The following is a 56,668-nucleotide window of genomic DNA, read 5'->3' on the forward strand; positions in this document are numbered from 1 at the left end:
ACCAAGAACGCCTCGATCGGAATGGGCGGCCCTGCGATGATCGAAGGCGGCGGTCTCGGCGTCTATCATCCGGCCGAGGTCGGCCCGGTCTCGTTCCAGTCGCCGAACGGCGTCATCGATATCCTCGTCGAGGACGAGGAGGAGGCGACATCCGTCGCGCAAAAGTATCTGTCCTATTTCCAGGGCGCGGTGACGGAGTGGGAGGCCGCCGACCAGCGCCTGCTCCGACGCGCCATCCCCGAGAACCGGCTGCGCGTCTACGACATCCGCAGCGTCATCGATCTCGTCGCCGACAAGGATTCCGTGCTGGAGCTGCGCCGCGACTACGGCGTCGGCATGATCACCGCGCTGATCCGCATCGAAGGAAAGCCGTTCGGCCTGATCGCCAACAATCCGCGCCATCTCGGCGGCGCGATCGATGCCGATGCCGGCGATAAGGCTGCCCGCTTCCTCCAGCTCTGCGACGCGTTCGACCTGCCCGTCGTTTCGCTCTGCGACACGCCCGGCTTCATGGTCGGCCCGGAAGCCGAGAAGACCGCGATCGTGCGTCACGTCTCGCGCATGTTCGTGACGGGCGCGAGCCTCACTGTGCCGCTGTTCGGCATCGTGCTGCGCAAGGGCTACGGTCTCGGCGCGCAGTCGATGATCGGCGGCGGCTTCCACGCCTCGTTCTTCACCGCGGCCTGGCCGACCGGCGAATTCGGCGGCATGGGCCTGGAGGGCTACGTCCGCCTCGGCTTCCGCAAGGAGATGGAGGCGATCACTGATCCCGAGGAGCGCGAGACCTATTACCGCAACAAGGTCGCCGAGCTCTATGCCAACGGCAAGGCGGTCTCGATCGCATCGGTATTCGAGATCGACAACGTGATCGACCCCGCCGAGACGCGCCGCTGGATCATGGCCGGACTCCGTTCGGTGCCGAAGCCGCCGGCCAGGGCCGGGAAGAAGCGGCCATGCATCGATACGTGGTGACGGCGGTGCAGCAAGCGCGGGTCGCTTAAGGCACTCGTTATCCAAATCGTCATGCCCGGGCAGAAGCGCGAAGCGCGTCTTCGCGCCAGATGTCCCGGGCATCCACGTTCTTTCGCATCCGCGGTAACGCGTGGATGGCCGGGACAAGCCCGGCCATGAAGGCGCTGAGCCCGTGTGCCTTCATCCTCGTTCCCGGTTCCCGATTGACATCCCCGCCTGTGGTGCCAGACTTTGCACAATAATACAGGGTGGAGACGTCCGCGATGGCCAGCCTGTCGGCCTCGAACCATGTCGCCCGTGTCTTGTCCGTCGCCAATCAATTGGCCGACGTCGATGCCTCTTCGCGCATTGCCGATTCCTGGCGGCGCTGCCTGATCAGCCACAAGCTCGACCCCGCCCGCCAGGGACCGCCGCAGACGCTGACCGAGGCCGAGGTCCGGCATGTCGCCGAACCCATGGAGCAGCTGATCCAGCTCGCGACGCCGGAGCTCGAAGACCTCGCGCGGGTGCTGCGCGAGGCCGGCTATTGCGTCAATCTCGCTGACCCCAGCGCCACGATGCTGTGGAGCCGGCTACCCGGCCCGGCCGATACTGAAATCTTCATGCGCTGGAAGGTCTATACCGGCTCGAATTTTTCCGAGGCTTTCGAAGGCACCAACGGGCTAGGCACCGCACTCGCGGAGCAGAAGCCGATCCTGGTGCATCGTGACGAGCATTTTCGCGCGCAGTGGCACATGTTCTCCTGCGCCGTGGCGCCGCTGTTCGACCAGGCCGGTCGCCTCGCCGGTGCCGTGAACATCACCTCTTGCCGCGAGGATCTCGAGCGCGCTGCGCATCAGCTCGCGCTCGCGGTGACGATGGAGGCGACGCGGCGCATGGAGGGTGCGATCTTCCGCGGTCATTTCCGCAACGCCTGGATCGCGACTGTGCCGGGCGACGGCGGCAGCGGTCTGCTCGCCTATGACGACGATCGCCGCATCGTCGGCGCCTGCCGTTCGGCGCGCGCACTGCTGGGTCTCACCGACGGCCTGATCGCATCCGGCATCGATCTGTCGCGCTACGTCAAGTTCGATCATCATGCCGGCCGCGGCGCGGACGAGACGGTCGAGTTGCGCCGCGCCGATGGCAGTGCGTTAGGGCGAGGGCATGTTGCGCCGCCGCTGCGGGCGAGATCATCGGCGCGCCCGCTCGCACCGCGCCGCGATGCACCTGTCGATCGCTTCGACGCCCTGCATCGGCTCGCCGGCCGCGATCCCGGGCTGATCAGAAGCGTGAAGCGGCTCCGAAGCATCGGCGATCACAATCTGCCGGTGCTGCTCCATGGCGAGACCGGCGTCGGCAAGGATGTGTTCGCGCGCGCCATTCACGCCGCCAGCAACCGCGCGCGCAGCAATTATGTGGCGCTGAACTGCGCGGCGATGCCGGAGAGCCTGATCGACGCCGAGCTGTTCGGCTACGAGGCCGGCGCCTTCACCGGCGCGCGGCGCGACGGCTCGAAGGGCTTGATCGTGCAGGCCGACGGCGGCACGCTGTTCCTCGACGAAATCGGCGATATGCCGATCGCGCTGCAGACGCGCTTGTTGCGCGTGCTGGAAAACCGCGAGGTCTGGCCGCTTGGCGCGCTCAAGCCCGTCGCCGTCGACATCCGCCTCATCAGCGCCACCCACCGCGATCTCGGCCGCATGGCCGAAGAAGGCGGCTTCCGCGCCGACCTCTATTTCCGCCTGCGCGGCCTCGAGGTGCGGCTGCCGGCCTTGCGCGAGCGTGCCGACCGGGACGACGTCATCCGCCAGATCGCGCGCGAAGAGGCGCCGAACTGCAGGCTTTCGGACCAGGCGTGGTCGCAACTCTCGGCCTATTCCTATCCCGGCAACATGCGCCAGCTTCGCCACGTGCTGCGGCTCGCCGGTTGCACGGCGGAGAACGGGGTCATCACCGAGGCGGATCTGGATCTGCCGCCGTTCGGAGGGAGGGCGGCGGAGCCTGATCTTGCAGCGGCCGAACGCGCCACGCTCGTGGAAGCCTTGCGCCAGCATGGCGGCCGCGTGACGGCGGCGGCCCGCGCGCTGAAGCTCAGCCGCGCCACGCTCTATCGCAAGATCAAGCAGCTGAAGATCGAGACGGCGCAGTAGGGATCAGCTGCACGTGGCGCGCGTTCTCCGCTGGCTCGGAATCGTAGGGTGGGCAAAGGCGCGCTTGCGCCGTGCCCACCATCTCTAACCGAATGTTGCAGTACGTGGGCACGCTTCGCTTTGCCCACCCTACGATACTGTATTCGCAGCGAGAGTGACGATTAAGAAAAATCCGTCCAGCTCAGATGCCGTGAATCGAGGTCGCCGACCGTCACCGTTTCGCGCATCTCATGCGGCGTGTGAAAACTGCTGCGCAAGTACACCAGCGGCCCGGCCGCATCCGAATGCGAGACGCCGCGCACCTCGCCGACGAAGATCGAATGCGTCGTCGTCTCGAACTCCTGCGCCAGCACGCAGTCGAATGCGGCCACCGCATCCGTCAGCACCGGGGCGCCGGTCGCGCCGCGCGTCCATTGCCCGAACGCAAAACGGTCGTCGCCGTTGACGCCCTTCTGGCCGCTGAAGGTCAGCGCGAGCAGGGCGTGGTCCTCGTGCAGGAAGTTGATCGCGAACGCGGCTTCCTCGCGGATGCGCGCATGTGCGCTGGCGTTGCGGTTGACGCAGACGATCAGCGAGGGCGGGCTATCCGACAGCGAGCAGGCCGAGGTCACCGTCAATCCCGTGCGCTTGCCGTGCTCAGCGCCGACCGTGACCAGCGCGACGGCGCCGGCACATTGGCGCATCGCCTGCTTGAAATCCTTCACGTCGAGAGGATTGGCGTCGACCGTCACGCGGAAATCTCCGAAAACAGAAGCGGGTGCGACACGATTGCGCCGCACCCGTTGGGCGTCAAGCTGCCTTCTTCGCGGAGCCGAGATGCGCAAGGCGCGGCATCACCTCGTTCTTCAGCAGCGAGAGCGAGTGGTGCCAGGCTTCCGCCTTGTGCTTGTAGTCGAAGCCGAACACCAGCAGCACGCCGAAGCCGCCGACCTCGTCGTAGATCTTCTCGATCTTCTCGGCGACGGTCGCGGGCGAGCCGACGATCCAGTTCCGCTTGGCGCAATATTCGACCGTGACGTCGCTGTCGGGGACATCAGGGGCGTGCTTGAGATAATCCTTGAAGCCGAAATGGCCGAGCAGCGGCAGGAAGTACTCGCTCATCATCCGGCCCATCATGTCGCCGGTCGAGAGCTTCCAGGCTTCCTCGTCGGTGTCGGCGACGAACACCTCGCGCACCAGGCGCCAGTCCTGCCGGTTCGGCTTGCGCCCGGTCTTGGCGGCGCCGACCTCGACCGAGTCCCAATGGCTGGAGACATAGGCCGGGTTGAGGTTGAGGCTCATCGGGATGAAGCCGCGCTCGCCGGCGAGCTTCAGCGTGTCCGAGTTCTTCGACAGCCCGGCAACGCCGATCGGCGGATGCGGCGCCTGCAACGGCTTGATGTGGGGCTTGAGGAAGTCGAACATCGTGTCCGGCTTGGTCACCGTCCAGAATTTGCCCTTGTGAGTAAAGGGTGCCGGCTCGGTCCACAGCTTCAGGATGATCTCCAGCGCCTCGCGGGTCATGTCGCGGTTCTGCCCGCTCATGCCGTCAACGTTGAACATCGCCCAGTCGCTCGGTAGCCCCGAAGCTGCGACGCCGAAATTGAGCCGGCCCTCGGAGAGATGGTCGAGCATCGCGACGCGATTGGCGAGCTCGGCCGGGTGGTGATAGGGCAACAGGAAGCCGCCGGGTCCGATGCGCAGCTTTTTGGTCTGCATCAGGGCCTGCGCGATCAGGAGGTCCGGCGTGGGATTGGGTTCCCAGGGCGCGGTGTGGTGCTCGCCGACCCAGGCTTCCTGATAGCCGAGTTCGTCGAGCCAGCGCATGACTTGCAGGTCCCAGTCGTTCCCTTCCTTCAGGCCGCACTCTGGCGGATGCGAAGGCATCGTGAAATAGCCGATCTCCATGGGTTTCCTCATCTGATGTTGACGCGTCTTGTCGCGCGTTGACGGAGTTGAGTGGGAAGGCTTCAGCAAGCGCTGTGCCAGCACGGCGGAGCCTCGAATTGCGGAGAAAGGGCTGGTTTGCCCGCACAATAGCCGGTATCTCGGCGGTAGACCCGCAAGACGTCGTCTCATTGTCGCGAGACGACGTCCCGGCCGTGAGACGAGGACAGTTTCGAATGACCGAACCCGCTTATGTCGCGGTGGACTGGGGCACCAGCAGCTTTCGGCTGTGGCTGGTCGATCGTGCCGGCCAGGTACTGACTGAGCGCCGCAGCGGCGAGGGCATGCTCGCCGCGGCGAAGACCGGCTTTCCCGCCGTGCTGCAATCGCATCTTGCCGCGGTCGAGGCGCCGGATCATCTGCCGGTTCTCGTCTGCGGCATGGCCGGCGCCAGAAACGGCTGGGTCGAAGCCGGCTATGTCGACACGCCGGCGCCGCTGGCCGCCATCCTGAAACAGGCCGTGCGCGTCCCCGGCGAAGCCCGCGACATCCGCATCCTGCCCGGCATCGCGCAGCGCGAGACAAAAGCGCCGGACGTGATGCGCGGCGAGGAAACGCAGCTGCTCGGCGCGCTCGGCCTCAAGGCCGCGGGCGAGGCGCTGGTCTGCATGCCCGGCACGCATTCGAAATGGGTGCGCGTGAAGGACGGCGTGGTCGAACGCTTCTCCACCTTCATGACAGGCGAGCTGTTCAGCGCCGTCTCGCGCGAGACCATCCTGTCGCTCGCGGTCGCCGGCGCCGACGAGGCCGAGGATGTCGCGAGCTTCAAGGCGGCGGTGAAAGCCGCGTATGAGGCGCCCGCCTTTGTCGCCAATCACTTGTTCGGCGCGCGCTCACGCCAGCTGCTGTTCGGCGGCACGCCGGCCGCGGCGCGCGAGACGCTGTCGGGCACGTTGATCGGCGCCGAGCTGGCGGCGGGGCTCTCCGGCCCCGTTCCCCAAGCGGGCGTCGAGCTGGTTGCATCGGGGCGGCTTGCGATGCTGTACCGGCTGGCGTTCGAGGCGCTGTCGGTCAACGCAATTCCGGTCGACGCGGATGAGGCCGTCCGCCGCGGCCTGTCGATGGCGGCTGCCGCGATCTGGACGAAGCAGAAGGATTTTTGAGATGAGCGTTCCCTTTCCGCCGATGAAGCGGCCGCTGGTTGCGATCCTGCGCGGCGTCAAGCCGGAGGAGACCGAGGCGATCGTCGCCGTGCTGATCGAGGCCGGCATGACCGCGATCGAAATTCCCCTGAACTCGCCCGATCCGTTCCGCTCCATCGCAACGGCCGTGAAGCAGGCGCCTTCAGGCGTGCTGATCGGCGCCGGCACGGTGCTGACCACTGCGGATGTCGATCGTCTCAACGACGTCGGCGGCAGGCTGATGGTCTCGCCGAATGTGGACACGCAGGTGCTCGCGCGTGCGCATCAGCACGGCATGGTGACCTTGCCTGGCGTGTTCTCGCCGACCGAGGCGCTGCTCGCGGCGCGCTCGGGCGCATCGGGCCTGAAATTCTTTCCGGCCAACGTGCTCGGCGCATCCGGCATTGCCGCGATCCGCGCCGTGCTGCCGCCAGGCGTCATGATCGCCGCGGTCGGCGGCGTCTCCGATCAGAATTTTGCGGAGTACATCGGGGGCGGCGTCACCGCCTTCGGGCTCGGCTCCAGCCTCTACAAGCCCGGCATGAGCGCGGCCGATGTCGCAGGCCGAGCGAAGGCAACGATCGCGGCTTACGATCGGGCAATTCAGAAAGATTGAACGGACAATAAACTAGCCGTGATCCTGACATGGCCTATTGTGCCACATAGTGTCGCGATGCTGACGTTTTGCGCATCGCATTATGTGACTGGCTGAATCAGGAGACCGACATGGCGATCAACAACGTGGCCGATCTGTTCGTGGCAACGCTCGAGCAGGCCGGCGTCAAGCGCATCTACGGCATCGTCGGCGACAGCTTGAACGCCCTGACCGAATCACTGCGCCGCCGCGGCACGATCGAATGGATCCATGTCCGCCACGAGGAGGTTGCCGCGTTCGCCGCCGCCGGCGAAGCCGAGATGACCGGAAGCCTTGCGGTGTGCGCGGGCTCCTGCGGTCCCGGCAATCTGCATCTGATCAACGGCCTGTTCGACGCGCATCGCAGCCGCGTTCCCGTGCTGGCGATCGCGGCGCAGATCCCGACCGCTGAGATCGGCGGCGGTTATTTCCAGGAGACCTATCCGCAAAATCTGTTCCGCGAATGCAGCCATTATTGCGAGCTGGTGTCCGACCCGAGCCAGCTTCCTTACGTGCTGGAGAATGCCATCCGCGCGGCGGTGGGCCTGCGCGGCGTCGCCGTCGTCGCGATGCCCGGCGACGTCGCATTCCGTAGCCCGCCCAAGCGCGCGCTGTCGACGACGCGCGGACTCGCGCTGTCGGCGCCGAAGGTGGTGCCGCAGGCCGATGAGCTGCAGGCGCTCGCCGAACTCCTCAACGGCACCGAGCGCGTCACCCTGTTCTGCGGCCGCGGCTGCGCCGGCGCGCATGCGCCCTTGATGCAGCTGGCGGAAGCGCTGAAGAGTCCGATCGTGCATGCGCTCGGCGGCAAGGAGCATGTCGAGTACGACAATCCCTATGACGTCGGCATGACCGGCTTCATCGGCTTCTCCTCGGGCTATGCCGCCATGCACGCCTGCGACGCCCTGGTGATGCTCGGCACCGATTTTCCCTATAAGCAATTCTTTCCGACCGATGCGAAGATCGCGCAGGTCGACATCCGCCCGGAAAATCTCGGACGACGCTGCAAGATCGATCTCGGCCTCGTCGGCGACGTCAAGCTGACCATCGAGGCGCTGCTGCCGCTGCTGAAATCAAAGACGCAGCGCCAGCATCTCGACGATGCCGTCGCGCATTACAAGAAGGCGCGCGAGGGCCTGGATTCGCTGGCCAAGGGCACGCCCGGCAGCAAGCCGATCCACCCGCAATATCTCGCAAAAGTCATCAGCGACCACGCATCGGACGATGCGGTCTTCACCGCCGATGTCGGCACGCCCACGGTGTGGGCGGCGCGCTATCTCGACATGAACGGCCGCCGCCGGCTGGTCGGCTCCTTCGTGCACGGCTCGATGGCCAACGCCATGCCGCAGGCGATCGGTGCGCAGGCCGCCCAGCCCGGCCGCCAGGTGATCTCGCTGTCGGGCGACGGCGGTTTCTCCATGCTGATGGGCGATCTCATCACGCTGACGCAAATGAAGCTACCGGTGAAGGTCGTGATCTTCAACAACGGCGTGCTCGGCTTCGTCGCGCTGGAGATGAAGGCGGCGGGTTTCGTCGACACCAATGTCGACCTGGAGAATCCCGATTTCGCGGCGATGGCGCGCGCCATGGGAATCTTCGCCAAGCGCGTCGAGGACCCCGGCGAGCTTCCGGGCGCGGTGAAGGAGATGCTCGCCCATGACGGGCCGGCGCTGCTCGACGTCGTCACCGCCAAGCAGGAGCTGTCGATGCCGCCGACCATCACGCCCGAGCAGATCAAGGGCTTTAGCCTCTGGGTCCTGCGCGCGGTGATGAACGGCCGCGGCGACGAGGTGCTCGATCTCGCGAAGACGAACCTATTGCCGCGTTAGCCCCGCTTCACCGAAGGCGCGGGCAGTCGCTCGTGCCGGTTCTGGAAGCGTTGCCAGTGCATCACTGAGCCGATCAGCAGGGCCGGCACGAAGCCGAGCAGGATCAGGAAGTGCGGCAGCTCCTTCGGCGAGACGAAGGCGATGGCGATGTCCGAGATCAGCCAGAGCGCCGCGAACATCACCGCAAAGTCCGTTCGCGGGCAGCGCAGGTAGTAGAACACGGCGGTGATGACGATGGCGGGTCCGATCGCCACGCCGATCATGATCGCGGTCAGCTCCTTCGGCGTCAACGCGTCGAGCATCATCGAGGCCAGCAGCCAGAGTGCGGCGAACATGGCGACGATGTCGAGCGGATGCCGCAATCCAATACCTCTCGCGGGGACGTGCTATCGTTGTGGCCGGGGCTGCGGCCGTCAAGTCAAAATGCGCTTATTCCTCGTCACTTCCTGGCGTCGGGCGCAGCATGAAATGGCCGAAGGCGGTGGCGATCGGCTTGTCCGCATCGTCCTGCCAGGCGCGCGCCTCGAAGGCGACGATGCGCCGGCCCTGCTTCACGATCGAGACGTTGGCAAACGTATCGAGCGCACGGCCGGAGCGCAGATAGTTGACGGTGAGCCCGATCGGCTTCGGCGGCGCGGCGGCGCCGAGCTCGCGCGCGACGCCGATGATGGCCGTGGTCTCGAGGAAGGCCCCGGTCATGCCGCCGTGGATCGCGGGCAGGATCGGGTTGCCGATGATTATTGGCGAGAACGGCATCGTCAGCGTGCCGTCGTCATTGACGCGGATGCCGAGCGCGCGCGCGAACGGGCTGCGCGCGAACGGGCCATCCGGATCTTCCGGCGCCTCCAGCACCGGGATGCTGCGCGCATCCATCCTGCGGTCGGCGAGCATGTTGGTGCGGTTGGCACCGATCATGAAGCAGGCGGTCGCAGTCGCCACCGGATCGTCCTCGGATTCCTGATAGGCGGTGGAGCGCACGAAGGCGATCGAGCGCGTGGTGCGGTAGCACACCGAATGCGCCTTGATGTCGAGGCCCGGCGTCGCCGGCTTCTGATAGTCGATGCGCAGGTCAAGGGTTGCGATCGCGCGCGTGCCGTCGAGCGCAAGTTGCACCGCCATGCCGCAGCTCTCGTCCAGCATCGCGGTGACGACACCGCCATGCAGCACGCCGGTCTCGGTGTCGCCGACGAAGACGGGCCGGTAGGGCAGGCTCGACCAAGCCTCAGCTGGTGCAAAGCGATCGAGCTGGAGCCCGCTGATATGGCCGTAATCGGAGCGGCGGCCCTGGATGGCGTCGGCGAGTTCCTCGAATGGGAGCGTGGTCGGTATGGTGCTCATGGGGACGTTCTAGACCAGTGTCGGGCGCCGCGCAAAACCCCGAATTGGCCTCGACAGAGCAGGCCGAAGCACCGATGGTGAGCGCTCCGTTCGCCGACTAGCCGCAAGGAGCGCCCATGGCCGACCCCGAAACGCCTGCCAACAATCAGGGGCCCGTCACCATTTCGAGCTCCAGCTCGGAGCGGGCGCCGATCATCTATTTCGACGGCGCGTCCTGCTTCGGTCATCACAACGGCGCGATCCAGATCGAGCTCGCCGCGAACTTGCTCATGCCGGTCGGTGCCGCGGTCAGGGTCGACGTGATCCAGACCGCGCACCTGCGCTGCAGCGTGGCCGCCGCGCTGGCGCTGCGCGAAGCCCTCGACAAGGCGCTGGCGATGTACCGGCAGGGCCAGCAGCAGCCGGTGACGGAGGAGATCCCGACGGTGAAGAATTGAAGCTGGTGGTGCGACTGCGTCGGCCTTCATGGTTCGAGACGCGCCGCAAGGCGGCGCTCCTCACCATGAGGGTCTAAGATATCGCTGCGAAATCAGACCTCATCCTGAGGAGCCCGCCAACGGCGGGCGTCTCGAAGGCTGGCCGCAAGCGCAAGGCTGAAACAAACAGCCAAGCCTCAGCCTACATGCACCTTCGGCTTCTTGCCGCCGTTCCACTTGCCGTCGAGCGCGCGCTCGATCTGGGCGGCGAGTTGCAGCAGCAGGCCGTCATTGGCCTGCTTGGCGATGGCCTGGATGCCCAGCGGCAGGCCGTGGTCTTGCGTCGCCATCGGCATCGAGATCGCCGGCATGCCGCAGAGATTGGCCAGCGGCGTGAAGGCAAAGAAGCGCCAGAGATTGTCGAACCAGTCGCGCACATCGGGGTTGTCGGAAATGGTGAGATATTCCCTGGTGCCGACCTTCGGCGTCGGCAGCGCGGTGATCGGCGTCAGGATCACGTCCCATTGCTCGAAGAAGGCGCCGAAGCCGCGCGATGTGGTGTTGAATACGCCCTGCATTTTGGCACGCTCGGCGAAACTGGTGTGCCGGCCGGCTTCCCAGATCCGGATGTTCATCGGCTCGATCAGATCCTCCGGAGGTCTTTCCAGCCCGCGGGCGGCGAGCATGTTGGAGATCACCACGGCGAAGTTCGAGATGTAACAGGTGGTCTGCGCCTCGAATGCAGCGGGAAGGTCGATCTCCGGCAGCGCATAGTCGACGTGATGGCCGAGGCCTTCGAGGAAGCGTCCGGCCTTCTCCAACTCGGCTGCGATCTCGGGCGTCGCGGTGTAGTTGCCCCATGTATGGGACAATGCGATGCGCAGCTTCGAGGGATCGCGCTTGATCATCTCGGAATAAGGCTGCGCCGTGGTCCAGAACGGCATGAACTCGCCGGGCGCGGGCCCCCGCGCATGATCGACGAAGGCGGCGGTGTCGCGCACGCTGCGCGACTGGCAGCCCTGGATCGAGACGAGGCCGGTGAGGTCGGACATGTGCGGGGCCAGCGAGAACACGCCGCGCGAGACCTTCAGCCCGATATTGCCGTTGACGCCGGCGGGAATGCGGATCGAGCCGCCGCCGTCGGTCGCATGCGCGATCGGCACCACGCCGGCCGCGACCATCGCGGCGCTGCCCGCCGAGGAGCCGCAGGTGGTGTAGTCGGTATTCCAGGGATTGCGGGTGACATAGACGGCGGGATTGTCGGCCGAAGAGCACACGCCGAATTCCGGCGTCGTGGTGCGTCCGATCAAATTGAGGCCGGCTTGGCGGAATTTGCCGGTGAGGAACGTATCGGCCGCGGCGCGATTGCCGCTCATCAACAGCGAGCCCATTTCCTGCAGCCGGCCCTTCATGGTCGGCCCGAGGTCCTTCATCAGGAAGGGCAGGCCGGCGAACGGACCTGCGAGATTGGCGCCGTCCTTGGCGGGATCGGCGATCACGTCCTCGAACAGCTCGACCACGCCCGACAGCGCCGGATTGACCTTGGCGACACCCGCGGCAGCCTGGCGCGCCAGCTCCTTCGCCGTCAGCTCGCCCTTGCGGACACGCCCCGCCAGCGCGACGCCATCGTGCTGCGCCCATTCCGTCCAGCTCATCGGCAACGTCATGAAGTCCTGATCTCCTTAAGATGCGGCGCCACCTTTTTCGCAAGGGACCGCTTGAATCAACTGAGCCGGCACGAGGGGCAGGGTTGCACGGGGCGGAGAGGTCGCAAGGCGGCGTCATCCCAATCCGGCAGTTGTCCGATCGTTGCAACCCGGAGGAGCCTGTAGCACGGATGGAGCGCAGCGTAATCCGGGGCCGCTCGCCCGGCATCTGGCACCGTCCCGGATTACGCTGGCGCTCCATCCCGGCTACGCGCCATCGTCCTGTGTCGCCGGCTGTCAATTGCCGCGCACAAAAAATATACCACTTTACCGAAATTCGGTTTCGGCGTATGTGTCGGCCATCCTGATCCGGCGAAAGGGGCGGTCGTACGTCGTCACGAGCCGCGGATCGGGGAGCGGTGGACGCGCAGCGTCGTGCACGAGAGGCGGGAGCAGGGCGGGATGACCCCCGTGAGGTCCAGGCTTCGTGCGGGAACGGCGCTTCAAGCGTACGGCCAAATCGCGTGGTCCTGGCTGTCGTTGCTACAGCCAAGCCTTGCGGAGGTGCGCCGAGCCCGACCGGGCGAAGCGCGCCGCCATCCGTGAGGTGACGGAGGCAAGCAGGAACTCGTCTCCGGGGAGAGCGCGCCATAGGCCGTCAAACATCGCGCAGGGAAGGCCGGACGTTTCGGCTTCACCTGTTCATCCGTTGTGCATTGCGTGTGCATCTCATCGCACGACGGACCCGCGGGTGCCAGTCGGCGCCCGGCCTTCCCTGCGCCCTTTCGTTGAGGGCGCGATGCGGAGCGCAAAGCTCGGGCGGAAGCGCCGCGAGGAGGTGAAGGCATGTCTGCAACATACAACCGGCGTCGTGGGTGGGCAAAGCGACTTGTCCGCCATAGCTCGAAGAGCGACGGCGGAAGCTACCCACGCATCTCGTGCCGCGTTTGAATTTGGTGGGCACGGCGCGGTGCGCCTTTGCCTACCCTACGGCACCGTGTCTGCCGCATACACTCGGTGTCATCGCCCGCGCAGGCGCATCCGGGATCCGCGAGGGTGTTCGCGCGCCGTCCCCACGAATGTGGCGAGATCGCATCGGTTCGACAAAAAATCCCCTGTCGACGGTCCGCCGCAGTACCTTGATGAATCAACCCCGGTTGGTCCATAAGCGGCGTCCCGTGGCCGGTGGTTCGCCCCCGCGTTGCGTGCTTGGATAGAGGAATTCTCGCGTGGCAAATATCAACCAGAAAATTGCGCAGGAGCTTGGGGTTCGGGCGGAGCAGGTCGAGGCGACGGTGACGCTGCTCGATGGCGGCGCCACGGTTCCCTTCATCGCCCGCTACCGCAAGGAAGCGACCGGTGCGCTCGACGACGCGCAATTGCGCACCCTGGAGGAGCGCCTGGGTTACCTGCGCGAGCTCGAGGATCGCCGCAAGGCCATCCTCGAATCAGTCCGCGAGCAGGGCAAGCTCGATGCGGCGCTCGAGGCCTCCATTCTCGCCGCCGACAGCAAGGCCCGTCTCGAAGACATCTATCTGCCGTTCAAGCCGAAGCGCCGCACCAAGGCGGAGATCGCCAAGGAGGCCGGCCTCGAGCCGCTCGCCAACCAGCTGGTGGCGGAGCCCACCAACGATCCGAAGGTGGTGGCCGAAGGCTTCATCAACGCCGAGAAGGGCGTTGCGGATGCCGCCGCCGCGCTCGACGGCGCCCGCGCCATCCTGGTCGAACGCTTCGACGAGGACGCCGACCTGATCGGCGCGCTTCGCGAGGAGATGTGGACCAACGCGCGCATGGCCTCCAAGGTGCGCGACGGCAAGAAGACCGAGGGCGAGAAGTTCGCCGACTATTTCGAGTTCTCCGAGCCGCTGACCAAGCTGCCCTCGCACCGCATCCTCGCGATGTTCCGCGGCGAGAAGGAGGAGATTCTCGACCTGCAGATCCAGGCCGAGGCCGAGGCGCCGCCGCCGGGCGTGCCTAGCGCCTATGAACTGAAGATCATGAAGCGGTTCGGCATCGCCGACCTCAAGCGCGCCGGCGACCGCTGGCTGATCGACACTGTGCGCTGGGCCTGGCGCACCAAGATCCAGGTGCATCTCAACATCGACCTGCGCATGCGGCTGTGGAACGCCGCCGAGACCGAGGCCGTGCGCGTGTTCGCCTCCAATTTGCGCGATCTCCTGCTGGCCGCGCCGGCCGGCACCCGCGTCACCATGGGGCTCGACCCCGGCTATCGCACCGGCGTCAAGGTTGCCGTCACCGATGCGACCGGCAAGGTCGTCGATACCGCCGTGATCTATCCGCACGAGCCGCAGCGGCAGTGGAACGAGTCGCTTGCGATCCTCGGCAAGCTTGCATTGAAGCATCGCGTCGAGCTGATCGCGATCGGCAACGGCACCGCCTCGCGCGAGACCGACAAGCTCGCAGGCGATCTCGTCAAGGGGCTGGCCGAGCTGAAGATGACCAAGATCGTGGTGTCGGAAGCCGGCGCGTCGGTCTATTCGGCTTCGGCTTTCGCCTCGGAGGAATTGCCCGGTCTTGACGTCACCCTGCGCGGCGCGGTCTCGATCGCGCGGCGCCTGCAGGATCCGCTCGCCGAGCTCGTCAAGATCGAGCCCAAGGCGATCGGCGTCGGCCAGTACCAGCACGATCTCGGCCAGGCCAAGCTCGCAAAATCGCTCGACGCCGTGGTCGAGGACTGCGTGAACGCCGTCGGTGTCGACGTCAACACCGCGTCCGCACCGCTGCTTGCCCGCGTGTCGGGCGTCGGCTCAGGTCTGGCGCAGAGCATCGTGGCGCATCGTGACGCCAACGGCCCGTTCAAGTCGCGCAAGGCGCTCAAGGACGTGCCGCGGCTCGGGCCGAAGGCGTTCGAGCAGTGCGCCGGCTTCCTGCGCATTCTCGGCGGCGAGGACCCGCTCGACGCCTCCGGCGTGCATCCGGAAGCCTATCCGGTGGTGCGCCGGATCCTCAGCGCCACCAAGAGCGACATCAAGGCGCTGATCGGCAGCAGCGAGATCGTGCGCACCTTGAAGCCGAAGGATTTCGTCGACGAGACCTTTGGTCTGCCGACCGTCACCGACATCTTGAAGGAATTGGAGAAGCCCGGCCGCGATCCGCGTCCGGCGTTCAAGGCCGCCGTGTTCAAGGAGGGCGTCGAGGAGATCAAGCATCTCCAGAAGGGCATGATTCTCGAGGGCACCGTGACCAACGTCGCCGCCTTCGGCGCCTTCGTCGATATCGGCGTGCACCAGGACGGCCTCGTGCACATCTCCGCGATGTCCAAGACCTACATCAAGGACCCGCGCGAGGTGGTGAAGCCCGGCGACATCGTCAAGGTCAAGGTGCTGGACTTCGAGGTCGCCCGCAAGCGCATCTCGCTGACCTTGCGTCTCGACGACGAGGTCGGTGCCAAGAAGGACGCCCCCGGCATGCAGCGCGACAACAGCGCGCGCAACCCTTCCCGCATGACGTCGTCCGCCCCGCGAAAGCAGGAATCCTCCGGCGGCGGCGCCCTCGCAGAAGCGCTGCGCCGCGCGGCGGAGAAGAACAACGGCAAGCGGGCGTGACATCTTGACCTCTCCCCGCCCTTTGCGGGGAGAGGTCAACTTCTGGATGTACGGAGAGCTCTCTCCACATCGTCATTGCGAGCGTAGCGAAGCAATCCAGAATCCCTCCTCGGAACGACTCTGGATTGCTTCGTCGCCAGGGCTCCTCGCAATGACGGGGAGAGAGTTGGGCTCCGCCTCCCTAACACTCGCGTCAGAATCTGGCGCGTTTGTAAGTTGAAGGCGCCGATCTCTTGCTCTCATCTGATCATCCTCGTGCGACGCGCTAACCGCCGCACTGCAAGGAGGATGCTTCGATGAACAACAGGCTTCTCAAAGGCTTCACCGCGGTGACGATCGCCGCGGCGATGGCGCTCGCTTCACCGGTGCTCGCCCGTGGCGGCGGCGGACATGGCGGCTTCGGCGGCGGTGGACATTTCGGTGGCGGCATGCACGCAGGCGGCTTCGGCGGCATGCGCGCCGGCGGGATGGGCGGTGCGCGCTTCGCCCATGTCGGCGGTCCTGCCTTTGGCGGTGCACGCTTCGCCCATGCCGGCGGTCCCGCTTTTGGCGGCGCACGCTTCGCCCATGCGGCGATCGGGCCGCGTTTCGCCGGGGCCGGCTGGCACGGCCATCGCGGCTTCCACCATCATCACCATTTCCGTCGTTTCGCCGTCTTCGGCGCGCCCTTCATTTACGCCGGCTACAACGATGGCTGCTGGCGCAGGAGCTGGACGCCCTATGGATGGCAATGGGTCAATGTGTGCGGAGACTATTGGTAGTCGCATCGCCGTACCGCACCATTGTCGCGATCGCCACCGGGCGGTTCCGTCCAGCCCCGGAACGGGATAGTCTGGTGGCGATTGTCGCGCGGAGTTTTGCATGACCGGAGGTCACCGTCGCATCCTGGTCGTCGAGGACGATCCGGAAACAGCAGGCCAGCTCGTCGAGGAATTGACGACCTCCGGCTACGACGTCGATCTCGCAGCTAGCGGCCGTGAAGCTCTCAGCCACGGCGCCGCGCGCGACTATGCCGTGATCACGATCGACCGGATGCTGCCCGATATCGACGGCATCAGCGTGATGCGGCAATTGCGCGACGACGGCGTTGCCGCGCCGTTCCTGATCATCTCCGCGCTCGGCGAGGTCGATGATCGCGTGCGCGGCCTGCGCGCCGGCGGCGACGACTATCTCGTCAAGCCGTTCTCCTTCACCGAATTGCTGGCGCGGCTCGAGGCGCTGGGCCGCCGCAGCGAGACCATCGCCAAGGAGACGCTGCTGCGGGTCGGCGATCTCGCCATCGACCTGATCGCGCGCAACGCCAGCCGCCGCGGCCGCAAGATCCCGCTGCTGCCGCGCGAGTTCCAGCTGCTCGAATATCTCGTCCGCAACGAGGGCCGCGTCGTCTCCCGCGCGATGCTGCTCCAGCACGTCTGGGACCTGCATTTCGATCCCTCCACCAACATCATCGACGTCTATGTCGGTCGCGTTCGCCGCAAGGTCGACGATGCCCAGGCCTATCCGCTGATCCACACCATCCGCGGCATCGGATATTGCCTCCGTGCTCCTGGTTAAGACGCTCCGCTCCTCCACCTTCCGCCTGGCGCTGATCGCGATCGCGGCGTTCGGGCTGATCGTCGCGGCGATCATGGCCTATGTCTATTTCGGCACGCTGGCCTATGTGGAGAGCCGGGTCGGCGACGCCGGCGATCACAGCGGTTTCACCGCGATGATCGAGCTTGCAATGGCGGCGGTTGCCATGCTGCTGCTGGTGCTCGCCGGGCTTGCCGCCGTGCTGGTGACGCGGCGCACGGTCGGGCGGATCGAGGAGATCAACGCCACCAGCCGCGCCATCATGCTCTCAGGCCTCGACCAGCGCATCCCCTTGCGCGGCAGCCATGACGAATGGGACCGCGTCGCCGAGAACCTCAACCAGATGCTCGACCGCATCGAGACGCTGATGGGTGAGGTCAAGCAGGTCAGCGACAACGTCGCCCATGATCTGCGCACGCCGCTGACGCGGATGCGCGGCCGGCTGGAGAAGGCGTATCACCACGAACGCAACAGCGAGGCGGATGCCGCGCTGATCGGCGACACCATCGCCGATCTCGACGCCGTGCTCGGCATGTTCGCCTCCATCACCCGGATCTCCGAGATCGAGACCCGCGCCCGCACCGGCGCCTTCCGTGCGCTCGATCTCGCCGAGATTGCCGGCGAGGTCGTCGAGCTCTACGACGCCGCCGCCGAGCAGGTCTCAACGCGCCTCAGCCTCGCCGGAGACCGCGAGGTGCCGATCACCGGTGATCGCGACCTGCTGTTCGATGCCATCGCCAATCTCGTCGACAATTCGATCAAGCACGGCTGCAAAGGCGGGCAGGTGACCGTGACGTGCCGCCGCGCCGATGGCGGTGCGGTGATCGCCATCGCCGACGATGGTCCGGGCATTCCCACTGAGGAGCGCGATCACGTCTTCAAGCGCTTCTACCGGCTCGAGCAGAGCCGCTACACGCCGGGCAACGGCCTTGGCCTCAGCCTCGTCGCCGCGGTCGCGCGCCTTCACGGCGCGGGCGTAGCGCTGCATGACAATGCGCCGGGCCTGACGGTCGAGCTCCGCTTCCCCGCGACATCATAGCTCAATCACGCCGCGGCGTGCCGCATGCGCCACCGCATCGGTGCGGCCGGTGGCGTCCAGCTTGTCGAGCAGCGAGCCGACATGGAATTTGACGGTGTGCACGGAGATGCCGAGCCGGCGGGCGATCATCTTGTTGGAGGCACCCTCGGCCATCAGCGCCAGCACGTCGAGCTCGCGCTGCGTCAGCGCGATGTCGGCGGGCATCGCGCGCGGATCACGGGCGACAACGGTCGCCGTGGCAGCCTCGCCGGGCGCGGCAAGGCGAAGCCCGGCGACGCTGCCGAGCAAGGCCGCCAGGCGATCGGCGAGGGCGGGATCGTCAATCTCCAGGGCAAGCACGATCTCCGGCGTCCGGTCCTCGCTCACGCCTCCGGCCTGTCGCCGACCGTGACCTTGAAGCTGATCGGCTCGCCGCCGCGGCGCGCCGCGACGTCGACCACCGCGCCGACGCTCGAAGGACCCAGCGTTCGCGACAGCGCGCGCACGCCTGACAGCTTCTGGTCGTTAACTGCCACAATGACGTCGCCCTGGCGGATGCCGGCCGCGGCCGAAGGGCCGGCCTTGTCGACATTCATCACCATGGCGCCGATGCCGTCGTCGAGCCGGACCGGCTGGAGCCCGAGGCCGAGATATCCGCGCGCGATGCGGCCGCGCGTTTCAAGCTGGGCTGCGACGCGCTCGATCGTCGCCGTCGGGATCACCAGCACGCGCCGCGGCCCGAGCACGGCCATGCCAAAGGCTTCGCCCGATGCATCGAGCGCAAGGCCGCCCTGCTGGCTGCCGCGCAGGCGGACATCGAGCTCGATCCGCGCATCGATCTCGCCGCCGCGCAGGGAGCGCCAGCCGCTGCCGGACGCCGATACCATCCCCAGCGCGGCACTCGGCATCTCGCGGTTGGTGGCCACCACGATCGACAACGCGCCGAGGGGCGGGACCGTGGCGGCGAGCTTGACCGGCGTAGCAGCGGCCTCAGTGCGCAGCAGCGCGATGTCGGTGGTGTGGTCGCGGCCGGCGATCGTGGCAGCCACGCGGCTGCCGTCGGCGAGACCGATCTCGACCTCGCCCTCGTCGGCCAGCGCCTCGTCGGCGGTGACGATCAGCCCCCCTTTCCAGACGAAGCCGGTCGCACGGGAGCGATGCGAGTGCACAGAGACGATTGCGGGCGCAGTGCGCGCCACCACATCCGCGAGGGCGGACGATAGTGAGGACAGGGGAGTTGGGTCAGTCATAGCTGGCTCCTATAAGCTGCCCTCAATCTGGGATGTCGCGGGGAATCGCGAAACTGGCCGGGTGGTCAGGACACCGCCTGTTACGGCCGACGAACATGTGATTGGGAGCCGCTCACGGGAACGTGTAGCAATCGGCCCGACATTGCGCCGCACGGCCTCAACCAGTTTCAGCGAGCCTTGACTGATGACCATCGACCTCACCCGCCGCACCCTGCTGCAACTCGCCGGCGCGACCTCGCTTGCCATGGCCGCCGCAGCTGCCGCACGGGCCGAGGGCACCCCGCAGGGCGGCGGGCCGACCTATGCCAGCCGAACGCCGATGCGGGTCGGCATGGTGACGCTGCGGGTGAAGAATCTCGACAAGGTCGCGGACTACTATCACGACGTGATCGGCCTCACGGTGATGGAGCGCTCGGCGACTGCGGCGAAGCTCGGTACGGCCGGCGTCACGCTGCTGGTGCTGGAGGCCCGCCCCAATGCGGAAATCGAGCCGCGCAATGCCGCCGGCCTTTACCACACCGCCTTCCTGATGCCGACCCGCAAGGACCTGGCGCGCTGGCTGGTGCACGCGGCCTCGCACCGCCTGAAGCTGTCGGGCTTTGCCGATCACCTCGTCAGCGAATCCGTCTATCTCGACGATCCCGAAGGCAACGGCATCGAGGTCTATGCCGACCGCGATCCCTCGCAATGGCAGTGGAGCGAGGGCAGCGTGAAGATGGCGTCCGACGAGCTCAACATTCCCGATCTCCTGTCGCTGACCAATACCCGCGTGCCAGATTACGCCAAGGCGCCGGACGGAATGCGCATCGGGCACATGCATCTGCGTGTCGGCGATCTCGCGCAGGCCGGAGGCTTCTATCATGGCGCGATTGGCCTCGATCCGACCCGCAGCCGCAGCGGCGCCGCGTTCCTGTCGTCGGGCCGCTATCATCATCACCTCGGCATGAACGTCTGGCAAAGCCAGGGCGCCGGCCAGCGCGACGACCAGATGACGGGTCTCGCCTGGTTCTCGCTGGTCATGGCCAAGCCGGAGCTGCTCGCCGCGCAGGAAGAGCGCCTGCGCAAAGGCGGTGCGAAGGTCACGGCGCTTGCCGACGGCGTGGAGGCGATTGATCCCTGGGGCACGCGGGTACGCTTGCTCAAGGTTTGATCGCGGGGGCGGGCATTGCTAAGACCCCTCGGGTGCCAGCTTCCGGAGCCCCCGACATGTCCGAATTCCACGGCGTCTTCCCCTATCTCGTCTCGCCCGTCGCTGCCGACGGCACAGTGCGGACGAACGTGCTCGCAAAGCTCTGTGACGATCTGATCGGCGCCGGCGTGCACGGGCTGACGCCGCTGGGTTCGACCGGCGAGTTCGCCTATCTCAATGCCGCACAACGCACCGCGGTCGTGCAGACCACGATCGAAGCCGCGCAGGGCCGCGTGCCTGTTGTCGCTGGCGTCGCCTCGACCTCGACGGCGGATGCCGTGGCGCAGGCGAGGGCCTACCAGAAATGTGGGGCCGACGGCATCCTGGCGATCCTGGAAGCGTATTTTCCGCTCACTGACGGCCAAATCGAATCCTACTTCCGGGCCATCGCTGACGCCGTCGACATTCCCGTCGTCATCTACACCAACCCGCAATTCCAGCGCTCCGACCTCACCCTCGACACCATCGCGCGCCTCGCCGAGCATCCGCGCATCGGCTACATCAAGGACGCCTCGACCAACACCGGCCGGCTGCTCTCGATCATGAACCGCTGCGGCGATGCCTTGCGGGTGTTCTCGGCCTCCGCCCACATCCCGGCCGCGGTGATGCTGATCGGCGGGCTTGGCTGGATGGCGGGACCGGCCTGCATCATCCCGCACCAGAGTGTCGCGCTCTACGACCTCTGCAAGGCCGGCCGCTGGGACGAGGCGATGGCGCTGCAGCGCAGGCTGTGGCGCATCAACGAGGCCTTCGCCCGCTTCAATCTCGCCGCCTGCATCAAGGCCGGGCTTTCGATCCAGGGCTACGACGTCGGCGACCCCGTCCCGCCGCAGGCGGCGCTGACGGCCGATGCGCGCAAGGTGGTGGAGGCGGCGCTGCGCGAGCTGACATAGCTCGTTGTCACGCGGCAATATGCCCCGGCGCTCGTGCGGGAGCCCCAAAAGTCCCAACCTGCGCAATCGAGAAACTTCCGAGCGTTTGCGACGTTGCCGCGTGAGCGATTTCTGTCCATGCAATGTGCATCTCAGAGCCCGCATTCAGCACAAGACACGGTGATCACCCATGAATCGTCGCTACGCGATTGCCGCGGCAGCCTTCGCCGCCCTGCTGCTCGCCGTCACGGCCGCGAAAATCCTGCATGTCCCGGTCTCCTATGCCCCATGGGCGGCACCCTCCGCACGCGCCGTCGAGCAGCGCGGCCCGCTGTCCGATGGCGAAAAGGCGACCATCGACATCTTTGAACGCGTGTCGCCCTCGGTCGTTCAGGTGGCGGTGAAATCGGCGGCGAGTCCGCTCATGGGCGAGGAAGGCCAGGGCGGCGGCGCGTCCGGCACGGGATTCGTCTGGGACCGCGAGGGCCATCTCGTGACGAACAATCACGTCGTGGCCAATGGTGGCGAGATCGCGGTGCGCTTCGCCTCAGGTGAAGTCGCGCAGGTCGACCTCGTCGGCACGGCGCCCAATTACGACCTCGCGGTGCTGAGGATCCGCAGCGTGCGCGAGCTCCCGCAGCCGGTGGCGCTCGGCAGTTCGAACGACCTGAAGGTCGGCCAATCCGCCTTTGCGATCGGCAACCCCTTCGGGCTCGATCAATCGATGACCTCTGGCATCATCAGCGCGCTCAAGCGCCGGCTTCCAACCCATGGCGGCCGGGAGATCGCCAACGTCATCCAGACCGATGCTGCGATCAATCCGGGCAATTCAGGCGGGCCGCTGCTGGACTCCGCCGGCCGGCTGATCGGCGTGACTACGGCGATCATATCGCCGTCCGGCTCGAATGCCGGCATCGGCTTCGCCGTGCCGGTCGATGTTGTGAACCGGATTGTCCCCGAGCTCATCCGCAACGGCCGCGTGCCGACGCCCGGCATCGGCATCGTCGCCGCCGGCGAGGATGTGTCGACGCGGCTTGGCGTCGAAGGCGTCATCGTGGTGCGGACGGCCCCCGGCAGCCCCGCCGAGCGGGCGGGGATTCGCGGCGTCAACTTTTCGACGGGAGCGGTCGGAGACATCATCACCGCGGTGGAAGGGAAGCCGGTGCGGCGCCTCTCCGATTTGACCGATGCGCTCGAGCAGGCCGGAGCGGGCAAGACCGTTCGCCTCACGGTCAAACGCGGCTCGGACAGCCGCGACGTCAATGTAGGCATCATCGATATCGAGCGTTCCTGACGGCGAATTCCGCGCCCGCAAGGGGGGCAGACGCGCATTGCAGATGTGTCGCGGCTCGGTTGTCTGGCGCGCAAAATCGGTTAAAACCGCCGCGGTCGTTTTTGCGGATTTCGAGGACCCCACGGAATGAACATTCTTCCCGGCAATTTGCGTTTCGGAGCGGGGCAGCCCGTCAAGCGTTTGGAAGACCAGCGGCTGCTGACCGGGAAGGGGCAATTCATCGACGACAAGCCAGGCGACGGCGCCCTGTGGTTGTACGTGCTGCGCTCGCCGCATGCCCATGCGACGATCGTCTCGATCGACACCAGCGCGGCGGCCGCGATGCCGGGCGTTGCCGCGATCTACACCGGCGCCGACCTCGTCAAGGACGACGTCGGCAGCATCCCGACGCTGAGCATCTTCAAGCGCCCCGACGGCAAGCCGATGACGGTGCCGCCGCGCCGGCTGCTCGCCCATGAGGTCGTCCGCTACGCCGGCGAGGCCGTGGCTGCCGTTGTGGCTTCGTCCCGCGTCGAGGCGCAGAGCGCAGCCGAGGCGATCGTGGTCGAGTATGACGTGCAGCCCGCGGTGGTCGACCCTGTCGAGGCCGTCAAGCCCGGCGCGCCCGTGGTGTGGCCGGAGGCGCCCGACAACATCGTCGGCGCGATGGCTTACGGCGATGCCGCCAAGGTGGACGAAGCCTTCGCCAGGGCCGCGCACACCGTCGAGCTCGACCTCGTCAGCCAGCGCCTCGTACCGTCCGCGATGGAGCCGCGCTCGACCATTGCCGAGATCGACAAGAAGACCGGCCGCCTGCTGCTGCATGTGCAGTCGCAGACCCCGGCCTCGACCCGCGACGTGCTCGCCGAGGCCGTGCTGAAGCGTCCCAAGGACAGTGTGCGTGTGCTGGTCGGCGATATCGGCGGCGGCTTTGGTCAGAAGACCAACCTCTATCCAGAGGACGGCATCGTCGCTTACGCCGCGACCAAGCTGAGCAAGAAGATCCGCTGGCGCGGCGATCGCACCGACGAATTCGTCGGCGGCACCCACGGCCGCGATCTCACCTCGACTGCGTCCTTTGCGCTGGACGAGAAGGGCAAGGTGCTGGCCTATCGCGTCAAGTCGATCGGCTGCACCGGCGCTTACTCCTCGGGCGCGGCGAACATCATCCCGCTGGTGCTCGGCCCGTTCGTGCAGACCGGCGTCTACGACCTGCCGCTGGTGCATTTCGAGGTGCAATCAGTGATGACCCACACCGCGCCCGTCGGTGCCTATCGCGGCGCCGGCCGGCCCGAAGCGGTCTTCATCGTCGAGCGCCTGTTCGACGCCGCCGCGCGAAAGATCGGCATCGATCCGCGCGCGATCCGCAAAGCCAACTACATCAAGCCGGCGCAGCTGCCTTATACCAATGCGGCGGGCCAGGTTTACGATTCCGGCGCCTTCGCGCATATGCTCGACCGCGCCGTGAAGCTGGCCGACTGGGACGGCTTTGCCGCGCGCAAGAAGGCGGCGAAGAAGAAGGGCCTGCTCTACGGCCGCGGCCTCACCTCCTACATCGAATGGACCGGCGGCCGCGCTCATACCGAGAAGGTCAGCCTGCACGCGACCTCTCAAGGGCGCGTCGTGCTGCATTCCGGCACCATGGCGATGGGGCAGGGGCTGCAGACCACCTACACCCAGATGATCTCCGACACGCTCGGCATTGCCATGGACAAGATCGATGTCGTGCAAGGCGACACCGATCTCGCGATGGGCTTTGGCAGCGTCGGCTCGCGCTCGCTGTTCGTCGGCGGCACGGCGGTCGCGGTCTCCTCCAACGATCTGATCCAGAAGGCGCGCGAGAAGGCGGCGAACGTGCTGGAGACCTCGGTCGAGGACATCGAATATCAGGGCGGCATGCTGACCGTGGTCGGCACCGACCGCCGTATCAGCCTGTTCGACATCGCCGAAAAGGAGAGTGGCGCCAAGCTCAGCGTCGATTCCGAGGGCGAGGTCGATGGTCCGAGCTGGCCGAACGGCACGCATATCTGCGAGGTCGAGATCGATCCCGAAACCGGCGTCTCCAAGGTCGTGCGCTACACCACGGTCGACGATGTCGGGGTCGCCGTGAACCCGATGCTGGTGACGGGGCAGATCCATGGCGGCGTCGCGCAGGGCATCGGTCAGGCGCTGTATGAAGGCGTCTCGTATGATGCGGACGGCCAGCTCCTCACCGCGAGCTATCAGGACTATTGCATCCCGCGCGCCGACGACGTGCCGCCGATCGTGGTGACGCTGGATGATTCCGCGCCCTGCCGCACCAATCCGCTCGGGGCCAAGGGCTGCGGCGAGTCCGGCGCCATCGGCGGCCCGCCTTGCGTCACCAACGGCGTGATGGACGCGCTCGCCGAGCTCGGCGTCACCCAGCTCAATACGCCGCTGACACCGCAGAAGATCTGGCAGGCGATCCGGGAGGCGAAGGCGGCGGGTTAGCGTCGAGTTATTGCGCTAGCCGCTGCCACACACTCCGCTGTCGTCCCGGACAAGCGCGCCCAAGCGCGCGCCGATCCGGGCCCCATCACCACAGGGAGGAGTTTGGCGCAAAACTGGTAATTCCGAGTCCCCGCAACCACATCTCCCTGTGGTTATGGGTCCCCGCCTTCGCGGGGACGACAGCGGAGGATGCCGCGCCAACTCGAGCTGAAGTCCTAGACCTCAAATCCCCAGCATCATCTTCGCAATAATGTCGCGCTGGATCTCCGAGGTGCCGCCGAAGATGGTGTAGGCGCGGCCGTTGAGATATTCCGGCACCATTGTCAGCATCTCCTCCGGCGTCGGCGGCTCGTGGTTGAGCTTGTAGAGCGGGCGCATCGGCTCGACGGCGAGGGCGTCGTGGCCGATGACGTCGACGCCGAGCCGCGTCACGGCCTGGCGGATTTCGCTGTTGCGCAGCTTCAGGATCGACGACACCGCGCCGGGGTTTTGTCCGGTCTGCAGCGCGGAGAGCACGCGCAGCTCGGTCATTTCAAGCGCGTCGATATCGACTTCCACCTCCGAGATGCGCGCGGCGATATCGGGACTGTCGATGGCGCGGCCGGTCAGGTCGGACTCGGCGAGGTCGGCGATCGCCTTCAAGCCCTCGCGCAGCTTGGCCGAGGCGATGCCCGAGCCGCGCTCGAACTCGAGCAGATATTTGCCGTAGGTCCAGCCCTTGCCTTCCTCGCCGACCCGGTTGGCCACGGGCACCCGCACGTCGTCGAAGAACACCTGGTTGACCTCGTGGTCGCCGCCGATGGTGAGGATAGGACGCGTGGTGATTCCAGGCGTCTTCATGTCGATCAGGATGAAGCTGATGCCGTCCTGCTGCCGCGGCCCGTCGCTGGTGCGCACCAGCGCGAACATGCGGTTGGCGTGATGCGCATGCGTGGTCCAGATTTTTGTACCGTTGATGATGTAATCGTCGCCGTCGCGCACCGCGCGCGTCTTCAGCGAGGAGAGGTCGGAGCCGGAGCCCGGCTCGGAATAGCCCTGGCACCAGTAATCCTCGCCGGAGAGAATCCGCGGCAGGTAGAAGTTCTTCTGCTCGGGCGAGCCGAAGCCGATGATGACCGGCCCGACCATCTTCACGCCCATGACATTCACATTGGGCACGCCGGCCCGCGCGGACTCTGTCTCGAAGATCCAGCGCTGCGCCGGCGTCCAGGCCGGCCCGCCATGCTCGACCGGCCAGCCCGGCGCGCCCCAGCCCTGCCTGTGTAGCGCGCGCTGCCAGGCCATGCCGATATCAGGGTCGGAGAACACCGAGGGCGTCAGCGCGGTCGCGCGCTTCATCTCCTCGGTGAGATTCTTGGCAATGAAGCTGCGTACCTCGTCCTGGAAGGCGCGCTCTTCGGCATTGAACGACAGGTCCATGAGGCTCTCCCGGTATCAAGCCTTGCGGCCAAGTTCGGCGTGACGGGCATAGTGGTGCGCGCTGCCGCCGAACAGCGTGTCGAAGGCGACGAGGCGCTTGAAATAGGCGCCGACCTCGAGCTCCTCGGTGACGCCCATGCCGCCGTGGAGCTGGATCGACTGCTCGCCGACGAAGCGCGCACATTTGCCGATCTTGGCTTTGGCGCCGGACGCGGCCCGTGCCCGCTCGACTGGCGCGGCATCTGCCTTGAGCGCAGCGCGCAGTGCCATCGAGCGCGCCTCGTCGACCTGCATCGCCATGTCGGCGAGGCGATGGCGGATCACCTGGTTGGCCGACAGCGGCCGTCCGAACTGCTTTCGGATCTTGGTGTATTCGAGCGTGGTGTCCAGCAGCGTCTGCATGATGCCGACGGCTTCTGCGCCGAGCGCGGCCATGGCGCGATCGACCGCCCATTCGATCGCCGGCAGTGCGTCGCTGCCGTCGCCGAGCAGGGCGTCCTCGGGCAGATGCACGTCGCATAGCTCGAGGTTGCAGGCGCGCCCGCCGCCGAGGCGCGGAAAGTCGCTGACGACGAGGCCAGGCGTCGTCGCGGGGACGAGGAACAGGCCGGTCCGTCCCGAAGGCCTCTGATGATCATGAATGTGCGCGGAGACGATGATCTCATCGGCTGCATGGCCGTCGAGCACGGCGAGCTTGCTGCCGGCAAGGCGCCAGCCCTGTGCGGTCCGGTCGGCGGCGGTTGCGACCTTGGCGAGATCGAACCTCGCCGTGCGCTCGGAATGCGCAAACGCAAGCTTCAAGGATCCATCCGCGATCTTCGGCAGGCTCTCCTGCTTCTGCTCATTGGTGCCGCATCTGGCGATCAGTGCGGCTCCCAGCACCACGGTCGCGACATAGGGCTCCGATACCAGCCCACGGCCGAACGCCTCCATCAGGATGCCGATCTCGACCGCGCCGCCGCCAAGGCCGCCGAACTCTTCCGCAATCGGCAGCGCCAGCCAGCCGAGCTCGGCGAACTGCTTCCACACCTCCGGGCTAAAGCCGAGCGGATCGTTCGCCATCTTGCGACGGTGATCGGCATCGTAGCTTCCGGACACGAAGCGCTCCGCGCTCTCGCGCAGCAGCCTTTGCTCGTCACTGAGATTGAGGTCCATCGCAATTACTCCGCGGCCGCCGGCGGCTTGCGCACGGAGGGATGCAAGCCGGAGGGATCGACGATCATGCCGAACTCCTGAAGATTGTGCGCGTGGCAGAGCTGATGCAGCGCAAAGGCCTGGTCGATTGCGGCGGGCTGGCCCATCACGTCGACCGAGCGGTTCACCGCTTCCTTGGTCATCTTCAGCGCGAAGGCCGGCTTTGCCGCAATCCTGCGCGCCAGCTCCAGCGTGCGCGCAGAAAGCTCCGCGCGCGGCACCACTTGGTTGACCATGCCAAGCTGCTGCGCCACCTCGGCGCTCCAGTTGTCGGCGGTGAACAGGAATTCCTTGGCCTTGCGCGCGCCGAGCTCCCAGGGATGCACGAACCATTCGACGCCGCAGACGCCCATGGTCACCACGGGATCGCAGAACTGCGCATCGTCGCTGGCCATGATGAGGTCGCAGGCCCAGGCCAGCATCAGCCCGCCGGCGATACACTTGCCGTGCACCTCGGCAATGGTCGGTTTTGCGAGATTGCGCCAGCGCCGGGTGATCTGGAGATAGATTTCCTGCTCGCGCGCGAAGCGGCCATGGGCATTCGGCTCGGCAAAGCCGCCCCAATTTCCGATCGGTGGAAAATCGACGCCGGCGGCATTCTTGCCGCCGGGACGCAGATCATGGCCGGAGGAGAAGTGCGGACCGTTGCCGGCGAGGATGATCACCTTGACCGAATCGTCCTGCACCGCCGCGTCGAAGGCGGCATTGAGGTCGTAGGTCATTTGCAGGTTCTGCGCGTTACGCGCTTCTGGCCGGTTCATCACGATCCGGGTGATCGCCGGATCCGGCCTCTCCACGAGGATGGTCTCGAACGAGGTCATCGCGTCCCCCGGTGTTCTGTCTTATTGTTTCGTCGAGTTGACTATGTCGGTCAGGGATAGGCAAGAGGCTTGCGTCAGTCGGCTGAGGTGCGCTCATCCGGCGCAGTCATTCCGGGATGGTCCGAAGGACCAGACCTGGAATCTCGAGATTTTTAGGTGCGCAAGGGCGCACCATAGCTCGCTTCGCGCCCCGGAATGAACCCGAAAAGCTGGTACCGCGTTATCGCTATCTGATATTGAGTTACAGGATTCCACCGGGAGAAATTTAATGCGCAAGATCCTGACCGTGCTGGCGGCGCTGGCCTCGCTGAGTCTCACCAATTGCGGCTACAACGCGATCCAGAGCGAGGACGAGCAGATCAAGTCCAACTGGTCCGAGGTCGTGAACCAGTATCAGCGCCGCGCCGATCTCGTGCCCAATCTCGTCAACTCGGTGAAGGGCTTCGCCCAGCAGGAGAAGGATGTGCTGCTGGGCGTCACCAATGCGCGCGCCAAGGTCGGCAGCATCCAGGCGACGCCCGAGGTGCTGAACGATCCAGCCGCCTTCCAGAAGTTCCAGGCCGCGCAGGGCGAGCTCTCCAGCGCGCTGTCGCGGCTGCTGGTCGTCACCGAGAACTACCCGCAGCTCAAGTCGGACGCGCTATTCAAGGATTTGATGTCGCAGCTCGAGGGCACCGAGAACCGCATCACGGTGGCGCGCAACCGTTACATCAAGGCGGTGCAGGATTATAACGTTACCATCCGCTCGTTCCCGAGCAACCTCACCGCGATGATGTTCGGCTACAAGGAGAAGCCGAACTTCTCGGTCGCAAACGAGAAGGAGATCTCGACCGCGCCGAAGGTCGATTTCAACCCGGCGCCGGCACCGTCGAAGTAAGCGCCCCAGATCCCGATGCGCGCCACGCCCTCTGCCGTCATTCCCCGCGAAGGCGGGGAATCCAGTACGCCGCGGCCTCTCCGTAGGCCTCTGGCGTCTCTGGAATACTGGATCGCCCGGTCCCGGCTACGCCAAGGGCTTCGCCGGGCACAGCGGTATTGGGCCGGCGAAGCGTCAGCGAAGACGGCAAGCCGGGCGATGACACTGAGTGTGCGGCGCGCGGTTTTCGTTGCGACGCTCGTCCTCGCCTTCGCGCTCCCCGCCTCAGCCGACGTCGCCATCCCCGAGCTCACCGGCCGCGTGGTCGACCAGACCGGGACGCTGTCCAGCAGCAACGTCGCCGCGTTGTCGCAAAGGTTGCGCGACTTCGAGACGCGCAAGGGCAGCCAGATCGCCGTCCTGATCGTGCCGACCACGCAGCCGGAGACGATCGAGCAATTCTCGATCCGCGTTGCGGAGGCCTGGAAGATCGGTCGCAAGAAGGTCGACGACGGCGCGATCCTCGTCGTCGCCAAGAATGACCGGCATTTGCGCATCGAGGTCGGCTATGGCCTCGAAGGCGCGCTCACCGACGTCACCTCGCGGCGGATCATCGATGAGATCATTACACCGAAATTCCGGGCAGGCGATTTCGGCGGCGGCATCTCGGATGGCGTCGATCGCATGATCCGGGTCATCGACGGCGAGCCGCTGCCGGTTCCGTCACCCACGGTGAGCTTCGGTCATCTGGACGACCTCGCGCCGGTATTCATCGTGACGCTGTTCGCCTCGATCGGGGTCGGCGGGTTCTTCCGGGCCATGCTGGGGCGGCTGCTCGGATCCCTGGTGACCGGCGGCATCATCGCAGGGCTGACCTGGCTCATTCTCGGCTCCTTCGCGCTCGCCATCGCTGTCGGAGTCCTCGGCTTCATCATCGGGTTCGTGGCCGATCTGTTTTCGGCGATCATGCCGGCCACTGGCCGTTCGCGCGGCGGCTCGTGGTCGAGCGGCTCTTCGTCGGGTGGCTGGAGCAGCGGGTCGTCTTCCAGTGACAGCGGCAGCTTCAGCGGCGGTGGCGGCAGTTTCGGCGGCGGCGGCGCCTCGGGGAGCTGGTAGCGGTCATGAGCATCAAGCGCATTGCCAGACATCTCGTGCAGCATCATTGGCGCGCAAAGCAGATCTTTCCGCCGGCCGTGCTCGCCCGCATCGAGCAGGCGATCAAGCAGGGCGAGACCACCCATTCCGGTCAGGTCCGCTTCGTGGTCGAAGGCGCACTCGACGGCGCGCCGCTGTTCCGCAACCAGCCGGCCCGCGAGCGCGCGCTCGACGTGTTCGCGCATCAGCGCATCTGGGACACCGCGCATAACAACGGTGTCCTGATCTATCTCCTGCTCGCCGACCGTGACGTCGAGATCGTGGCCGACCGCGGCATCCACGCCAAGGTTGGTGCCGAAGGATGGGAAAGCATCTGCCGCGCGATGGAGGCCGAGTTCGGCTCCGGCCAGTTCGAGCGCGGCGTCATCGCCGGCATCACGGCGGTGTCGCGCGAACTGGCGCGGCATTTTCCGCCCGGCGCATCGCATGCGAACGAGCTGCCGGATGCGCCGGTCGTGATGTGACGAGGAGCTAGGCCAACTCTCGCACCGTCACCCTGAGGTGCTCGCCTCTTCGGCGAGCCTCGAAGGGCGACGGCCCGGCTGCTGCAGCTCGGCCGTTCATCCTTCGAGGCTCCACTTGCGATGCATCGCATCGCAAGCCTCGCACCTCAGACGGTAGCGACTAAGGCGCTCATTCCGCGGCCGTTCATCTTCACCCGATTACGAATTGTTTGACGCCCGCCACACCTGTTCCACTTTCCCGGCCAAATTCGGCCCCGGATAACTTCCTAAAATTTCGGTAAGCGGGTCCGCAGGTAAGGATTTCGCAAGCAATGAAAGTTACCAAAAGGTCAACCCAGACTGGAGTATTTGAGCCGTGAGCGAACCAATGCCCGAGCAGGCTGCCCAGGACACCGGCGTCGTCGAGGCTGCTGCGACCGCGCCGCAGGCCGTCGAGGCCGCTGGGATCGAGGCTCCCTCGATTGCCCCGGACCATGAGGCGCCGCCCAAACCTGATCCGGTCAAGCCCGATCCGATCAAGGTCGAGCCGCCAAAGATCGAGGCATCCCGGATCGAGGTGCCGAAGCTCGAAGCCAAAGCCGAAGCCAAGCCTGAGCCGAAGCCCGGCAAGCTCATCGTCATGGCGCCGTCGGAACGCTCCTGGGACCGTGAGGATTTTGCCCCGCATGTGAAGGCGGAAGAGCCGCGTGAGACCGGCAGCAAGCGCCGCCTGTCGGCGATGGCCGCGGTGGTGGCGATCGCGGCGAGCGTCGGCGCCATCAGCGGCGCGCTCGCGACCGCGGGCATGATGCATTTCGCCGCCCCGGCTCAGGCGCCGGTGCAGGTCGCCGACACCAGCGCGCTCGATGCGTCGGTCGCCCGGATCGATGCCGACCTCGTCGCGCTCAAGGCCAATGTCGAGCACAGCTCGAAAACCGGCGTCACCCAGTTCAACCGCGCCAATGACCGCCTCGACAAGCTCGAGAAGGCGCAGGCCGAGCCGATGGCCAAAATCGCAAAGCTGTCCGAGACCGTCGACAAGCTCCGCGCCACGCCGCCCGCCGCCCCCGCGCAGGCCGCAGCAGCGGTGCCCAAGGAGACCACCGGCTCGATCGCGCCGACCCAGGTTGCGACCGCCGCGGCCGCACCGGCCCCAGTGGCTGCCGCGCCCAAGACCGAGGTCGGCCGCCTGCCGACGGTCGAAGGCTGGCGGCTGCGCAACGCCGCCAATGGCGGTGCGCTGATCGAGGGCCGCGACGGGCTTTACGAGGTCTATCCCGGCGATCCCATTCCCGGCCTCGGCCGCGTCGATGCGATCCGTCGCCAGGACGGCCGCTGGGTGGTCGTCACCAGCAAGGGCCTGATCGTCGCGCGCTGAGCGGCCCAGATACGACTTTCGAAAGGCGCTTCACCACCATGTGAAGCGCCTTTTTGCTTGAATAGGCGGACCGCCGCGGTGTTACCTCAGGCATGAGCCGCGCGTTGCGAATTCTCCTTGCTGCCGCCGTCTTGTTTGGCGGTACCGCCGCGCTATCGGCCGCGGAGACCGCGCCGCTGACGCGCGGCACCGCCATCACCGATCCCGATCTCCTGCGCAGGCTCGATGAGGGTGACGCTCTCACGCTCCAGCGCCTGTTGGCGCCGGAGCGCAAGGCGGATGCTTCGCTGACGACCGACCGGCTGTTTTCAGAGCTGCCGCAGCTCAAGGACATTCCGCCGGCGATCGATGCGGAGGTCGACCGCTACGTCAAAGGGCAAAAGGCGGCCTATCCGAGCGAGACCATCGGCGTCGGCGAGGGCTTTGACGTGCAGCTGTTCGATCGGGCCGTGCTGAATTCTCGCGACACGCGCTTCGTGCTGGCCGGCATCGTCAACCGCATGGACCGCGCCTACGCCTCGGAGGAGTCCTGCGGCGAGATCCGGCTGATCTATCGGCTGGCGCGCTTCGACGGCACAACCGCGACGCGGCTGCCGATGACGCTCAATCTGGTGATGAAGGCACGGGATGCGCGCCAGACGGACGCGAACGGCAAGCCGATCAGCTGCGCTGAACTCGCGCGGCGCTGGCTCGACAACGGCAATTGGCAGGAGCTGATCGGCAGCCGGGACGACGCCATGCTCGATCGCATCGAGACCAATATCCAGCTCTCGGTCGCGGCGAAGTCGGCGCTGCATGATTTCCGCTCCGACTATCTGCTCAAGGTGTTCAAGTACAATTCCGCCACGAAGGCCTTCGAGGAATCGACGCTGGAGAACCAGATCGACCGCGACCGGATCATGGCGGACGACGCGCTTCGGCGCGACTTCAAGGATTGGCTGCTCGCACCCGAGCATCTTCGCGAGTTCGATCGCGGCACCGTGCTGATCCCCGAGAAATTCCTGGCCAGGAGTGCGGTGGTGCCGACGCCGGCCGGCCTCGATGCATCAGTGCTGCAGCCGGAGTTCGGCATGATGCAGGCTGAAGGGGAGGGCAAAGCGGTCTTCACCGACAACGACGTGGTCGGTGCGCTGAAGCAGGCGGCAACGCGCGGCGACATGCAGAACATCCGCTCGGTCGCGGGCTTCCAGCGCCGTCTCAACGACGTCACCTGCTCGGGCTGCCACCAGACCCGCGGCATCGGCGGCTTTCACTTTCCGGGCGTCGATTGGCTGGCGGACAGGCCGTCGAATTCCGCCATCGTGCCGGCCTCGCCGCACTTTCTCGGCGACCAGCCCCGCCGCCGCGACATCCTGACTGCGTTCGCCGCAGGCAAACGCCCTGATTTCTCCCGCGGAATTGCCGGCCGGCCGCAGACCCGCGGCAGCCGGGAGCTCGCCGGGAGCGAGTATCAGGACGGCTGGGGCGCGCATTGTTCCCTGCAGGAGGCGGGATCGGGAACGCGGGATGAGAGTTTTACGTCATGGAGCTGTGCTAACGGTCTCACCTGTCAGGCTGCCGCGGCCTCGCGCCGCATCGGCATGTGCTTCATCAAGACGCGTTGAGCCCGCAAAGCGATTTGGATGATTCATGACGAATACTGGCGACGCCAACAAGGAGCGCAATCGCGAGATTGCGCGCAATGAGGAAGTCAAGCAGGTCACCGGCAGCGCCCGCGTCAGCATCTGGGCGATCGCGATGGCCGTGATCGTCGGCGGCATCCTGTTCACGCTCGGCTGGCTGTCGTTGAGGTAGTTTCCCTTCGCCTCTCCCCGCAAGCGGGGAGAGGGGAAAGAAGGAGTCTTCACTTCGCGTAGTTCGTCATCCGCTTGCCCGGCAGCAGCTCATACGCCGGCTTCCAGCCAGGTAGCGCGGCCATGCGGCCGAGCCAGGCGTGGATGGATGGATGGCTCGCCGCGAAATCGAAGCCGTGCTCGTCGCTCGGATAATGCAGATAGGCCATCATCGAGATATCAGCGACCGTCGGCTTTGCGCCGATCGCGAATTCGTTGTGCTGGAGATGTCCGTCGAGGATGCCAAGGAAGTCCTCGAGCCGGCGGCGAAAGTGCTTCAGCACCTGCGGATCGTTCTTCTCGGTGAAGGCGCGCATGAAGCGATAGGTCGCCATGTAGCCGGTGAGCTTGTGGTTGTCCCAGAACAGCCAGCGCAGCAGCTCGAACTTCTCGTCCTCCGTGTCGGCACCGAAACGCCCATATTGCTCGCCGAGCTTCAAGAGCAGCGGCGCGGTCTGCGTCATCTTCACGCCGTCGACTTCGAGCACCGGAATCTCGCCCATCTCGTTGACGGCCTTGCGCCATTCCGCCGTGCGCGTGACGCCGCCGCCGAAATCGGTCCAGACCGGCTCGAACCTCTCGCCGCAAAGCGTCAGCATCAGCGCAAGCTTGTAGCTGTTGCCGGATTCGGGGAAGTAGTGCAGGCGGTAGCTGGGCATGGGACCTCGCGGCGTTGTTTTGCCGGTAGCTTATAGCGAGATCGCCCGGCATCGTCATTGCGAGTATCTAGCGCGCTCCTATCCCACAGCCCCCGACGACCGCAGTTGCTTGATCGCGGTCTCGTCGTATCCCGCCTCGCGCAAAATCTCGTCACTGTGCTCGCCTACAGCGGGCGGCTTGCGCGGCTGGACCTTCTTGGTGCCGTCGATCCAGATCGGGCTGGAGATGGTCAGCATGGTGTCGTTCTCGAACGGCACCAGCACCTCGTTGTCGAGCATCTGCTTGTCGTTGGGGATGTCGTCGAGAATGGCGACGACGCCGAACACGAGGCCGTTGCCGTCGAGAATCTTGCGCCATTCGGCAAGATCCCTGGTCGCGAAGGTCTCGTCGAGGATCTTGATCAGCTCCACCGAGCGGGCGTGACGGTCGGGTTTGGTGGCGAAGCGCGGATCGGTGATGAGGTCTTCGCGCCCCAGGCACTTCGCCAGTGTCGGAAACTGCTTCTCTTCGCTCAGCAGCGACAGGATCAGCCAGCGGCCGTCCCTGCATTGATAGTGGTTGGCGACAGCGTTCAGCGCGCGCTCGCGCGGACGCCGCTCGCCGAACTTGGCGCCGCAGAGCTTTGCCTGCGCCAGCACGCTCGCGGCCCACACCCCGTTCGCCATCAGATTGGAGGCGACGTGCGAGCCCTTGCCGGTCTTCTCGCGCTGATAGAGCGCGGTGACGATGGCGCCGTAGAACGCCATCGCGCAGGGATGGTCGCCCATGCCGGCGACCGAGCGGGCCGGCGTGGTGTCGGTGTCGGCGCGGACCAGGTCCATCAGGCCGGAGCGCGCCCAATAGGCATTGCTGTCGAAGCCGGGCTTGTTGGCCTCCTCGCCCTTCTCGCCATAGCCGGTGAAGGAGGCGTAGATCAGCCGGTCGTTGAGATGGGCGAGGTGATCGTGGGTGATGGCGAGCTTGGCGCGCACCGGCGGCGGCATGTTGGTGATGAAGACGTCGGCCTCTGCGACCAGCTTGTAGAGCACGGCCTGCGCTTCCGGCTTGGCGAGGTCGAGTGCGATGCTCTTCTTGTTGCGGGCCTCCAGCAGCCAGGCGAAATTGTGCTCGCCGGTGGGATAGCCAGGCAGGTTCGGCAGATTGCGGTAGGGATCGCCGGCGCCGGGCGGCTCGATCTTGATGACATCGGCGCCGAAATCCGACAGCACGGTCGCGGCCGCGGGCGCTGCGATAAAGCTTGCGCAGTCCAAAACCTTCAGGCCCGCAAAAATGCCTTTTTCCATCGCGGCGTTGCTCCCTCGCTCTTGTCGTTTCCCGCGCGCTGGAATTGGCGCGGGCAGGTGATGGAGCAATTAGACTGATGTTTTGCCGGGATGCAACGGCGCCCGGCGCAGGGCCCATTGCGGCGGTCGGCGTGCGTCCGGTGGGCGCTAATTCCATCCCCGTCACCCTGAGGTGGCCGCTTCTTCAGCGGCCCTCGAACGGCCCGGCTGTATCGGGGCCGTTCATCCTTCGAGGCTCCCGGCGCGATGCCTGGCATCGCGCTACTCGCGCCTCAGGATGACGGAACTGCTATTGCGATACTGTGAGATCCGAATCCGGACTTGCCGCTCACTCCTCCCCCGCAAGCAACGCCGCGTTGCCGCCCGCCGCGGCCGTGTTGATCGTCACGGTCTGCTCGGTCGCGAAGCGGGCGAGGTAGTGCGGGCCGCCGGCCTTGGCGCCGGTTCCGGACAGGCCGCTGCCGCCGAACGGCTGCACGCCGACGACGGCGCCGATCATGTTGCGGTTGACGTAGATGTTGCCGACCTGCACGCGGTCGATGATGGCTTCGATGGTGTCGTCGATGCGGGAATGGACGCCGAGGGTGAGCCCGTAACCGGAGCGCTCGATCGCCTGCAGCACGCGTTCGAGGTTTTCGGCGCGGTAGCGCACGACGTGGAGGATCGGGCCGAACACCTCCTCGGTGAGCTGGCCGGCGTCCCTGAGCTCGAAGATGTGCGGTGCCACGAAGCAGCCTCGCGGCGCATGGCCGGCAAAGTGCAGCCGCGCCTCACTCTTCATCCGCGCAATATGGGCAACGAGGCGCTGCTTGGCCTCCGCGTCGATCACAGGGCCGACATGGGTCGCGGCGTCACAGGGATCGCCGATTTTCAACTCGCGCGCGGCGCCCGCGATCATCTCGATCATGCGGTCGGCGACGTCCTCCTGCACGAACAAGAGTCGTAGCGCCGAGCAACGCTGGCCGGCGGAGCGGAACGCCGAGGTCACGACGTCGTCGGCGACCTGTTCGGGCAGCGCGGTCGCATCTGCGATCATGGCATTGATGCCGCCGGTCTCCGCGATCAGCGGCACGATCGGCCCATCCTTGGCGGCGAGCGTCCGGTTGATGCGGCGGGCGACCTCGGTCGAGCCGGTGAAGACGACGCCGGCGATATCGGCGTGCGCGGTCAGGGCGCCACCGATGCTGCCGTCGCCGACAACGAGATGCAGCGCATCTTTCGGGATGCCGGCTTCGTGCAGCAGGGCGACGGCTTCGCGTGCGATGCGCGGGGTCTGCTCGGCGGGCTTTGCCACCACGCTGTTGCCAGCCATCAGCGCCGCCGTGACCTGGCCGAGGAAGATCGCCAGCGGAAAATTCCACGGCGAGATCGCGACGAAGACGCCGCGGCCGCGCATCGCGAGCGCGTTGCTCTCACCGGTCGGGCCCGGCATCGCGGCATCACCGCCAAACAGCTTGCGGCCTTGCGCAGCATAATAGCGGCAGAAATCGGCCGCCTCGCGCAGCTCCGACAGCGAATCGTCGAGCGTCTTGCCGCCCTCGCTTTGCAGCAGCGCGATGAAACGGGCGCTGCGGCTCTCCAGGAGATGCGCGGCTTGCTCCAGCGCCGCCGCGCGCGTGGCCGCCGGCGTCCGGCTCCAGGCGGCGAAGCCAGCGCGTACCGCGGCCACCGCCGCATTGGCTTGATCCGGAGTGGCGTCCGCAATCGGCTGGAGATCGGTCGCCTCGGCTTTGACGTCAGCGAGCAAATGATCGAGCGCGACGCGCGCGCCGAATTCGACGCCGCGCGAATTGCGCCGCTCCGGCGCGAACAGATCGCCCGGTAATGGGATTTTCGGATGCGCTGCCGCTTGCGGTCGGACGATGGCATCGGCCGGACGCTGCAATAGCGCCGTAACAGGCACGCGATAATCCGCGGCCTGCGCCACGAACGACGAGTTGGCGCCGTTCTCCAGCAGGCGCCGCACCAGATAGGCGAGCAGGTCGCGATGGCTGCCGACCGGGGCATAGGTGCGGTAGGCGGTCTCGGGATGATCCTTGGCGAGTTGCTCGTACAGCGCTTCGCCCATGCCGTGCAGGCGCTGGAATTCGAACCCGCCGCTCTTCCCGGCAAGCTCCAGCACGGTCGCGACCGTCAGCGCATTGTGGGTGGCGAATTGCGGGAAGATGCGCGGCCGCAAGCTCAAAAGCTTTGTCGCGCAGGCGACGTAGTTCAGATCGGTCATCGCCTTGCGCGTGAACACGGGATAGCCGTCGAGCCCGCGCTCCTGCGCGCGCTTGATCTCGGTGTCCCAATAGGCGCCCTTGACGAGGCGGACCATCAGTCTGCGGTCATGCGCGCGGGCGAGCGCATCGACATAGTCGATCACCGCGCTGGCGCGCTTCTGATAGGCCTGGATCGCGAGGCCAAATCCGTCCCAGCCGGCCAGCGAGGGATCGGCGAGCGTTGCCGCGATCACGTCGAGCGACAGCTCCAGCCGGTCGGCCTCCTCGGCATCGACGGTGAAGTTGAGGTCATATGCCTTGGCGCGCTGCGCGAGATCGAGCAGCAGCGGCACCAGTTCGGCCATCACGCGCTCGTGGCTGATCGCCTCGAAGCGCGGATGCAGTGCCGAGAGCTTGACCGAGATGCCGGGCCGGTCGGGCAGGGGATGGGGACCCGCAGCCTTGCCGATCGTCTCGATCGCACTCGCATAGGCATCGAAGTAACGCTTGGCATCCGCCGCCGTGCGCGCGCCTTCGCCGAGCATGTCGAAGGAATAGCGCGGCTTCTGGCCGGAGCGCGGCTTGCCCCGCTCCAGCGCCTGCTCGATGGTCTCGCCCAGCACGAAATGATTGCCCATCAGCCGCATCGCCTGGCGCGTGGCGGTGCGCACCGCAGGCGCCCCCAGCCGCTTGACGAGGCGGCCGATGGTGCCGTCGGGCGTCTCGCCGGGCTGGATCACCCGCGCCGACAGGCCGAGCGCCCAGGCCGAGGCGTTGACCAGGAACGCGGTGGACTTGGTCTCGTGGTGGATGAAGTCGCCCTCGCCGAGCTTGTCCTCGATGAACTGGTCGGCAGTGCGCGCATCCGGCACGCGCAGCAGTGCCTCCGCCAGCACCATCAGTGCGAGCCCTTCCTTGGTCGAGAGCGCAAACTCCCGCAGCATGTCCTCGACCCCACCGAGCCGGTCGTCGCGCTTGCGGATCGCCTCGATCAGCCGCGTCGCAGTGCGGTCGATCCGGGCTTCCTGTGGCGGGGACAGATGCGACGCCGGCAACAGCCGCGCGGCGATCTCGGCATCATCGGGCGCGTAGGCGGCGGTGAAGGGCGGTGGGATGTTCGGCATGGCATGTCCTGTGGCTCAATCCAGGATAAGGCTCGCATGACCGTTGTTCGATAGACAATCTAGCCCATTTGCCTTAGAAAATGAAGATCGGAAGCGATCTGACCTGATAAACTATGGAACTCGATCGAATCGACCGGAAGATCCTCTCGATTTTGCAGGAGGATGGGCGCATCGCCAATGTCGAGCTTGCCGAGCGCATCGGGCTGTCGCCGACCTCGATCGGCGAGCGGCTGAAGCGCTTGCAGCGCGAGGGCTTTGTCGAAGGCTATGGCGCGCGGCTCAACCCGCATCGGCTCGGCCTCGGTTTGTTGGTGTTCGTCGAGGTGCTGCTCGACAAGACCACGCCGGACAATTTCGAACGTTTTGCGCGCGCGGTGAAACTCGCGCCCGAGGTGCTGGAGTGTCACATGGTTGCCGGGGGCTTCGACTATCTTGTGAAGGCGCGGCTAGCCGACATGGCGGCGTATCGACGCTTCCTCGGCGAGACCCTGCTGTCGATGCCGGGCGTGCGCGAGACGCGGACCTATGCGGTGATGGAGGAGATCAAGCGCGACGCACCGTTACCGGTGGGCTGATGAAGTGCCGTCGCGATTGTCATTGCTGAGGCGTTGAGCGAGCGGTCCTCGCGGGAAATAGCTCTCCGTGTGCAGTCGCAACGCCTGTCGTCGAATGCACTGGCCGTCTTCTAAAATTTTCTTGGCCCGGCTCCCGGAAGGGTCCGGGAGGCAGCAAAAGCTGGCGGGCTTATACTTTGAGGTTCTCTGCGGAGGTCTTGCCCCGGTTTGCGATCTCTTCGTATTCCACCGTCTGTCCTTCGTTCAGGGACGACAGACCGGCTTTCTGCACTGCCGAGATATGCACGAACACATCCTTGCCGCCCGACGCAGGCTGGATAAATCCATAACCCTTCGTCGGGTTGAACCACTTGACCGTACCTTTAGCCATCACGACTTCTCCGCGGGTCTTCCTCCGAGATCTCGAACCGCCAGTCCCCGCCAACCGGCCGGTTCGGTCCTAACAGGATACGCGGAATGTGGCCGGCTTGGTAGCTCAAACCACATCGGCCTTTTGCCGAATTCCGCTCAACTTCGCGGCGTTTTTGCCGGTTTTGCCCGTTTCGCGGTCAAATGGCCGGAGCGCGGCGGATGTACTGTAGACAGAAGGAGCGAGCAGCCACTCTTCCTTACCCTCCCCCTCCAGGGGAGGGTAAAGAGAAAGCGCTCCGGTCCTTCAATACGTCGCGGCCAGGTAATCGACGATCTTGCCGACATCGGCATCGTCGATCGGCGCGCCATAGACCTTGATCATCTTGGTCACCTCGGCCTGCCAGAAGCTTTTCTTGTCCTTCATCGGCGGCTGCGTCTTGATGTAGTCGGCCGAGTGGCAGGCGCTGCAATTGCCCTGGACCACTTCGAGATTGGGCCCGGGCTTGAATGCGGCGACCTCGTCCGGAAGCTGGTAGTTGACGGGGGCCGCGGTCACAGCGCCGAGACCGGTGGCGAGGGCGAGCGTGATAGCGAGGAGAACGGTACGCTGCATGGTCATTCTCCTTCAGGCCACGGTGACGCGGACGGTTTCGACGACGTTGCGTAGATAACCCGCCGGGTTCCAGCGCGGCGTATCCGGCTGCGTCTCGCCGCCATTGCCGGTGGCACGCACCTTGAGCTCAACGCTGCCTGCCGCGAGCTTCACCGGCAGCTTCCATTCGCGGAACGAATATTTGCCGAGATCCTTGCCGAGCTTGGCGCTCGTCCAGGTCTTGCCGCCGTCGATGGAGACCTGGACCTCCTTGATGCCCTTGCCGCCGTCGAAGGCGATGCCGCGTAGCGTCGTCGCGCCCGCCTTCAGCTTGGCGCCATCAGGCACGCTGGTGATGAAGGAGCGGATGGTGAAGCGGTTGATAGGGATCGTCGCCTTTGGCGTAGTGCCGGGCTCGATCGCGTTATCAGGCGTATCCGGAATGCGATAGGCCGACTTCATCCAGAAGCCTTCATAGACGTTGTCGATGACGGTGATCTCGTTGAGGTGCTTGACCCAGTAGGTGCCATAATAGCCCGGCACGATCAGGCGTAGCGGGAAGCCGTTGAGGAACGGCAAATCTTCGCCGTTCATGCCATAGGCCAGCATCACCTCGCCGTCTCTGGCGTGATCGATGTCGAGTGCCTTGACGAAGTCAGGTGTCTTGTCGCTGACCGGCCCGTCCATGCCGTTGAAGGTGACCTGCCTGGCGCCGCTCTGCACACCCGCCATCTCCAGCACCGCTTTCAGCGGCACGCCGCGCCAGCGCGCATTGCCCATCGCTCCGTTGGCGAGCTGGCCGCCGGCAACGCGCGGCTCGAAGAAGCCGCGGCTGTTGCCGGAGCACTGGTTGACGGCGACGATCTCGGTCGCCTTCATCTTCCTGATGTCTTTCAGCGAAAGTTTCTGCGGCTTGTCGACCTTGCCCTTGACCTCGAGCGTGAACTTGTCGGGGTCGAGATTGTAGGGCAGGTCCGAGAGGTGATAGCGCACGAAGAACGCATTGTTTGGCGTGATCGGACCGTCGTTGAAGATCGCGAACGGCGTCTCGAGCTGCGGCGGCCGGCTGGTTAGCCCAATCATCGCTCGCTTCTGCGGATATTTCACCAGCGGCCGTTCGCCATTGGCGAAGGGCAGGGTCACGGTATCGAGTGCCAGTGCCCTGGTGGAATTGAGTGTGGCCGCAAGTGTGGCAAGCCCCGCTCCTTTGAGCAGGTCGCGTCGATCGAACATCTGGTCCCCTCCCGGAGCTTTTCGTTGGCTCGCGGTCATCACCGCGAACCGCGTTCATCTGTCGCAACGATTTGAACGAAGTCAATTCGTGCTTTCGCAGCAGGCCCATGCCGCTGCGCTGCAGCAGGCCGGTGTTACGTGGGGACGAGGCTGGTCGTTTAACTCAGTGTCGCCGCGCGCTCGCTGCACCTCTCCCGCTTGCCGGAGAGGTCGCGCCCCCGGGGCGATGCGAAGCATCGTCCCGCGCGCGGGTGAGGGCTTTCTCCTCTAGGGGATTGTCCCATTGCGGAGACACCCTCTCCCCAACCCTCCCCCGCAAGCGGGGGAGGGAGCTCACCGCCTCCGTAGCTCACAAATCACGCTGCGACGCGCTCGGTTCGATCGACCAGCGCCGTCAGCTCCCGCGCATCCGCGACGACGCGCACCGCCATCGGCTCGTCGCGGCCGCGGATCGCGACCTCCTGTTGCGGCAGCGTATCGTCGGCGAGGCCCGCCGTGCTGCGGATTTCGTCCGAGACGATCGCCTCGCAGGCCAGCGTCTTGGTCATGTCCTGCAGCCGGGCGGCGACGTTGACGGCATCGCCCAGCGCCGTGAAGACGATGTGATCGCGATAGCCGATGTCGCCGATGATGACCTCGCCGCCGTGAATGCCGATGCCGAAGCGGATCGGCTGGCGCAGATCATGGCTCAATAGCTGGTTCAGCTCGTCGATATGCGTGGCGATGCCGCTGGCAGCCTTCAGCGCCTGCCGGCAGGCGGTTTGCGGATCGGCCGTGAGCCCGAACAGCGCCAGCATGCCGTCGCCGACGAACTGGTTCGGCTGGCCGCCATTCTCGATCACGGCCTGCGAGACCGCGCCGAGGAAGCGGTTGACGATGAAGACGGTGTCGAACGGCAGCCGCTTCTCGGCGAGCTGGGTCGAGCCGCGCATGTCCACGAACAGGCTGACGAGATAGCGCTCCTGGCCGATCCGCGCCGGCGCCGAGGCCTGCGCGTTGGCCGACGACGTTTGCGGGGTGAAAAGCTGGAAGAAGGAGAGATCCGACGTCGGCCGCAGCTGGCAGGCCAGCCTGATCGAGGGGTCGTTGGTGCCGACGCGGGTCAGCACGAAGGCCTCGCGCTGCGACGGCTCGGGCAGGACGCCATGATCGCCGATGACACGGATGCGGCAGGTCGAGCAGCGGGCGCGGCCGCCGCAGACGCTGGCATGCGGCAGATTATGGCGCAGGCTCGCTTCCAGCACGGAGAGGCCCTTGGGAACCCGCACCGTCCTGCCATTGCCGTAGGACAGCGCGATCATGCCGCCGCGCCGCTCGCGCCAGGCCCGCACGCCGCGTGCCGCCAGCGCCAGGCCAAGCAGCCCAAAATAGGTGATGGTGAAGGCGCCGGTGATGCGATCGAGCGTGTTGCCTTCCGCGACCGTGCCGACCTGGCGTCGGGTGAGATTGTGCGTCCGCCATTCCCCGTCATCGGCCTCGATCGCGACGCTGCGGCCGCCCTGGTAGATGCCGAGCAGCGACAGCGTCGGGACCAGCACCGCGGCGGCGAGCAGATAGGGCGCGGCGCGCGTGAAGAACGGCTTGAGGCGGAGCCAGAAATAAATTCCGATGCAGCCGTGCACCCAGGCAATGAGCAGCAGGATCGTCATCTGCCAGAGCCGGCCGGGCGCTGCGACGAAGAACAGATAGAGCTCCTGCGGATAGAGCTTCTGGTGATCGTACAGCGTATAGCCGAGCCGCACCCCGACCACGTGCGCCATGACCAGCGCGGGGATGCTGAGGCCCAGCACGAGCTGAAGCGGCTCGATCGTCCGCCAGCGGAACTGCCGGCGCTGGTACAGCGCATAGATGCCGAGCCCCATATGGGTGAGCGCGGCGGTGTAGAACACGATCGAGACGGGGAGAAACTGCCAGAAGGCGGTGTGGTAGTAGACCCCAGCCTCCATGGCCTCGACCGAGATATTGCCGAGCGCGTGGTTGAGGAAATGGCTGATCACATAACAGAACAGGATCACGCCGCAGACGAGCCGCACCTGCCGCACGCTGGTCCCGCGGACGAGTTCGGAGATGGATGCAGCAGCGGTGGCCATGATTCGGTTGTATCAGTTCATGAAGGAGAACAGCCAGCGTAGCGTTTAATTCCCGATGTGGACAGGTTGCGGGATCACATGCGCGGTAAGGTTACGAAATCGTAGGGTGGGCAAAGGCGCGCCCTTGCGCGCCGTGCCCACCGTTTTTCTATCATATCCTGCTGGTGGGCACGCTTCGCTTTGCGGCGTCCGCGTTGAGGCTGGGATCGCCGCTTGCCCATCCCCCCGCATTGACTCCCCCTCCCAGGTTGGCGAAAAGCGCGGCCGTGACGACAGCCCCTGACATCACCATGCCCGCCGGCGGCGCCTCGCGCCGTACCCTTGTCATGGCCGTAGCAATCATCGCCGCGATGACGCTGCTGCGCATCGTCTACGCCTCCGCAATCGAGCTGCGCACCGACGAGGCCTATTATTGGACCTGGTCGAAGGAGGGGGCGCTGAGCTTCCTCGATCACCCCCCGGGCATCGCCTGGCTGATCCGTTTCGGAACCACGATCTTCGGCGACACCGCGCTCGGCGTCCGCTTCGGCGGCATCGTCGCGATGCTCGTCACGCAGCTCCTGCTCGCCGACATTGTCCGCCGCCTCACCCATGATGTGCGCGCCGTATTGTTCGCGGTGCTGATGCCGGAAGCCGCGCTCTATTACGGCCTGCTGATGGCCAAGGTCGCGCCCGATGTCGCCATGATCCCGTTCGCGGTGGCGATGATGTGGTCGCTGGTGCGGCTGACGCAAAGCGGCGACGGACGCTGGTGGCTCGCGTCCGGTCTGTTCGCCGGCCTCTCGATGCTGTCGAAATTCACCGCGATCATGTTCGCTCCGGCGGTTGCCGCCTTCCTGCTGGTACCGGATTGGCGCTGGCGCTGGCTGCGCAGCCCCTATCCTTATCTCGCGGTGCTGGTCGCAATCGCCGTGTTCTCGCCGGTGCTGATCTGGAACGCGCAGCACGACTGGGCCTCGTTTCGTTTCCAGGGGGTACGCGCCACCGCCAATTACGGCATCTCGCTGCGGACCATCGGTGACTTCATCGGCCTGCAGTTCGGTCTGGTCGGCTTCGTCATGCTGCCGGTGGTGCTGACCGGCCTGGTGCTGACGGCATGGCGCGGCTATCGCACGCGCGAGCCCGTTGGAATTCTCTTGTCGACGGCGGTGCTGGTGCCGTTCGCCTATTTCCTCTTTAAGTCGACCACGCTTCGGGTCGGCGACACCTGGCCGATGTTCATGTGGCCGGTCGGTTTCGCCGCCGCGGCCGTGAACCTCGCGATGATGGCGAAGGAGGGCTGGTCGGCGCGCATGCTCAACTCGTCGCTGTTCTGGGTGAGGACAGCGGTCGGCTCCGGCATCGCCTTCGTCGTGATCGTGTTCCTCTATTACGTCGCCGCGCCCTGGAATCTGCTCGGCAAGATCGACCCGATCGGCGCGGAAGCCGGCTACGAGCAGGTCGCCGCGCGCGCGCAGGCCGCGCTCGACGAAACCGGCGCGACCTGGATCGCGACCACGGACTACCGCACCTACGCCATGATGCGCTGGCTGTTCCGGGGCCGCGTGCCCGTCATCGAGATCAACGAACGCGGCCGCTTCCAGGATTTCCGCGATCCCGGCATGGACCGGATCAAGGGCCATGCCGGCATCTATGTCGGCCGCGAGCCGGACAATCGGTCTTCGCTGTGGGAGAACATCCCGGCCAAGCGCGAGCATCTCGGCGAAGTCGAGCGCCGCTGGCGCGGTGTTCTCGCGGATACCTATGTGATCGAAAAGCTCACCGATTGGACGCCGGAGTTGTCACCGCCGAAGGATTCGCCGCTGTTTTGGTGGAAGGTGCTGGCGGGGGAGTTTGAAAAGCGAGTGCGCGCAGCGCGGCGGTGTGGGGTGATTTCTCCACACGGGCAGTATCGTAGGGTGGGCAAAGCGAAGCGTGCCCACGCATCTTTGCGATCGAGAGAGATGGTGGGCACGGCGCAAGCGCGCCTTTGCCCACCCTACGATTCCGGTCTTGCGGAGAGAGCCCTCACCCGTCTTGCCGCTACTCCTCCTCGTCCTTTTTCCGCAGCAGATCCGTCGCGAGGTCCGACAGCTTCGGCGGCGGCAATGCCGCAAACGGCAGCGGCCTTGTGACGGCGATTGCCGCCAGTCCCAGCCGTGCCGTCAGCAATCCGTTCAGCACGCCTTCGCCCAAGCGCTGCGACAGCTTTGCCGCGATACCGTGGCCGAGCATCTGCTGCACCAGGCTGTCGCTCGCGGCCATGCCGCCGGTGATGGCGAGATGGGCGATGACGTGGCGGAGCAGGCGGATCATGCCGAGCGCGCCGGGGCGGCCGCCGTAGAGATAAGCGAGCTGGCGGATCAGGCGCAGTGCGGCGACGAACACGAACAGCACATCGATCGCGGCACGGGGCGAGACCGCGGTCACGATCGAAACCTTTTGCGCCGCCGACGATACCAGCCGCCGTGCCTCCGCATCCAGCGGCGACATCAGCTCGCGCTCGGCGAGGCGGATCATGTCGGCGCCGTCGATGATCTCGCCGGTGTGACTCTCCAGCGTCGCGCGGGCGCGTGCGAGCTGCGGATTCTGGTGCGCGAGCTTGAGCAGATCCTGGACGATGACGCGGCTTTCCTTGCGGTCGTCGCTGGCGAGCACCGCGGCGGCGCGCGCATGCAACTGCTCGATCGTCGCCAGCCGCGCCAGGCCGAGTGCCTCGCGGCCGATCACCACCGCAAGCGCCAGCGCGGTGACGAGCGCAAAGGCGAGACCGAAGTAGCCGAGCGTTTCGCTGCGCGTGAACAGGTCCTCGATCAGATGCACCACGCCGAGCCCGGTGCCGAGCAGCGTCAGCCCGGCGAGGCCTGACCAGAACAGCGTACCCCAGGGAAATCCGCGCCGCGTCGGCCGCGCGGCCTCGATCGGCACCGGCAGTGCCTGCGGATCGTGCTCCGGCGTGATCTGGATCGTGGCGCGGCCAAGCCGTGCCGTCTCGTCGGCTTCGGTGACGACGACGCCGGGATCGTCGAGCCGGAACGTTGCCGGCCGCCGTGGCTTCGATCGGTCGTTCATGCGAGCTTGTCTCCGATCAGGAACTGCAAGGCACGGTCGAGGCGAATGTGAGGCAGCGTCGGCGGCTCGGTGCCCTCGCGGTCGAGTGTGGGCGGACGGAAGCGTAGGAAGCGGAAATCGCTTGTCCCGGCGGTCTCGGTTGCGAGGCCGCGGAACGCGGCATTGCCGTTGAACAGCGGCTCGGGATCCAGTGGCAAATCGCCCGGAAAGGTCGCTACTTCCGTGTTGCCGTCGAAGAATTCACCGCCGGCGCTTTCGCCCGCGGCCGGTGTTCCCAGGATCGACGGCAATTTGTCGCGGCCGCGCGCGACTTGGGCTTCTCGTGTGGCACGCACCGCGGCGAGCGCCACCACGTCGATCGCCGCGCCGGTATTTTCCGCGCGCGCAACGGCGCCCGAGACGGCGCGGCGCAGCACGGCCTCGAGCCGGTCGTGGCTGGAATGGTGCAGATGGTCGGCCTTGGTCGCCGCAAACAGGATGCGATCGATGCGCGGGCGGAACAGGCTGGAGAGGATCGTGCTGCGGCCGATGTTGAAGCAATCGAGAATGCCGGCGAGGGCGGCTTCGAGATCGTGCAGCGCCTCGGGTCCGGAGTTGAACGCGGACAGTGCGTCGGCTAGAACGATCTGGCGATCGAGCCGGGCAAAATGATCCCTGAAGAACGGCCGCACCACGACGTCCTTGTAGGCCTCGAAACGGCGCACCATCATCGCCCACAGCGATCCCTCCGGCGCCTGCCCGCCGATCGGCACGTCGAGCGGCGCGAAGGTCAGTGCCGGGGAGCCTGCGAGATTGCCGGGCATCAGGAAGCGGCCGGGCGGCAACAGGCTCATCGCAAAGCGCTCGTCGCGGCAGGCGCGCAAATAATCGGTGAAGAGCTTTGCAGCGGTGAGCGTCGCCTGCTCGTCCTCGCATGCGTCGGGCTTGAGCGTTGCCAGATGCGCGTGCCATTCGCTGGCGAGATGCGCGCGCGGCGCCTCGCGCGACAGCGCAAGACTCTCCGCCGACCATTGCTCAAAGCTCTTCTGCAGCAGCGGCAGGTCGAGCAACCACTCGCCGGGATAGTCGACGATGTCGAGGGTCAGCGTGCGATCGGCGCCGTTCGGGCGCTGATAGTCGATGACGAGCCTGAGCTCGCTGATGTCGACGGTCGAGTTCGGCCAGCGTCGCTCCTCGACCAGCGCGCGCAGATGGCTCTCATATGCAAAACGCGGCACGGCGTCGTCGGGCTGCGGCGCCAGATGCGCGCGCGCGATCCGGCCCGAGGCGTAAGCGTCGAACACCGGAAACCGGCCGCCGCGGGTGAGGCCGTGGATCAGCGCGGTGATGAACACGGTCTTGCCAGCCCGCGACAGGCCGGTAACGCCTAACCGCACCGTCGGGTTGAAGAAGTGCTCGCCGTAGTCGATCAGCGCCTGCGCGGACAAGCGCGCTTCTTCGACCATATCCTGGAAACTGAATGCCATATGAACGTTAATGGATCGGGGGCGGCGGGACTGTGTGACCGATCACAAAAGTGGCAATTGCGTGAAGAAAATCAAGCTCCATACTTCCACCGTCTTTGTCGGAAAATCAGCCGTTTGAACGACGCGCCGATCCCGAAAGACCCATACAAGAGGACATTGCCTCATCTTGCGGATTGCCATGACCGTCTTCCAACTGAAAGAGTTCGCATCCACCTCCGTCCACGCCGCAGCCGACGTGATCGGCTGGAATTACGACCGCGCCGAGCTGATCGCCGACGGCGTCATCCACGCGATCGGCGTCCTCTTCGGCATCATCGCCGCGACCGTGCTGGTGGTGCTGACGGTGGTCTATGCCAATACGATCGATATCGTCGGGGTCTCGATCTACGTCGCCGGCCTGCTCTCGATGCTGGTGCTGTCGGCAACTTATAATCTCTGGCCGGTGTCGCCAGCCAAATGGCTGCTGCGGCGGTTCGACCACTCCGCGATCTATCTGCTGATCGCGGCGACCTATACGCCGTTCATCCTCGAGGTGAAGGACAGTGGATTCGCGCTGGTGCTGCTCGCCGGCGTCTGGTGTGTCGCCATCCTCGGCATCGTGCTGAAGCTCTTCTACCCCGGCCGGTTCGACCGCGTCTCGGTCGGCATCTATCTCGCGATGGGCTGGAGCGGCGTGATGCTCTACGACGCCGTGGTCCGGGCGCTGCCCGCGCTGGTGCTGGGCTTCATCCTTGCGGGCGGACTGCTCTACAGCTTTGGCGTGATCTTCCATGCCTGGCGGCGGCTGCGCTTTCAGAATGCGATCTGGCACGGCTTTGTGTTGGCCGGCGCGGCGTGCCATTATACTGCGGTGCTCGACCTCATGTTGAGCTGAGCAAGACCCAAAGGGGTCTTCCAGGAAGCGGTATAAGACAAGAGGAGACGTCGCATGCAGGTGACCGGCAAGGTCGTGGTCGTCACGGGCGGCGCAAACGGCATCGGCAAGGCGCTGTGCGAGGCGTTTTACAATGCGGGCGCAGCCAAGGTCGTCGTCGCGGATATGGACGCCGCCAATGCGAGGGCGGTCGCGGCCATGGTGGATGGCGCGGCCTTCAAATGCGATGTCGCGCAGGAGAAAGACATCTCGCACGTCATCGAGGAGACCGAGCGGCAGTTCGGCCCCATCGCCCTGTTCTGCTCCAATGCCGGCATCGGCGGCGGCTTCGATCCGATGTCGGTCAATGCCGGCGGCGCCTCGGATGAACCGTGGCAGCGCAGCTGGGCGATCCACGTCATGGCCCATGTCTATGCGGCGCGGCATCTGATCCCGCGCATGAAGGCGCGCGGTGGCGGCTATTTCCTCAACACCATCTCGGCCGCGGGCCTGCTGTCCCAAGTCGGCAGCCCCGCTTATTCCACCACCAAGCACGCCGCGGTCGGCTTTGCCGAGAATCTCGCGATCTCGCACAAGGCCGACAACATCAAGGTCTCGATCCTCTGTCCGCAGGGCGTCGACACCAACATGCTGCGCTCGATCCCGAAGGGCCCGCAATCCGGTGACGGCGATCTCACGCCGGAGCAGGTGGCGAAAGACGTGCTCGCCGGCCTCGAGCAGGAGACGTTCCTGATCCTGCCGCATCCGCAAGTGCTCGGCTATATGCGCAAGAAGACCGAGAATTACGATCGCTGGCTCGGCGGCATGGCCAAGATCCAGGCGAAGATGCGGGAGGAGTTCGGGAAGTAGCCGTGAGGTCGGTGCGATTGAGGCACACTCGCGCCAAACACTCGCTGTCGTCCCTGCGAAAGCAGGGACCCATAACCACAGGGAGAAGTTTGGCGAAGACTGGTAGATGTTCTTGCGCGCGGTACTGACACCTGCGCTTTACGGATAAATCACGCGGTATGGGTCCCTGCGTTCGCAGGGACGACACCGGTGGTTACGGAGGCAACGCCTCATCCTCCCCCCGGCTTGCCCGCAACGCCCGCGCATAAAGCATCATGCCGTCGCGCACGGTGCGCTGCTCCGCCGCCGTCAACGCCGCCAGCGCGCCGCGGACCTGCTGCCGGCCAAACGCGTGCAGCGCCTCCAGCGTGCGCCGGCCCTTCGCCGTCAGCGACAGTAGCTTGCTGCGGGCATCATTCTCATCCGGCGTCTCCCTGAGCTCGCCGCAGTCGATCAGCTTGCGCACCAGGCGGCTGACGCTGGATTTCTCCAGCCGCAGGAAATCGCCGAGCTCGGCTGAGGTCATCGGACCGCGGATGCCGATCTCCAGGATGGTGTGCACGGCCGACGGCGGATAGTCCGAGGCCGCCACCGTCGCATCCATGAAGCCGAGCTCGCGCACCATCAACCGCGAGGCGGCGCGAATGTCGTCGATCAGCGCAAGCTCGGCCATCTTGACTCCCGGCATATAGTTGTATCATACAACTATATGCGCGCAGCGGCGCGCGCAAGGGTTTTGGAGTGAGCCATGAGCGGAGCTTTGCCGTCAGGTCAGCGGATGCGGGGCAAGGTCTGCCTCGTCACGGGCGGCGGCAGCGGCATCGGCCGCGCCACAGCGTTGCGGATGGCGACCGAAGGCGCCGAGGCGATCATCGTCGCGGGCCGGCGCGAGGCCGAGATCGAGGCGACCGCCGCTTCGTGCCGCGAACTCGGTGTCGAGGCGATCCCGCTCAAGACCGACATCACGCGCGAGGACGACGTCGCGCGCCTCGTCGGCACCGCCATCGAACGTTGCGGCCGGCTCGACGTCGCCTTCAACAATGCCGGCTTCCAGGAGCGCCGCGCGCCGCTGGAAGAGCAGGGCACTGATATTTACGACAGCGTGTTCGACACCAATGTCCGCGCGCTGTTCCTGTGCCTGCGCCATCAGCTGCCGGCGATGCTGGCGCAGGGCCGCGGCAGCATCGTCGTCAACGCTTCTGTCAGCGGCGTGCGCAATCCCAACCCCGGCTTCTCGCTCTATTCGGCCTCGAAGGCCGCCGCGATCTCGCTGACGCGCTCGGCCGCGCTGGAGAACGCCCCGCGCGGCATCCGCATCAACGCCATCGCGCCGGGCCGCGTCGTCACCGACATGATGCTGCGCGCCGGCGTCGGCGATGTCGCAACCGTCAGCGCCGGCCTGCCGTTGCGGCGGATGGGGAATCCGGAGGAGGTGGCGGAAGCCGTGGTGTGGTTGGCATCCGATGCGTCATTGTTGGCATCCGATGCGTCATCCTATGTGGTTGGGCACGTGCTCGCGGCGGACGGGGGGTTTTTGGCGTCGTAGTTTTTGGACGGTGGCGCAACAAGCTCAGTGTCGTCCCCGCCTAGTGCGCAATTGCGCACGGGGCGCGGGGACCCATAACCCCAGGGAGAAGTTTGGCGAAGACTGGTCGTGTTTTTGCCCGCGGTACTGACACCGCGCCTTACCGATAGATCACGCGGTATGGGTCCCTGCGCCCCGTGCGCAATTGCGCACTAGGCAGGGACGACAGCGTCAATGCTTCTGCCCGTACAGCACCGGCACCGCCGAATCCACGATGACCTCGACCAGGCTCGTGCCCTCGAATGCCATCCCGCGCTTGAGCGCCTCGCCGAGCTCCGCTGCCCTCGTCACCCGCACCGCGTGACACCCCATGCCTTCGGCGATCTTCACGAAATCGATGCCCGGCAGCTCCAGCCCCGGCACGTTGCGCACCTGCATCACCTGGCTGAACGAGCGCATCGCGCCGTAGCCGGAATTGTTGATGACGATGATGGTCAGCGGCAGCTTGCGCTGCGCGGCGGTCCACAGCGCCTGGATCGAGTACATCGCGGAGCCATCGCCGATCAGGCACACGGTGCGCTGCTTCGGCTTGCCCAGCGCCATGCCGACGGCGGCGGGCAGGGAATAGCCGAGGCCGCCGCTCGCCATGGTGTAAAAACTGTCCTGGCCGCGCATCGGCATGAATTTCTGCATCGCCGGCCGGTGCGAGGGCACTTCCTCGACCAGCGAGGTGCCGTCGGGCATCGCCTGCGACAGCGAATGCAGCAGGAACTCGACCGGCAGCGGATCGGCGGCCTGCGGCGCCGGCGGCAGCGTGCGGCCCTTTGGCGCCGCGCGTTTGGTCTCCGGCAGCAGGTCGAGCAGCAGGCTCAGCGCCGGTTTCATCGTCGCGATGATGCTGGTGCCGACCGGCGTCACCGCCGCTGCATCCGGATCATCCGTGATCTGGAAGATCGTCGCGCCGCCATCGAAGATCGCGGCATGGCCCTCGACATGGAAGGTGAACACCGGCGCGCCGATGACGACGACAAGGTCGTGCTCCCGCAGCGCGTCGGAGAGCTGCGCCGGCGAGGCATGCAGGAAACCGGCGAACTGCGGGTGCCGCTCGGGGAACGAGCATCGCGCCGAGAACGGGCTGACCCAGACGCTGGCCTTGGCCTTCTCGGCCACGCGCACCATCAGGTCGACCGCGCCGGCGCGGTCGATGCCGGGGCCGACGACGAGGGCAGGGTGCTTGGCCGAACCGAGCGCGGCCGCCAGCGCCTTCATCGCCTCCGGCTCGGGGCCGGTCTCGCGGCTGACCTTGCGCGCCTCGACCGGCGCGCAGGCATGGGCCCAGTCGTCGATCGGGATCGAGACGAAGGTCGGCCCGCAGGGCGGCTGCATCGCGGTGTAATAGGCGCGCGCGATCGCGGCCGGCACGTCCTCGGGCCGCGCCGGTTCGACGCTGTATTTCACGTAAGGCCGCGGAAATTCCGATGCGCGCTCGGCATAAAGGAAGGCCTGCAGCGGCAGGATCGAGCGCGCCTGCTGGCCCGCGGTGATCACGAGCGGCGTCTGGTTACGATGCGCGGTGTAGATGTTGCCGAGCGCATTGCCGACGCCGGCGGCCGAATGCAGATTGACGAAGGCGGCATTGCGGGTCGCTTGCGCGTAGCCGTCGGCCATGCCGACGGCGGAGGCTTCCTGCAGCGCCAGCACGTAGTCGATGTCATCGGGCCAGTCGCTGAGGAACGGCAGCTCGGTTGAACCAGGGTTGCCGAAAACCCTGTCGATGCCGAACGAGCGCAGCAGGTCGAGCGTCGCCTGCTTCACGGTGACGGATCTGCTGCCGGTCTTGCCGCCTGGCTTGCCGTTCTTGGCCATGGTTTCCGTCCCTTCTCAACTCCTCATCCTCAAGAGCGCGTCTTCGCGCGTCTCGAAGGATGAAGGCCCGGCTGGTGGCCTCGCCCTTCGAGACGCGCGCAAACGGCGCGCTCCTCAGGGTGAGGGTCTAACTTCCTACATCGTCATTACATTCGCAATGGCGAGGAGAGGCCATCACCACACCGCCGTGCCCTTCATCGTCGGCTGCCCTTCCGCGTTCGCGGTCCACAGCTCCATGCCGGCCTCGGTCTCGTTGGCGTTGACCGAGAACTCGGTGCCCTCGAACAGCGGCTGCAGGCCGCGATACGAAAACTTCTTCGGCGCCTTGCCGCCGTGCAGCTTGGCGGCCATCTCGATGATCAGCGCCGCCTGCAACGGGCCGTGGAAGATCAGGCCCGGATAGCCCTCGACTTTGGTGACGTAGTCTCGGTCGTAATGGATCCGGTGGCCGTTGAAGGTCAGCGCGGAATAGCGGAACAGCAGCACGGGGTCGGAGACGTGGCTCTCGCGGTGCTGCGCCTTCGGCGGCGGGGTCGGAGCCTTGCCGCCGGCCGGCGCGTTGCTCGTCATCTCGCGATAGACGATGTCCTGCCGCTCGCGGATAGCGACGCCGCGCGGCGAGGAGATGCTGTGCTCGACCGAGACGAAGCACAGCGTGCCGGTCGAGCCGGTCTTGACCTGCACGTCGGCAATGCGCGAGGTCCGCGTCGATTCATCGCCGACCTGCAGCGGCTGCAAAAACTCGATCTCGCCGCCGGCCCACATCCGGCGCGGCAGCGGCACCGGCGGCAGGAAGCCGCCGCGGGTCGGGTGGCCGTCGGGCCCTAGCATCGACATCGGAAACACCGGCTGCGCCAGGCACCAATGCACCGTGAACGGCGCGGCGTCACCCTTTTTGGGCTCGCCGACGTCCTGGAACAGCGTCGCGCGCAGGCCCATGACGAGCTGCGCGGTGACGATGTCGGTAGCCTCGGTGCTGCGGCCGATCCATTGCCGCAAATGATCGATGTCGAGCTTCTCGGTCATGACGCCTCGCTCTTTTTACTTCTTGGGATTTTCGCCGATGGCAGGCACCGCGCCATAGCTGCGCGTCTCACCAACGATGATCGGCGCCGGCGCGGGATAGCTGACACGGCCATTCGGCGTGTCGACCTCGATGCGCCGCAGATGCGGATGGTTGGTGAGATCAGCCATGGTGTTGACCTCGGCGAAGGCGATGTCAGCCTCCGACAGCCGCTTCAAGAGCTCGTCGCGGGTCATCTTGCCGAAGATGTCGGCGACGGTCTTGTCGGTGAAGTCGCGGTTGCGCACGCGCTCGACCATATTGGCGACGCGGGGATCGGCCGGCAGATCAGGCTGGTCCAGCACCTTCGCGCACAGCGTCTTCCACTCGCGCTCGCTCTGGATCGAGATCAGGATGTCCTTGCCGTCCTTCGAGGTGAACACGCCATAGGGCGCGATCGAGGGATGGCGCAGGCCCATGCGCTTGGGCGGATTGCCGGCCTCGGAGTTGAGCAGCGGCACGGTGCACCAGTCCGCCATCACGTCGAACATGGAGATGCGGATGTCGGCGCCCTTGCCGGTGCGCCCGCGTCCGATCAGCGCTTCCAGGATCGCCGCATGCGCGGTGGCACCGGTCGCGACGTCGACGATCGACATGCCGACGCGCGAGGCGCCATCGGGATTGCCGGTAATCGAGGCGAGGCCGCTCTCGGCCTGGATCAGCAAATCATAGGCCTTGCGATGTGCATAGGGGCCCTCGTCGCCATAGCCGGTGATCGTGCAGGAGATCAGCTTCGGATAGTCCTTCAAGAGCCGCTCGCGCGAGAAGCCGAGCTTGTCCATCGAGCCCGGCTTGAGGTTCTGGATCAGAACGTCGGCGCTGGCGATCAGCTTCTCCAGCTCGGCGCAGCCTTCTTTCGTCGCGAGATCGACCACGGCCGATTGCTTGCCGCGGTTGAGCCAGACGAAATAGCTGCTCTGGCCTTTGGCCGCCGCGTCATAGCCGCGGGCGAAGTCGCCCTCGGGCCGTTCGATCTTGATCACCTCCGCGCCGGCATCCGCCAGGCGCGAGGAGCAGAACGGCGCCGCCACCGCCTGCTCGACCGCAATCACCCTGATCCCGTCAAGTGCTCCCATGATGGTGGCCTCAGTACGAGCGCGGCATGCCGAGCACATGCTCGGCGACGAAGGAGAGCACGAGGTTGGTCGAGATCGGCGCCACCTGATAGAGCCGCGTCTCGCGGAATTTGCGCTCGACGTCGTATTCCTCGGCGAAGCCGAAGCCGCCATGGGTCTGGATACAGGCGTTCGCCGCTTCCCAGGACGCATCCGCCGCCAGCATTTTTGCCATGTTGGCCTCCGCGCCGCAGTCGAGCCCGGCCTCGTATTTGCGGGTGGCTTCCTTCACCATCAGCTCGGCCGCGCGCATCGAGGCATAGGCCTTGGCGATCGGGAACTGGATGCCCTGGTTCTGGCCGATTGGCCGACCAAACACGCTGCGCTCCTTGGCGTAGTTCGTTGCCTTGGCGATGAACCATTTGGCGTCGCCGACGCATTCCGCCGCAATCAAAATGCGCTCGGCGTTCATGCCGGAGAGGATGTAGCGAAAGCCCTTGCCTT

At 66.0% G+C, this 56,668-nt stretch carries 48 protein-coding genes and 1 pseudogene (2 of these 49 running past the window's edge); 25 read left to right on the forward strand and 24 right to left on the reverse strand.

Annotation, left to right across the window (positions count from 1 at the left end):
- Nucleotides 1–972 carry the 3' end of a carboxyl transferase domain-containing protein gene (locus tag GGD65_RS24780; protein WP_183236888.1) on the forward strand. Its footprint begins 2,334 nt before the window's first position, so 972 of the gene's 3,306 nt are visible here — the last part of the coding sequence; its start codon lies off the left edge, out of view; the stop codon is at nt 970–972.
- 263 nt (nt 973–1,235) lie between these two features.
- Nucleotides 1,236–3,104: a sigma-54-dependent Fis family transcriptional regulator gene (locus GGD65_RS24785; protein WP_183236889.1), complete on the forward strand. Its 1,869-nt coding sequence runs from the start codon at nt 1,236–1,238 to the stop codon at nt 3,102–3,104.
- A 161-nt stretch (nt 3,105–3,265) separates the two neighbouring features.
- Here the strand turns inward: GGD65_RS24785 and GGD65_RS24790 are convergent, their stop codons facing one another.
- Entirely contained in the window at nt 3,266–3,835 is a 570-nt protein-coding gene (locus GGD65_RS24790; protein WP_183236890.1) for a flavin reductase family protein, read from the reverse strand.
- Nucleotides 3,836–3,893: 58 nt separating this feature from the next.
- Nucleotides 3,894–4,991: an LLM class flavin-dependent oxidoreductase gene (locus tag GGD65_RS24795; RefSeq protein ID WP_018317267.1), complete on the reverse strand. Its 1,098-nt coding sequence runs from the start codon at nt 4,989–4,991 to the stop codon at nt 3,894–3,896.
- Nucleotides 4,992–5,206: 215 nt separating this feature from the next.
- Between GGD65_RS24795 and GGD65_RS24800 the strand changes: the two genes are divergently transcribed.
- The 3 genes from GGD65_RS24800 to poxB all read left to right on the forward strand — a co-directional run bounded on the left by GGD65_RS24800 (nt 5,207) and on the right by poxB (nt 8,614).
- A complete protein-coding gene (locus GGD65_RS24800) occupies nt 5,207–6,133 on the forward strand; it encodes a 2-dehydro-3-deoxygalactonokinase (RefSeq protein ID WP_183236891.1) in 927 nt (308 codons plus the stop codon).
- 1 nt (nt 6,134) lies between these two features.
- Nucleotides 6,135–6,767 (forward strand): 2-dehydro-3-deoxy-6-phosphogalactonate aldolase, encoded by a 633-nt coding sequence (locus tag GGD65_RS24805; protein WP_179735002.1) that lies wholly within the window; start codon nt 6,135–6,137, stop codon nt 6,765–6,767.
- A 110-nt stretch (nt 6,768–6,877) separates the two neighbouring features.
- Nucleotides 6,878–8,614, forward strand: coding sequence for a ubiquinone-dependent pyruvate dehydrogenase (gene poxB, locus GGD65_RS24810; protein WP_183236892.1), 1,737 nt, complete (start codon nt 6,878–6,880; stop codon nt 8,612–8,614).
- Here poxB and GGD65_RS24815 read toward each other — a convergent pair.
- On the reverse strand, nt 8,611–8,976 hold the full coding sequence (locus GGD65_RS24815; RefSeq protein ID WP_018317263.1) for a hypothetical protein: 366 nt from the start codon (nt 8,974–8,976) through the stop codon (nt 8,611–8,613). The genes poxB and GGD65_RS24815 overlap by 4 nt on opposite strands.
- A 67-nt stretch (nt 8,977–9,043) precedes the next feature.
- Nucleotides 9,044–9,952 (reverse strand): PaaI family thioesterase, encoded by a 909-nt coding sequence (locus GGD65_RS24820; RefSeq protein ID WP_183236893.1) that lies wholly within the window; start codon nt 9,950–9,952, stop codon nt 9,044–9,046.
- Between the two features lie 116 nt (nt 9,953–10,068).
- Here GGD65_RS24820 and GGD65_RS24825 point away from each other — a divergent pair, with 116 nt between their 5' ends.
- Entirely contained in the window at nt 10,069–10,389 is a 321-nt protein-coding gene (locus tag GGD65_RS24825; protein WP_165637419.1) for a hypothetical protein, read from the forward strand.
- 176 nt (nt 10,390–10,565) lie between these two features.
- On the opposite strand, the gene GGD65_RS24830 is transcribed toward GGD65_RS24825, so the two are convergent.
- Nucleotides 10,566–12,035 (reverse strand): amidase, encoded by a 1,470-nt coding sequence (locus GGD65_RS24830; RefSeq protein ID WP_183236894.1) that lies wholly within the window; start codon nt 12,033–12,035, stop codon nt 10,566–10,568.
- Between the two features lie 1,208 nt (nt 12,036–13,243).
- Here GGD65_RS24830 and GGD65_RS24835 point away from each other — a divergent pair.
- From GGD65_RS24835 to GGD65_RS24850, 4 genes are all read left to right on the forward strand, one after another.
- The gene (locus GGD65_RS24835; protein WP_026201817.1) at nt 13,244–15,580 is read left to right on the forward strand and encodes a Tex family protein; all 2,337 of its coding nucleotides are present in this window, start codon (nt 13,244–13,246) and stop codon (nt 15,578–15,580) included.
- Between the two features lie 296 nt (nt 15,581–15,876).
- Nucleotides 15,877–16,341 carry a hypothetical protein gene (locus GGD65_RS24840; RefSeq protein ID WP_183236895.1) on the forward strand — a complete coding sequence of 155 codons (465 nt, stop codon included), beginning with the start codon at nt 15,877–15,879 and terminating at the stop codon, nt 16,339–16,341.
- 100 nt (nt 16,342–16,441) lie between these two features.
- Nucleotides 16,442–17,134 carry a response regulator transcription factor gene (locus GGD65_RS24845; RefSeq protein WP_018317258.1) on the forward strand — a complete coding sequence of 231 codons (693 nt, stop codon included), beginning with the start codon at nt 16,442–16,444 and terminating at the stop codon, nt 17,132–17,134.
- Entirely contained in the window at nt 17,121–18,191 is a 1,071-nt protein-coding gene (locus GGD65_RS24850) for a HAMP domain-containing sensor histidine kinase (RefSeq protein ID WP_183236896.1), read from the forward strand. Before GGD65_RS24845 ends, GGD65_RS24850 begins: the two co-directional genes overlap by 14 nt.
- Here GGD65_RS24850 and GGD65_RS24855 read toward each other — a convergent pair.
- Both GGD65_RS24855 and GGD65_RS24860 read right to left on the reverse strand, forming a co-directional pair.
- Nucleotides 18,186–18,557, reverse strand: a complete 372-nt coding sequence (locus tag GGD65_RS24855; RefSeq protein WP_183236897.1) for a response regulator transcription factor — start codon at nt 18,555–18,557, stop codon at nt 18,186–18,188. The two genes, GGD65_RS24850 and GGD65_RS24855, sit on opposite strands and share 6 nt — an antisense overlap.
- Nucleotides 18,554–19,420 carry a S1C family serine protease gene (locus GGD65_RS24860; protein WP_183236898.1) on the reverse strand — a complete coding sequence of 289 codons (867 nt, stop codon included), beginning with the start codon at nt 19,418–19,420 and terminating at the stop codon, nt 18,554–18,556. The genes GGD65_RS24855 and GGD65_RS24860 overlap by 4 nt, the downstream gene beginning before the upstream one ends.
- Before the next feature lie 184 nt (nt 19,421–19,604).
- On the opposite strand from GGD65_RS24860, the gene GGD65_RS24865 reads away from it, so the two are divergent.
- The 4 genes from GGD65_RS24865 (at nt 19,605) to GGD65_RS24880 (ending at nt 25,226) form a co-directional block, all read left to right on the forward strand.
- Nucleotides 19,605–20,570 (forward strand): VOC family protein, encoded by a 966-nt coding sequence (locus GGD65_RS24865; RefSeq protein ID WP_183236899.1) that lies wholly within the window; start codon nt 19,605–19,607, stop codon nt 20,568–20,570.
- 56 nt (nt 20,571–20,626) lie between these two features.
- Nucleotides 20,627–21,502 carry a dihydrodipicolinate synthase family protein gene (locus tag GGD65_RS24870; RefSeq protein ID WP_183236900.1) on the forward strand — a complete coding sequence of 292 codons (876 nt, stop codon included), beginning with the start codon at nt 20,627–20,629 and terminating at the stop codon, nt 21,500–21,502.
- A 169-nt stretch (nt 21,503–21,671) separates the two neighbouring features.
- On the forward strand, nt 21,672–22,775 hold the full coding sequence (locus tag GGD65_RS24875; RefSeq protein ID WP_018317252.1) for a S1C family serine protease: 1,104 nt from the start codon (nt 21,672–21,674) through the stop codon (nt 22,773–22,775).
- 126 nt (nt 22,776–22,901) lie between these two features.
- On the forward strand, nt 22,902–25,226 hold the full coding sequence (locus GGD65_RS24880) for a xanthine dehydrogenase family protein molybdopterin-binding subunit (RefSeq protein WP_183236901.1): 2,325 nt from the start codon (nt 22,902–22,904) through the stop codon (nt 25,224–25,226).
- Between the two features lie 222 nt (nt 25,227–25,448).
- Here GGD65_RS24880 and GGD65_RS24885 read toward each other — a convergent pair whose 3' ends face one another.
- The 3 genes from GGD65_RS24885 to GGD65_RS24895 are packed head-to-tail and all read right to left on the reverse strand — an operon-like array spanning nt 25,449 to nt 28,660.
- Entirely contained in the window at nt 25,449–26,645 is a 1,197-nt protein-coding gene (locus GGD65_RS24885; protein WP_018317250.1) for an acyl-CoA dehydrogenase family protein, read from the reverse strand.
- 15 nt (nt 26,646–26,660) lie between these two features.
- A complete protein-coding gene (locus GGD65_RS24890; RefSeq protein ID WP_183236902.1) occupies nt 26,661–27,800 on the reverse strand; it encodes an acyl-CoA dehydrogenase family protein in 1,140 nt (379 codons plus the stop codon).
- A 5-nt stretch (nt 27,801–27,805) separates the two neighbouring features.
- A complete protein-coding gene (locus GGD65_RS24895; RefSeq protein ID WP_183236903.1) occupies nt 27,806–28,660 on the reverse strand; it encodes an enoyl-CoA hydratase in 855 nt (284 codons plus the stop codon).
- A 268-nt stretch (nt 28,661–28,928) separates the two neighbouring features.
- Between GGD65_RS24895 and GGD65_RS24900 the strand changes: the two genes are divergently transcribed.
- From GGD65_RS24900 to GGD65_RS24925, 6 genes are all read left to right on the forward strand, one after another.
- Nucleotides 28,929–29,537: a LemA family protein gene (locus GGD65_RS24900; protein ID WP_018317247.1), complete on the forward strand. Its 609-nt coding sequence runs from the start codon at nt 28,929–28,931 to the stop codon at nt 29,535–29,537.
- A gap of 198 nt (nt 29,538–29,735) precedes the next feature.
- Nucleotides 29,736–30,632 carry a YgcG family protein gene (locus GGD65_RS24905; protein ID WP_183230390.1) on the forward strand — a complete coding sequence of 299 codons (897 nt, stop codon included), beginning with the start codon at nt 29,736–29,738 and terminating at the stop codon, nt 30,630–30,632.
- A 5-nt stretch (nt 30,633–30,637) separates the two neighbouring features.
- Nucleotides 30,638–31,135 (forward strand): TPM domain-containing protein, encoded by a 498-nt coding sequence (locus tag GGD65_RS24910; protein ID WP_183230389.1) that lies wholly within the window; start codon nt 30,638–30,640, stop codon nt 31,133–31,135.
- A gap of 367 nt (nt 31,136–31,502) precedes the next feature.
- Entirely contained in the window at nt 31,503–32,492 is a 990-nt protein-coding gene (locus GGD65_RS24915; protein ID WP_183236940.1) for a hypothetical protein, read from the forward strand.
- A 92-nt stretch (nt 32,493–32,584) separates the two neighbouring features.
- Nucleotides 32,585–34,096 (forward strand): hypothetical protein, encoded by a 1,512-nt coding sequence (locus GGD65_RS24920; RefSeq protein ID WP_183236904.1) that lies wholly within the window; start codon nt 32,585–32,587, stop codon nt 34,094–34,096.
- A 25-nt stretch (nt 34,097–34,121) separates the two neighbouring features.
- Entirely contained in the window at nt 34,122–34,286 is a 165-nt protein-coding gene (locus GGD65_RS24925; protein WP_018317242.1) for a hypothetical protein, read from the forward strand.
- 49 nt (nt 34,287–34,335) lie between these two features.
- On the opposite strand, the gene GGD65_RS24930 is transcribed toward GGD65_RS24925, so the two are convergent.
- From GGD65_RS24930 to putA, 3 genes are all read right to left on the reverse strand, one after another.
- The gene (locus GGD65_RS24930) at nt 34,336–34,983 is read right to left on the reverse strand and encodes a glutathione S-transferase family protein (RefSeq protein ID WP_183236905.1); all 648 of its coding nucleotides are present in this window, start codon (nt 34,981–34,983) and stop codon (nt 34,336–34,338) included.
- Nucleotides 34,984–35,061: 78 nt separating this feature from the next.
- A complete protein-coding gene (locus tag GGD65_RS24935) occupies nt 35,062–36,267 on the reverse strand; it encodes a CaiB/BaiF CoA-transferase family protein (protein WP_183236906.1) in 1,206 nt (401 codons plus the stop codon).
- Nucleotides 36,268–36,595: 328 nt separating this feature from the next.
- Complete coding sequence (putA, locus tag GGD65_RS24940; protein WP_183236907.1) at nt 36,596–39,595, reverse strand: bifunctional proline dehydrogenase/L-glutamate gamma-semialdehyde dehydrogenase PutA; 3,000 nt, start codon at nt 39,593–39,595, stop codon at nt 36,596–36,598.
- A 113-nt stretch (nt 39,596–39,708) separates the two neighbouring features.
- On the opposite strand from putA, the gene GGD65_RS24945 reads away from it, so the two are divergent.
- Nucleotides 39,709–40,170 (forward strand): Lrp/AsnC ligand binding domain-containing protein, encoded by a 462-nt coding sequence (locus tag GGD65_RS24945; protein WP_018317238.1) that lies wholly within the window; start codon nt 39,709–39,711, stop codon nt 40,168–40,170.
- A 169-nt stretch (nt 40,171–40,339) separates the two neighbouring features.
- Here the strand turns inward: GGD65_RS24945 and GGD65_RS24950 are convergent, their stop codons facing one another.
- From GGD65_RS24950 to GGD65_RS24965, 4 genes are all read right to left on the reverse strand, one after another.
- Entirely contained in the window at nt 40,340–40,540 is a 201-nt protein-coding gene (locus GGD65_RS24950) for a cold-shock protein (protein WP_008134691.1), read from the reverse strand.
- 285 nt (nt 40,541–40,825) lie between these two features.
- A complete protein-coding gene (locus tag GGD65_RS24955) occupies nt 40,826–41,134 on the reverse strand; it encodes a cytochrome c (RefSeq protein WP_183236908.1) in 309 nt (102 codons plus the stop codon).
- 12 nt (nt 41,135–41,146) lie between these two features.
- Nucleotides 41,147–42,346 carry a molybdopterin-dependent oxidoreductase gene (locus GGD65_RS24960; protein ID WP_183236909.1) on the reverse strand — a complete coding sequence of 400 codons (1,200 nt, stop codon included), beginning with the start codon at nt 42,344–42,346 and terminating at the stop codon, nt 41,147–41,149.
- A gap of 356 nt (nt 42,347–42,702) precedes the next feature.
- Nucleotides 42,703–44,436 (reverse strand): adenylate/guanylate cyclase domain-containing protein, encoded by a 1,734-nt coding sequence (locus GGD65_RS24965; protein ID WP_183236910.1) that lies wholly within the window; start codon nt 44,434–44,436, stop codon nt 42,703–42,705.
- A gap of 290 nt (nt 44,437–44,726) precedes the next feature.
- On the opposite strand from GGD65_RS24965, the pseudogene GGD65_RS24970 reads away from it, so the two are divergent.
- Nucleotides 44,727–46,289, forward strand: a pseudogene (locus GGD65_RS24970) (glycosyltransferase family 39 protein); the annotation flags it as partial.
- Nucleotides 46,290–46,458: 169 nt separating this feature from the next.
- Here the strand turns inward: GGD65_RS24970 and GGD65_RS24975 are convergent.
- Nucleotides 46,459–47,487, reverse strand: a complete 1,029-nt coding sequence (locus tag GGD65_RS24975; protein ID WP_183236911.1) for a YcjF family protein — start codon at nt 47,485–47,487, stop codon at nt 46,459–46,461.
- Nucleotides 47,484–48,953 carry a YcjX family protein gene (locus GGD65_RS24980; RefSeq protein ID WP_183236912.1) on the reverse strand — a complete coding sequence of 490 codons (1,470 nt, stop codon included), beginning with the start codon at nt 48,951–48,953 and terminating at the stop codon, nt 47,484–47,486. Before GGD65_RS24980 ends, GGD65_RS24975 begins: the two co-directional genes overlap by 4 nt.
- A 178-nt stretch (nt 48,954–49,131) precedes the next feature.
- On the opposite strand from GGD65_RS24980, the gene trhA reads away from it, so the two are divergent.
- Nucleotides 49,132–49,827, forward strand: coding sequence for a PAQR family membrane homeostasis protein TrhA (gene trhA / locus GGD65_RS24985; protein WP_018317231.1), 696 nt, complete (start codon nt 49,132–49,134; stop codon nt 49,825–49,827).
- A gap of 54 nt (nt 49,828–49,881) precedes the next feature.
- Nucleotides 49,882–50,676: an SDR family oxidoreductase gene (locus tag GGD65_RS24990; protein ID WP_183236913.1), complete on the forward strand. Its 795-nt coding sequence runs from the start codon at nt 49,882–49,884 to the stop codon at nt 50,674–50,676.
- 193 nt (nt 50,677–50,869) lie between these two features.
- On the opposite strand, the gene GGD65_RS24995 is transcribed toward GGD65_RS24990, so the two are convergent.
- Nucleotides 50,870–51,328: a MarR family winged helix-turn-helix transcriptional regulator gene (locus GGD65_RS24995; protein WP_183236914.1), complete on the reverse strand. Its 459-nt coding sequence runs from the start codon at nt 51,326–51,328 to the stop codon at nt 50,870–50,872.
- Between the two features lie 75 nt (nt 51,329–51,403).
- Between GGD65_RS24995 and GGD65_RS25000 the strand changes: the two genes are divergently transcribed.
- The gene (locus tag GGD65_RS25000; RefSeq protein WP_183236915.1) at nt 51,404–52,201 is read left to right on the forward strand and encodes an SDR family NAD(P)-dependent oxidoreductase; all 798 of its coding nucleotides are present in this window, start codon (nt 51,404–51,406) and stop codon (nt 52,199–52,201) included.
- Between the two features lie 210 nt (nt 52,202–52,411).
- Here GGD65_RS25000 and mdlC read toward each other — a convergent pair whose 3' ends face one another.
- The 4 genes from mdlC to GGD65_RS25020 form a co-directional block, all read right to left on the reverse strand.
- On the reverse strand, nt 52,412–54,046 hold the full coding sequence (gene mdlC / locus GGD65_RS25005; RefSeq protein ID WP_183236916.1) for a benzoylformate decarboxylase: 1,635 nt from the start codon (nt 54,044–54,046) through the stop codon (nt 52,412–52,414).
- A 174-nt stretch (nt 54,047–54,220) separates the two neighbouring features.
- Nucleotides 54,221–55,072 (reverse strand): MaoC family dehydratase N-terminal domain-containing protein, encoded by an 852-nt coding sequence (locus GGD65_RS25010; protein WP_183236917.1) that lies wholly within the window; start codon nt 55,070–55,072, stop codon nt 54,221–54,223.
- Nucleotides 55,073–55,087: 15 nt separating this feature from the next.
- Nucleotides 55,088–56,185: a CaiB/BaiF CoA-transferase family protein gene (locus GGD65_RS25015; RefSeq protein ID WP_183236918.1), complete on the reverse strand. Its 1,098-nt coding sequence runs from the start codon at nt 56,183–56,185 to the stop codon at nt 55,088–55,090.
- Nucleotides 56,186–56,195: 10 nt separating this feature from the next.
- Nucleotides 56,196–56,668, reverse strand: the final stretch of a protein-coding gene (locus tag GGD65_RS25020) for an acyl-CoA dehydrogenase family protein (RefSeq protein WP_018317224.1). 697 nt of this gene lie beyond the right edge of the window; only the last 473 of its 1,170 coding nucleotides appear in the window; its start codon lies off the right edge, out of view; its stop codon occupies nt 56,196–56,198.

Origin of the sequence: Bradyrhizobium sp. CIR18 (genome assembly GCF_014198295.1) — a bacterium.
Classification (GTDB): domain Bacteria; phylum Pseudomonadota; class Alphaproteobacteria; order Rhizobiales; family Xanthobacteraceae; genus Bradyrhizobium.

Excerpts from the sequence above, each read along its gene's own strand:
- GGD65_RS24785 (WP_183236889.1), top strand. The coding sequence starts at position 1,236 with ATGGCCAGCCTGTCGGCCTCGAACCATGTCGCCCGTGTCTTGTCCGTC.
- GGD65_RS24795 (WP_018317267.1), bottom strand. The coding sequence starts at position 4,991 with ATGGAGATCGGCTATTTCACGATGCCTTCGCATCCGCCAGAGTGCGGC.
- GGD65_RS24800 (WP_183236891.1), top strand. The coding sequence starts at position 5,207 with ATGACCGAACCCGCTTATGTCGCGGTGGACTGGGGCACCAGCAGCTTT.
- GGD65_RS24805 (WP_179735002.1), top strand. The coding sequence starts at position 6,135 with ATGAGCGTTCCCTTTCCGCCGATGAAGCGGCCGCTGGTTGCGATCCTG.
- poxB (WP_183236892.1), top strand. The coding sequence starts at position 6,878 with ATGGCGATCAACAACGTGGCCGATCTGTTCGTGGCAACGCTCGAGCAG.
- GGD65_RS24820 (WP_183236893.1), bottom strand. The coding sequence starts at position 9,952 with ATGAGCACCATACCGACCACGCTCCCATTCGAGGAACTCGCCGACGCC.
- GGD65_RS24825 (WP_165637419.1), top strand. The coding sequence starts at position 10,069 with ATGGCCGACCCCGAAACGCCTGCCAACAATCAGGGGCCCGTCACCATT.
- GGD65_RS24830 (WP_183236894.1), bottom strand. The coding sequence starts at position 12,035 with ATGACGTTGCCGATGAGCTGGACGGAATGGGCGCAGCACGATGGCGTC.
- GGD65_RS24840 (WP_183236895.1), top strand. The coding sequence starts at position 15,877 with ATGAACAACAGGCTTCTCAAAGGCTTCACCGCGGTGACGATCGCCGCG.
- GGD65_RS24845 (WP_018317258.1), top strand. The coding sequence starts at position 16,442 with ATGACCGGAGGTCACCGTCGCATCCTGGTCGTCGAGGACGATCCGGAA.
- GGD65_RS24860 (WP_183236898.1), bottom strand. The coding sequence starts at position 19,420 with ATGACTGACCCAACTCCCCTGTCCTCACTATCGTCCGCCCTCGCGGAT.
- GGD65_RS24865 (WP_183236899.1), top strand. The coding sequence starts at position 19,605 with ATGACCATCGACCTCACCCGCCGCACCCTGCTGCAACTCGCCGGCGCG.
- GGD65_RS24870 (WP_183236900.1), top strand. The coding sequence starts at position 20,627 with ATGTCCGAATTCCACGGCGTCTTCCCCTATCTCGTCTCGCCCGTCGCT.
- GGD65_RS24875 (WP_018317252.1), top strand. The coding sequence starts at position 21,672 with ATGAATCGTCGCTACGCGATTGCCGCGGCAGCCTTCGCCGCCCTGCTG.
- GGD65_RS24880 (WP_183236901.1), top strand. The coding sequence starts at position 22,902 with ATGAACATTCTTCCCGGCAATTTGCGTTTCGGAGCGGGGCAGCCCGTC.
- GGD65_RS24885 (WP_018317250.1), bottom strand. The coding sequence starts at position 26,645 with ATGGACCTGTCGTTCAATGCCGAAGAGCGCGCCTTCCAGGACGAGGTA.
- GGD65_RS24890 (WP_183236902.1), bottom strand. The coding sequence starts at position 27,800 with ATGGACCTCAATCTCAGTGACGAGCAAAGGCTGCTGCGCGAGAGCGCG.
- GGD65_RS24895 (WP_183236903.1), bottom strand. The coding sequence starts at position 28,660 with ATGACCTCGTTCGAGACCATCCTCGTGGAGAGGCCGGATCCGGCGATC.
- GGD65_RS24900 (WP_018317247.1), top strand. The coding sequence starts at position 28,929 with ATGCGCAAGATCCTGACCGTGCTGGCGGCGCTGGCCTCGCTGAGTCTC.
- GGD65_RS24905 (WP_183230390.1), top strand. The coding sequence starts at position 29,736 with ATGACACTGAGTGTGCGGCGCGCGGTTTTCGTTGCGACGCTCGTCCTC.
- GGD65_RS24910 (WP_183230389.1), top strand. The coding sequence starts at position 30,638 with ATGAGCATCAAGCGCATTGCCAGACATCTCGTGCAGCATCATTGGCGC.
- GGD65_RS24915 (WP_183236940.1), top strand. The coding sequence starts at position 31,503 with ATGCCCGAGCAGGCTGCCCAGGACACCGGCGTCGTCGAGGCTGCTGCG.
- GGD65_RS24920 (WP_183236904.1), top strand. The coding sequence starts at position 32,585 with ATGAGCCGCGCGTTGCGAATTCTCCTTGCTGCCGCCGTCTTGTTTGGC.
- GGD65_RS24925 (WP_018317242.1), top strand. The coding sequence starts at position 34,122 with ATGACGAATACTGGCGACGCCAACAAGGAGCGCAATCGCGAGATTGCG.
- GGD65_RS24930 (WP_183236905.1), bottom strand. The coding sequence starts at position 34,983 with ATGCCCAGCTACCGCCTGCACTACTTCCCCGAATCCGGCAACAGCTAC.
- GGD65_RS24935 (WP_183236906.1), bottom strand. The coding sequence starts at position 36,267 with ATGGAAAAAGGCATTTTTGCGGGCCTGAAGGTTTTGGACTGCGCAAGC.
- putA (WP_183236907.1), bottom strand. The coding sequence starts at position 39,595 with ATGCCGAACATCCCACCGCCCTTCACCGCCGCCTACGCGCCCGATGAT.
- GGD65_RS24945 (WP_018317238.1), top strand. The coding sequence starts at position 39,709 with ATGGAACTCGATCGAATCGACCGGAAGATCCTCTCGATTTTGCAGGAG.
- GGD65_RS24950 (WP_008134691.1), bottom strand. The coding sequence starts at position 40,540 with ATGGCTAAAGGTACGGTCAAGTGGTTCAACCCGACGAAGGGTTATGGA.
- GGD65_RS24955 (WP_183236908.1), bottom strand. The coding sequence starts at position 41,134 with ATGCAGCGTACCGTTCTCCTCGCTATCACGCTCGCCCTCGCCACCGGT.
- GGD65_RS24960 (WP_183236909.1), bottom strand. The coding sequence starts at position 42,346 with ATGTTCGATCGACGCGACCTGCTCAAAGGAGCGGGGCTTGCCACACTT.
- GGD65_RS24965 (WP_183236910.1), bottom strand. The coding sequence starts at position 44,436 with ATGGCCACCGCTGCTGCATCCATCTCCGAACTCGTCCGCGGGACCAGC.
- GGD65_RS24975 (WP_183236911.1), bottom strand. The coding sequence starts at position 47,487 with ATGAACGACCGATCGAAGCCACGGCGGCCGGCAACGTTCCGGCTCGAC.
- GGD65_RS24980 (WP_183236912.1), bottom strand. The coding sequence starts at position 48,953 with ATGGCATTCAGTTTCCAGGATATGGTCGAAGAAGCGCGCTTGTCCGCG.
- trhA (WP_018317231.1), top strand. The coding sequence starts at position 49,132 with ATGACCGTCTTCCAACTGAAAGAGTTCGCATCCACCTCCGTCCACGCC.
- GGD65_RS24990 (WP_183236913.1), top strand. The coding sequence starts at position 49,882 with ATGCAGGTGACCGGCAAGGTCGTGGTCGTCACGGGCGGCGCAAACGGC.
- GGD65_RS24995 (WP_183236914.1), bottom strand. The coding sequence starts at position 51,328 with ATGGCCGAGCTTGCGCTGATCGACGACATTCGCGCCGCCTCGCGGTTG.
- GGD65_RS25000 (WP_183236915.1), top strand. The coding sequence starts at position 51,404 with ATGAGCGGAGCTTTGCCGTCAGGTCAGCGGATGCGGGGCAAGGTCTGC.
- mdlC (WP_183236916.1), bottom strand. The coding sequence starts at position 54,046 with ATGGCCAAGAACGGCAAGCCAGGCGGCAAGACCGGCAGCAGATCCGTC.
- GGD65_RS25010 (WP_183236917.1), bottom strand. The coding sequence starts at position 55,072 with ATGACCGAGAAGCTCGACATCGATCATTTGCGGCAATGGATCGGCCGC.
- GGD65_RS25015 (WP_183236918.1), bottom strand. The coding sequence starts at position 56,185 with ATGGGAGCACTTGACGGGATCAGGGTGATTGCGGTCGAGCAGGCGGTG.